Source organism: Lysinibacillus sp. A1 (assembly GCF_000801965.1).
Taxonomy (GTDB): Bacteria; Bacillota; Bacilli; order Bacillales_A; family Planococcaceae; genus Lysinibacillus; species Lysinibacillus fusiformis.
Genome location: NZ_JSZM01000013.1, coordinates 1 through 54,128 on the forward strand (window position 1 = coordinate 1; position 54,128 = coordinate 54,128).

The 54,128-nt window shown below is 34.5% G+C and carries 45 protein-coding genes, 6 tRNA genes, 1 rRNA gene and 2 pseudogenes; 10 read left to right on the plus strand and 44 right to left on the minus strand.

The window, feature by feature from the left end; translation table 11 throughout:
• The 5 genes and pseudogenes from PI85_RS23905 to PI85_RS12715 form a co-directional block, all read right to left on the minus strand.
• Positions 1-74: pseudogene (locus PI85_RS23905) on the minus strand (arsenate reductase); the annotation flags it as partial.
• A 12-nt stretch (positions 75-86) separates the two neighbouring features.
• The gene (gene arsB / locus PI85_RS12700; RefSeq protein ID WP_016993623.1) at positions 87-1,145 is read right to left on the minus strand and encodes an ACR3 family arsenite efflux transporter; all 1,059 of its coding nucleotides are present in this window, start codon (positions 1,143-1,145) and stop codon (positions 87-89) included.
• Entirely contained in the window at positions 1,138-1,464 is a 327-nt protein-coding gene (locus tag PI85_RS12705) for a helix-turn-helix transcriptional regulator (RefSeq protein WP_036079775.1), read from the minus strand. Before PI85_RS12705 ends, arsB begins: the two co-directional genes overlap by 8 nt.
• A 254-nt stretch (positions 1,465-1,718) precedes the next feature.
• A complete protein-coding gene (locus PI85_RS12710) occupies positions 1,719-2,165 on the minus strand; it encodes a MarR family winged helix-turn-helix transcriptional regulator (RefSeq protein WP_009374034.1) in 447 nt (148 codons plus the stop codon).
• Positions 2,166-2,255: 90 nt separating this feature from the next.
• Entirely contained in the window at positions 2,256-3,320 is a 1,065-nt protein-coding gene (locus PI85_RS12715; protein WP_009374035.1) for an NAD(P)/FAD-dependent oxidoreductase, read from the minus strand.
• Positions 3,321-3,719: 399 nt separating this feature from the next.
• Here PI85_RS12715 and PI85_RS12720 point away from each other — a divergent pair, with 399 nt between their 5' ends.
• From PI85_RS12720 to PI85_RS12730, 3 genes are all read left to right on the plus strand, one after another.
• Entirely contained in the window at positions 3,720-4,082 is a 363-nt protein-coding gene (locus tag PI85_RS12720; RefSeq protein ID WP_009374036.1) for a metalloregulator ArsR/SmtB family transcription factor, read from the plus strand.
• Positions 4,075-6,453 (plus strand): heavy metal translocating P-type ATPase, encoded by a 2,379-nt coding sequence (locus PI85_RS12725; RefSeq protein WP_009374038.1) that lies wholly within the window; start codon positions 4,075-4,077, stop codon positions 6,451-6,453. The genes PI85_RS12720 and PI85_RS12725 overlap by 8 nt, the downstream gene beginning before the upstream one ends.
• 114 nt (positions 6,454-6,567) lie before the next feature.
• Positions 6,568-7,182, plus strand: a complete 615-nt coding sequence (locus tag PI85_RS12730; protein ID WP_009374040.1) for an isoprenylcysteine carboxylmethyltransferase family protein — start codon at positions 6,568-6,570, stop codon at positions 7,180-7,182.
• A gap of 75 nt (positions 7,183-7,257) precedes the next feature.
• Here PI85_RS12730 and PI85_RS24870 read toward each other — a convergent pair whose 3' ends face one another.
• The 3 genes from PI85_RS24870 to PI85_RS12745 are packed head-to-tail and all read right to left on the minus strand — an operon-like array spanning position 7,258 to position 9,496.
• Complete coding sequence (locus PI85_RS24870; protein WP_009374041.1) at positions 7,258-8,142, minus strand: cupredoxin domain-containing protein; 885 nt, start codon at positions 8,140-8,142, stop codon at positions 7,258-7,260.
• Between the two features lie 14 nt (positions 8,143-8,156).
• Positions 8,157-8,909, minus strand: a complete 753-nt coding sequence (locus tag PI85_RS12740) for a sulfite exporter TauE/SafE family protein (RefSeq protein ID WP_009374042.1) — start codon at positions 8,907-8,909, stop codon at positions 8,157-8,159.
• Positions 8,910-8,923: 14 nt separating this feature from the next.
• Entirely contained in the window at positions 8,924-9,496 is a 573-nt protein-coding gene (locus PI85_RS12745; RefSeq protein WP_009374044.1) for a DeoR family transcriptional regulator, read from the minus strand.
• Positions 9,497-9,833: 337 nt separating this feature from the next.
• On the opposite strand from PI85_RS12745, the pseudogene PI85_RS24875 reads away from it, so the two are divergent.
• Positions 9,834-9,947 (plus strand): annotated as a pseudogene (locus PI85_RS24875) (cytochrome c biogenesis protein CcdA); the annotation flags it as partial.
• 96 nt (positions 9,948-10,043) lie between these two features.
• On the opposite strand, the gene PI85_RS12750 reads toward PI85_RS24875, so the two are convergent.
• The 9 genes from PI85_RS12750 to PI85_RS12795 form a co-directional block, all read right to left on the minus strand.
• Complete coding sequence (locus PI85_RS12750; RefSeq protein WP_036079778.1) at positions 10,044-11,885, minus strand: TnsD family Tn7-like transposition protein; 1,842 nt, start codon at positions 11,883-11,885, stop codon at positions 10,044-10,046.
• A gap of 19 nt (positions 11,886-11,904) precedes the next feature.
• The gene (locus tag PI85_RS12755) at positions 11,905-13,533 is read right to left on the minus strand and encodes an ATP-binding protein (protein ID WP_036079781.1); all 1,629 of its coding nucleotides are present in this window, start codon (positions 13,531-13,533) and stop codon (positions 11,905-11,907) included.
• Positions 13,530-15,680, minus strand: a complete 2,151-nt coding sequence (locus PI85_RS12760; RefSeq protein ID WP_009374050.1) for a Mu transposase C-terminal domain-containing protein — start codon at positions 15,678-15,680, stop codon at positions 13,530-13,532. Before PI85_RS12760 ends, PI85_RS12755 begins: the two co-directional genes overlap by 4 nt.
• Complete coding sequence (locus PI85_RS12765) at positions 15,661-16,494, minus strand: heteromeric transposase endonuclease subunit TnsA (protein WP_009374053.1); 834 nt, start codon at positions 16,492-16,494, stop codon at positions 15,661-15,663. The genes PI85_RS12760 and PI85_RS12765 overlap by 20 nt, the downstream gene beginning before the upstream one ends.
• A gap of 664 nt (positions 16,495-17,158) precedes the next feature.
• Positions 17,159-18,694: a multicopper oxidase family protein gene (locus tag PI85_RS12775; protein ID WP_009374058.1), complete on the minus strand. Its 1,536-nt coding sequence runs from the start codon at positions 18,692-18,694 to the stop codon at positions 17,159-17,161.
• 124 nt (positions 18,695-18,818) lie between these two features.
• Positions 18,819-19,358 (minus strand): TVP38/TMEM64 family protein, encoded by a 540-nt coding sequence (locus PI85_RS12780; RefSeq protein ID WP_009374061.1) that lies wholly within the window; start codon positions 19,356-19,358, stop codon positions 18,819-18,821.
• A 50-nt stretch (positions 19,359-19,408) separates the two neighbouring features.
• A complete protein-coding gene (locus PI85_RS12785; protein WP_009374070.1) occupies positions 19,409-20,338 on the minus strand; it encodes a C39 family peptidase in 930 nt (309 codons plus the stop codon).
• Positions 20,339-20,530: 192 nt separating this feature from the next.
• Complete coding sequence (locus tag PI85_RS12790; protein WP_009374071.1) at positions 20,531-21,112, minus strand: YdhK family protein; 582 nt, start codon at positions 21,110-21,112, stop codon at positions 20,531-20,533.
• A 734-nt stretch (positions 21,113-21,846) separates the two neighbouring features.
• Complete coding sequence (locus PI85_RS12795) at positions 21,847-22,773, minus strand: cupredoxin domain-containing protein (RefSeq protein WP_051145745.1); 927 nt, start codon at positions 22,771-22,773, stop codon at positions 21,847-21,849.
• Positions 22,774-23,063: 290 nt separating this feature from the next.
• On the opposite strand from PI85_RS12795, the gene PI85_RS12800 reads away from it, so the two are divergent.
• Complete coding sequence (locus tag PI85_RS12800) at positions 23,064-23,984, plus strand: C40 family peptidase (RefSeq protein ID WP_009374075.1); 921 nt, start codon at positions 23,064-23,066, stop codon at positions 23,982-23,984.
• A gap of 86 nt (positions 23,985-24,070) precedes the next feature.
• On the opposite strand, the gene PI85_RS12805 is transcribed toward PI85_RS12800, so the two are convergent.
• From PI85_RS12805 to PI85_RS12820, 4 genes are all read right to left on the minus strand, one after another.
• Positions 24,071-24,688, minus strand: coding sequence for a nitrite and sulphite reductase 4Fe-4S domain-containing protein (locus PI85_RS12805; protein WP_009374077.1), 618 nt, complete (start codon positions 24,686-24,688; stop codon positions 24,071-24,073).
• 167 nt (positions 24,689-24,855) lie between these two features.
• On the minus strand, positions 24,856-27,276 hold the full coding sequence (locus PI85_RS12810) for a heavy metal translocating P-type ATPase (protein WP_009374078.1): 2,421 nt from the start codon (positions 27,274-27,276) through the stop codon (positions 24,856-24,858).
• An 81-nt stretch (positions 27,277-27,357) separates the two neighbouring features.
• Positions 27,358-27,564: a copper chaperone CopZ gene (copZ, locus tag PI85_RS12815; RefSeq protein ID WP_009374080.1), complete on the minus strand. Its 207-nt coding sequence runs from the start codon at positions 27,562-27,564 to the stop codon at positions 27,358-27,360.
• Positions 27,565-28,016: 452 nt separating this feature from the next.
• A complete protein-coding gene (locus PI85_RS12820; protein ID WP_009374082.1) occupies positions 28,017-28,346 on the minus strand; it encodes a four-helix bundle copper-binding protein in 330 nt (109 codons plus the stop codon).
• Positions 28,347-28,663: 317 nt separating this feature from the next.
• Between PI85_RS12820 and merR the strand changes: the two genes are divergently transcribed.
• The 3 genes from merR to PI85_RS12835 all read left to right on the plus strand — a co-directional run bounded on the left by merR (position 28,664) and on the right by PI85_RS12835 (position 32,207).
• Complete coding sequence (gene merR / locus PI85_RS12825; RefSeq protein WP_001863748.1) at positions 28,664-29,056, plus strand: Hg(II)-responsive transcriptional regulator; 393 nt, start codon at positions 28,664-28,666, stop codon at positions 29,054-29,056.
• A gap of 28 nt (positions 29,057-29,084) precedes the next feature.
• A complete protein-coding gene (gene merA / locus PI85_RS12830) occupies positions 29,085-30,725 on the plus strand; it encodes a mercury(II) reductase (protein WP_002440486.1) in 1,641 nt (546 codons plus the stop codon).
• A gap of 159 nt (positions 30,726-30,884) precedes the next feature.
• Positions 30,885-32,207: an ISL3 family transposase gene (locus PI85_RS12835; protein WP_009374086.1), complete on the plus strand. Its 1,323-nt coding sequence runs from the start codon at positions 30,885-30,887 to the stop codon at positions 32,205-32,207.
• Between the two features lie 537 nt (positions 32,208-32,744).
• Here PI85_RS12835 and PI85_RS12845 read toward each other — a convergent pair.
• The 9 genes from PI85_RS12845 to glmS all read right to left on the minus strand — a co-directional run bounded on the left by PI85_RS12845 (position 32,745) and on the right by glmS (position 43,809).
• Positions 32,745-34,847 (minus strand): copper-translocating P-type ATPase, encoded by a 2,103-nt coding sequence (locus PI85_RS12845; protein WP_009374088.1) that lies wholly within the window; start codon positions 34,845-34,847, stop codon positions 32,745-32,747.
• A gap of 226 nt (positions 34,848-35,073) precedes the next feature.
• On the minus strand, positions 35,074-36,246 hold the full coding sequence (locus tag PI85_RS12850) for a D-alanyl-D-alanine carboxypeptidase family protein (protein WP_009374089.1): 1,173 nt from the start codon (positions 36,244-36,246) through the stop codon (positions 35,074-35,076).
• 165 nt (positions 36,247-36,411) lie between these two features.
• Positions 36,412-37,146 (minus strand): sulfite exporter TauE/SafE family protein, encoded by a 735-nt coding sequence (locus PI85_RS12855; protein ID WP_009374090.1) that lies wholly within the window; start codon positions 37,144-37,146, stop codon positions 36,412-36,414.
• Positions 37,147-37,167: 21 nt separating this feature from the next.
• Positions 37,168-38,094, minus strand: coding sequence for a F510_1955 family glycosylhydrolase (locus tag PI85_RS12860; RefSeq protein WP_009374091.1), 927 nt, complete (start codon positions 38,092-38,094; stop codon positions 37,168-37,170).
• Between the two features lie 12 nt (positions 38,095-38,106).
• Positions 38,107-38,784 (minus strand): response regulator transcription factor, encoded by a 678-nt coding sequence (locus PI85_RS12865; protein ID WP_009374092.1) that lies wholly within the window; start codon positions 38,782-38,784, stop codon positions 38,107-38,109.
• A 16-nt stretch (positions 38,785-38,800) separates the two neighbouring features.
• On the minus strand, positions 38,801-40,108 hold the full coding sequence (locus PI85_RS12870) for a cell wall metabolism sensor histidine kinase WalK (RefSeq protein WP_232735614.1): 1,308 nt from the start codon (positions 40,106-40,108) through the stop codon (positions 38,801-38,803).
• Between the two features lie 94 nt (positions 40,109-40,202).
• Positions 40,203-40,736 carry a thiol-disulfide oxidoreductase ResA gene (gene resA / locus PI85_RS12875; RefSeq protein WP_036075026.1) on the minus strand — a complete coding sequence of 178 codons (534 nt, stop codon included), beginning with the start codon at positions 40,734-40,736 and terminating at the stop codon, positions 40,203-40,205.
• Between the two features lie 39 nt (positions 40,737-40,775).
• The gene (locus tag PI85_RS12880; RefSeq protein WP_009374095.1) at positions 40,776-41,486 is read right to left on the minus strand and encodes a cytochrome c biogenesis CcdA family protein; all 711 of its coding nucleotides are present in this window, start codon (positions 41,484-41,486) and stop codon (positions 40,776-40,778) included.
• A gap of 520 nt (positions 41,487-42,006) precedes the next feature.
• Positions 42,007-43,809, minus strand: coding sequence for a glutamine--fructose-6-phosphate transaminase (isomerizing) (gene glmS, locus PI85_RS12885; protein ID WP_036121520.1), 1,803 nt, complete (start codon positions 43,807-43,809; stop codon positions 42,007-42,009).
• A gap of 565 nt (positions 43,810-44,374) precedes the next feature.
• Here glmS and PI85_RS24440 point away from each other — a divergent pair.
• Complete coding sequence (locus PI85_RS24440; protein ID WP_144422562.1) at positions 44,375-44,596, plus strand: hypothetical protein; 222 nt, start codon at positions 44,375-44,377, stop codon at positions 44,594-44,596.
• On the opposite strand, the gene PI85_RS12895 is transcribed toward PI85_RS24440, so the two are convergent.
• From PI85_RS12895 to PI85_RS12955, 13 genes are all read right to left on the minus strand, one after another.
• On the minus strand, positions 44,582-45,097 hold the full coding sequence (locus PI85_RS12895; protein WP_036121523.1) for a type 1 glutamine amidotransferase domain-containing protein: 516 nt from the start codon (positions 45,095-45,097) through the stop codon (positions 44,582-44,584). The genes PI85_RS24440 and PI85_RS12895 overlap by 15 nt on opposite strands.
• A gap of 131 nt (positions 45,098-45,228) precedes the next feature.
• Positions 45,229-46,581, minus strand: a complete 1,353-nt coding sequence (gene glmM / locus PI85_RS12900; RefSeq protein ID WP_036121524.1) for a phosphoglucosamine mutase — start codon at positions 46,579-46,581, stop codon at positions 45,229-45,231.
• Positions 46,582-46,799: 218 nt separating this feature from the next.
• Positions 46,800-47,876 (minus strand): YbbR-like domain-containing protein, encoded by a 1,077-nt coding sequence (locus PI85_RS12905; protein WP_036121526.1) that lies wholly within the window; start codon positions 47,874-47,876, stop codon positions 46,800-46,802.
• Positions 47,869-48,705 carry a diadenylate cyclase CdaA gene (cdaA, locus tag PI85_RS12910; protein ID WP_012296035.1) on the minus strand — a complete coding sequence of 279 codons (837 nt, stop codon included), beginning with the start codon at positions 48,703-48,705 and terminating at the stop codon, positions 47,869-47,871. The genes PI85_RS12905 and cdaA overlap by 8 nt, the downstream gene beginning before the upstream one ends.
• A 149-nt stretch (positions 48,706-48,854) precedes the next feature.
• A complete protein-coding gene (locus PI85_RS12915) occupies positions 48,855-49,481 on the minus strand; it encodes an anti-sigma factor (protein WP_036121528.1) in 627 nt (208 codons plus the stop codon).
• Between the two features lie 13 nt (positions 49,482-49,494).
• Positions 49,495-50,058, minus strand: a complete 564-nt coding sequence (gene sigW, locus PI85_RS12920) for an RNA polymerase sigma factor SigW (RefSeq protein ID WP_004225410.1) — start codon at positions 50,056-50,058, stop codon at positions 49,495-49,497.
• Between the two features lie 133 nt (positions 50,059-50,191).
• Positions 50,192-51,097 carry an arginase gene (rocF, locus tag PI85_RS12925; protein ID WP_036121531.1) on the minus strand — a complete coding sequence of 302 codons (906 nt, stop codon included), beginning with the start codon at positions 51,095-51,097 and terminating at the stop codon, positions 50,192-50,194.
• Between the two features lie 185 nt (positions 51,098-51,282).
• A tRNA-Lys gene (locus PI85_RS12930) sits at positions 51,283-51,355 on the minus strand.
• A gap of 12 nt (positions 51,356-51,367) precedes the next feature.
• Positions 51,368-51,442 (minus strand) — tRNA-Gln (locus PI85_RS12935).
• 14 nt (positions 51,443-51,456) lie between these two features.
• A tRNA-Tyr gene (locus PI85_RS12940) sits at positions 51,457-51,540 on the minus strand.
• Between the two features lie 18 nt (positions 51,541-51,558).
• A tRNA-Val gene (locus PI85_RS12945) sits at positions 51,559-51,634 on the minus strand.
• 72 nt (positions 51,635-51,706) lie between these two features.
• Positions 51,707-51,781: transfer RNA gene (locus PI85_RS12950), tRNA-Glu, on the minus strand.
• A 110-nt stretch (positions 51,782-51,891) separates the two neighbouring features.
• Positions 51,892-51,968: transfer RNA gene (locus tag PI85_RS12955), tRNA-Asn, on the minus strand.
• Positions 51,969-52,234: 266 nt separating this feature from the next.
• Here PI85_RS12955 and mbcS point away from each other — a divergent pair.
• Positions 52,235-53,812, plus strand: coding sequence for an acyl-CoA synthetase MbcS (mbcS, locus tag PI85_RS12960; protein WP_036121533.1), 1,578 nt, complete (start codon positions 52,235-52,237; stop codon positions 53,810-53,812).
• Positions 53,813-53,923: 111 nt separating this feature from the next.
• Here mbcS and rrf read toward each other — a convergent pair.
• Positions 53,924-54,039: ribosomal RNA gene (gene rrf / locus PI85_RS12965) — 5S ribosomal RNA — on the minus strand.
• Positions 54,040-54,128: the final 89 nt, after the last annotated feature.

Below are 54,128 nucleotides of genomic sequence, written 5' to 3' on the forward strand. Positions count from 1 at the left end.
TTCTTTGCCCATCCTTCAGCCATCTGACTTCGACATGAGTTTCCTGTACATAAGAAATAAAGTGTATTTGTCATAGTAATTGCTCCTTATAATTTAATGGTTTTAAAGTATTTTTTCTGCCAACGTAAGGCAACCCATACAAGTCCAATGAGGACTGGTACTTCCACTAGTGGTCCAATAACAGCGGCAAATGCCACGCCACTATGCAAGCCAAACACACCCACTGCAACAGCAATTGCTAACTCGAAGTTGTTGCTTGCAGCTGTAAAAGAAAGAGCTGCTGTGACAGGATAAGATGCACCTACTTTACGGGAAGAGAAGAATGACACAGCAAACATGATCACAAAGTAAATAAATAATGGAATAGCAATTCGCACTACATCAAGTGGCAGTTCTACTAATTGCTCACCCTTTAAAGCAAACATCAACACAATCGTGAACAGCAGTGCAATTAAAGTAAGTGGTGAAATTTTCGGTAAGAACTTTTCTTCATACCACTGTTTTCCTTTTGCTTTAATTCCTATCCATCGTGTGAGGAATCCTGCTGCAAATGGTATCCCTAAGTAAATTAGAACGCTCTTTGTAATCTCCCACATAGAAATGGATACATTGAAATTCTCTAAACCAAACCAACCAGGTAATACATTTAAGAAAAAGTAAGCAAAAATTGAATACGTCACAATTTGAAAAATGGAGTTAAAGGCAACTAAACCAGCTACATATTCACGATCTCCACGCGCTAAATCATTCCACACAATCACCATGGCAATACATCGAGCTAAGCCAATCATAATGAGTCCAGCCATATATTCTGGGTAATCTTGTAAGAAGATAATCGCTAAAAAGAACATGAGGAACGGGCCGAGTAACCAGTTTTGTAAAAGTGATAGTAATAGCACTTTCCAATCCTTAAACACTCGCCACATTTCTTCATACTTTACTTTCGCTAATGGTGGATACATCATGACAATTAACCCTATAGCAATCGGTATGGACGTTGTTCCAATAGACATGGACTCTAACGCTTCCCCAACATTAGGCATGGTGATACTTAATACAACACCTATTCCCATCGCAACGAATATCCAAAGGGTAAGGTAACGATCTAGAAAAGAAAGCTGTTTTGTTAAAGATTCATTACTCATTTATATTTCCCCCTACATGGCAGCAATCGGTTTCACAATTGCACCCCTTTAAAGGCTGAATTTGTTCTAAAATGCCCTTCATCAGTGGCGTTTGATTCTCTACTAAACGGTAATGTTTCCAAGTCCCTACTTTCCGTTCCGTAATAATGCCTGCCTCCTTTAATTTTCGTAGATGTTGACTAACGGCTGGTTGTGATATTCCTAGCACATCCACAAAATCACATACACATACCTCCCCGTTTTTCATGCATGCAAGTAATTTAATGCGATTCAAATCCGCTGCTGCTTTTAGTTGTTTTTCAATTAGTGTGTTTTCCATTTATCTGCACTCCTTATATAACTGTTTTCTTATATATTATTTTAAATAAAATCACCTCGTAAGAAGGTGACATAATCAGTATATAACTATATTCTTATATTATGATTTAATGTTTTGAATTGCAACAGATATTTACCCATTTTAAAAAAATTTTTATACTTTGTAAAAAGCGTACGTTCAGTTACCTAAACGTACGCTTTAAAAGATAATGATAAAGATTAATTTATCTCCATTAATTTTTCTTTAGTAACGAGTTATGGAGAAGGTGTACAACACAAATTTGATTTAGCCATAGCTTTATTTAAGAGTTCAATTGAACGTAAAACAGTTTCTTTTTCGAAGTCATTCAAATGTGAAAAAACTTCATTTAAATAATTGTTTATCATTTCATCAATTGTAGTAGCGAGAAATGTACCCTCCACAGTTAATGACAAAATGTACACTCTTTTATCTGATGTTAGAGGAGTTTTTTTGACAAGATTCATCTTAATAAGAGTTTGAATCTGTCTACTAAATGTAGTAATATCCATACCTATTGCCTCTGCTATTTGTTGCATAGAAGGATTATTTTGTTTGTCGATCTCATATAGAATATGGCTCTGTATTGGTGTGATGTCAATTGATCCTACAGTACAACATGTTTTATTTAGTAGAGCAAACTTTTGAGTTAAAACTTGAAAAAGTTCACGTTTATTTTCCATTTAATCATCTCCTATAAAGACATATATATTATTTATTTGCAAAATACAACTAAAATATATTTAACTTTTTTTGAAGATGTTTTTCCTACTTCAAAAGTTTCTACTTTTCATGTGGTGAAGTAACTTTTTCACAACATACTCGGCATCTTCTCCCACACCTCTTAAAGTTGCAGATGCAAATGATCGTTGTCCTTCTAGTCCCACAAAATATAATCCAGGGATACTGCTAATACCTGCCTTTTGTAAAGGCATTCCTTCCCCATCTAATGCACCAAGTAATTTCATATAGGGTAAATGTGGTCTGTATCCTGTGGCATAGATAATGGTATCTACAGGCTCCCTTTCTCCGTCCGGCCAAATAACTCCATCTTCATAAAAAGAAGTAAACATTAAACGTTGTTCCGGACTCCCCTTACTAATTCGATCTTTATATCCTCCTATATCATTCACAGCATTTGATCTGGGTGCCGTTTTTCCAAAGCGCCAGAAAGGAAAGGTATCAAAACCAAATACCTTCAACCAATAGTGTATGTCCCGTCCAAGTAGACGTTGTTTTACAAATTTTATTGGCTGTCGTACTGAAAGAGTAGTTTGGCTAACCTTAGACAATTCAACAGCAATTTGCACAGCCGAATTACCTCCTCCGATTACGATTACCCTTTGGTTGTGATATGGCTGTGGATTTCGATATTCTGAAGAGTGAAGTGTTTTCCCTTGAAAGACTTCTCTTCCTTGAATGTTAGGAATAAAAGGATTATTAAATGAGCCTGTAGCATTTATGATTGTTCTAACTTGAAATTTATCGCCTGTGACAGTTCGAACAATAAAACCTATGTTATTTTTCTCAATCATATCTACTCTCTGATTAATTAAAACAGGTAATTGGAACTTTTTTTTATAATCTTGTAAGTATCGAATAACTTCATCCCTTTTCGGATAGAGATTCTGGTTTCCAGGAAACTTCATGCCGGGCATAGAGGAAAACCCTGCTGGAGAAAACAATTTAAGACTGTCATAATAATTTGGCCAAGAACCCCCGATCTGATTACTTTCTTCTAATATTAAAAATCGTAGACCTTTTTTCAGTAAATGATAGCCTGCTGCAAGTCCAGCCTGCCCTCCCCCAATAACGATTGTATCAAGAATCCCTTTCATTTTTTATCCCCCTTCATTATTTGCATTTTGCAAATATAAATTCATTAAAAATAATAGCTGTAATTAATAAAACTAAGTAAAACACAAAAATATTCTATCCTTAATAAATATATATAGCAATTTTATTTGCAATTTGCAACTATTATTCAAACTAATAATTATTATATTCAATAGCTAACCTCTAATTTAATGATCTACATTTCTTTTTCCATACATATCCAAAAAAATTAACTTTTTTCAAGCTTAGGCTTTTGCATATACTTTTCTGGTCAAAAATAATAAATTGCATTAAATAAATAAAACATTCAAATAACTGTTTGACTATTTGAATGTTTAAGTTTATTATAAAAACAATCAAATAATCGTTTGAACGTTTGAATGATAACTGGAGGAAAATATATGAAAGAAATATGTGAAATCACCTGTATTCATGAGGATAAAGTAAACTATGTTCAAGACAAGTTAAAAGAAAAAAAATCAATGGATGTTGCTAAAGTTTTTAAAGCACTTTCGGATGATACACGTGTAAAAATTGCCTATGCGCTAACACTAGAAGATGAATTATGTGTTTGCGATATCGCTAATATTATTGGGTCAACAACAGCAACTGCGTCGCACCATTTGCGTTTACTACGAAATTTAGGATTAGCTGAATATCGTAAAGAAGGGAAATTGGTTTATTACGCTATTCATGACCCATATTTTAAGAATTTAATCAGTGTTGCATTTGAAGAACATAAAGAAGGTGAAATTAATGACTGAGGAAAAACAGGTATTCCGCGTGAACGGTTTCTCTTGTGCCAACTGTGCAAGTAAATTTGAACGTAATGTAAAAGAAATACCTGGTGTTCAAGATGCAAAGGTGAACTTTGGGGCATCTAAAATATCAGTTACAGGCGATGCGACCGTGGAGGAGTTAGAAAAGGCTGGAGCTTTCGAAAACTTAAAAGTAACGCCAGAAAAACAAAAACGTGTTACTCCACCCCAAACAGATACTACCTATAGAATTGAAGGCTTCTCGTGTGCAAACTGTGCAGGTAAATTTGAACGTAATGTAAAAGAGCTTCCAGGGGTTCAAGATGCAAAAGTAAACTTCGGTGCTTCTAAAATTTCCGTAACTGGCGAAACAACTATTGCGGAACTTGAAAAAGCTGGAGCTTTTGAAAATTTAAAAGTATCAATGGATACACCTTCATACAGATCTAAAGCTCCATCTTCTGACAATAGTGAGGGGCAAGTTGAAAAGAAAGTACCATTTTACAAAAAACATAGCACACTTTTATACGCAAGCTTATTTATCGTATTCGGTTATCTATCTCAATACGTAAACGGTGAAGAAAATCTTATTACCTCCCTATTATTTATAGCTTCAATTGTAATCGGTGGTTTCAATCTATTCAAAGTTGGTTTCAAAAATTTAACTCGCTTTGATTTTGACATGAAAACATTAATGACGGTAGCTGTCATTGGTGCTGCATTTATAGGAGAATGGGCAGAAGCATCCATAGTTGTTATCCTATTCGCTATTAGTGAAGCTTTAGAGCGTTATTCAATGGATAAAGCACGTCAATCAATTCGCTCATTAATGGATATTGCACCAAAAGAAGCTTTAATTCGTCGAAATGGTCAAGAAATCATGGTACACGTAGATGATATAGAGATTGGCGATATTATGATTGTTATACCTGGGCAAAAAATTGCAATGGATGGCATCGTGGTTAGCGGTCTTTCTGCAGTCAACCAAGCAGCTATTACAGGGGAATCAGTACCAGTTTCAAAAACAGTAGATGATGAGGTATTCGCTGGAACACTAAATGAAGAGGGTTTATTAGAAGTTAAAATTACAAAATACGTTGAAGATACAACGATTTCAAAAATTATACATCTAGTTGAAGAAGCTCAAGGTGAACGCGCTCCTTCACAAGCATTTGTTGATAAATTTGCGAAATATTATACACCAATTATCATGGTCATTGCAGGGCTTGTAGTAATTGTTCCCCCACTGTTCTTCGATGGTAGTTGGGAAACTTGGGTTTATCAAGGTTTATCAGTACTTGTAGTTGGATGTCCATGTGCGCTTGTTATTTCAACACCAATTTCAATTGTTTCAGCTATAGGTAATGCTGCTAAAAAAGGGGTTTTAATTAAAGGTGGCATTTATTTAGAGGAAATGGGTTCGCTTAAGGCAATTGCTTTTGATAAAACAGGTACGCTTACAAAAGGTGTTCCAGTGGTTACAAACTTTGATGTAATGAATACCCAAAAAGATTCAAAAAAGATTCTAGCCATAATTACGGCTTTAGAATATCGATCTCAGCACCCTTTAGCTTCTGCGATTATTAAAAGAGCCGAAGAAGAAAATGTTTCATTCAAAAATATCAACGTTGATGCTTTCGCAGCCATTACTGGCAAAGGAATAAAAGGTGAAGTAGATGGTACTTTGTATTACATCGGTAGCCCAAAATTGTTCCAAGAGTTAAATGTACCTATTCCAGAGAATTTAGAAGGAAACATCCTTAAGTTACAAAATGAAGGCAAAACTGCCATGATATTAGGAACTGAAAAAGAGATTCAAGCAATCATTGCCGTAGCTGATGAGGTACGTGAATCTAGCCAAGAAATTATTGAGAAATTGCATAACATGGGTGTTAAGAAAACAATCATGTTAACTGGTGATAATAAAGGGACTGCGAATGCAATTGGTCATCATGTAGGGGTTTCTGAAATTCAAGCTGAATTAATGCCTGAAGACAAACTTTCCTATATAAAACAACTTCGAAAAGACTATGGCAATGTTGCGATGGTCGGTGATGGTGTCAACGATGCTCCTGCTTTAGCAGCTTCTACAGTCGGTATCGCCATGGGTGGTGCTGGTACAGACACTGCATTAGAGACTGCAGATGTTGCTTTAATGGCAGATGATCTACGGAAATTACCGTTTACAATAAAGCTAAGTCGTAAGGCCTTAAATATTATCAAGGCAAATATAGCATTTGCCATTTTAATTAAACTAGCTGCATTACTATTAGTTATTCCAGGTTGGCTAACACTTTGGATTGCCATTGTCTCAGATATGGGAGCAACATTGTTAGTAGCATTAAACAGCTTACGTTTAATGCGTGTTAAAGAATGAATTAACGCACTTTATTCAATAGATGGGCTTTTTATATGAAAGTCCATCTTTTTATTTCTAGTACTTTACTTTCTTAAAATAGCACTTAATTCATTATAGAAAGAAGAGATAAAAATGGAACTGGTAAATGTTTTTTCATTGATTCTGTTTGCTTTGTTTTTATTTTCCTATTCATTAAAGCTAGTTATTCTAAATAAGAAATCAGGGATAAAAGCAAATGTGTTAGGAAAAGGAAATAAGGGGACATCCGTCGATTCTTCCGAAATGTTTGTTAAAATTTCAACTTTCGTATGGGGAATTGCATGGCTTTTAGAGTCAATATTTGATAATTCGATTGATAATATTTTACCTAAACTATTCACCAATGAGGTTATGCATTACTTTGGATTAATGACAATTACCATTGGTTTACTGTTTTTTATTTTATCAATGATAACAATGAAAACCTCTTGGAGAGTTGGTATAGATAAAGAAACAAAAACCTCGCTAATCACCAATGGTTTATACAAATATAGTCGAAATCCTGCATTTGTTGGATTCAATTTAATGTTTATAGGTCTATTTTTGACATTCCCTAACTTAGTTACATTAATTATTTGTTTACTAAATATAGTTTCAATTCATAACCTTATTCTTCAAGAAGAAAAACACTTAGAGAATATGCTTAAAGTAGAATATCTCTCGTATAAGAATAAAACCCCACGATACTTATTTTTTAAATCTACATAAGTAAAGAAATTTTAAAGGTGAAACTAAAACAAAGCACAGACTCTTAATGGCTGTGCTTTGTTTCGTTGTTATCCATTATTCAACTATTATCTTTCCAAAATACATATTCATTCCACAATGAAACGTATATATACCCGGTTTTTCTGGTGTGAATTCGACCAAGTTATCACCTTTATCAAGATCTTTTTCTATTTGGAAATCCTCTATTATTAAGTATGATAAGCATCCACCTGAAAAACTCTTTTGAAAATGAAGTTGAACTGGGATTCCAGCTTTTACTTTTACATTCTCAGGTGTATATCCAAATGGCTCTACCATTATGACGGCTTCCTGATAACCGTCTTTTTGCTCTGCTTTTACTTCATTTATTTTTGTAGAAGAATCGTCTGAAACCGGAGTTGTATCACCCAAAAGATCTCTGAAGTAATGAGAAATGGGTTTAAAGAATACAACAGAAACAACTAATAATACGGCAATTACACAAAAAATAACTTTACTCCATTTATTTTTATTTGATATTACCGTTATTGTATCTGTTCCCTTAACTTCTTGTCTAATTAATTTCAATATAAGAATCATGACAATGATAAAAATTGCATCCACAAATATCATCATAACGACAGGATCTTGAGAAAAAACCATTACCCCCAACATTGCACCCATCATGCCGCCCATGATACCTGCTAATAGTCCATCTAATGAAGCCAATAAACTAAAGGGACGCCCAATAACATATCCAATTATCATGCCAAAAAGTACTGAGGAGATTACTGGGACAGTCATTTTCCCTACTAATATTACTCCTAATATGGTTCCTACTACTATGCTAGCCATCATAGAAACAGCCATTGCAATCATCATAGCAGTCATTTCTGATAAGAACGATTTGGCACGATAGGTAGAAAAAATGACGTAACCGGTTAACAAAAAAATAATACTAAAACTAAATATATATATCATAAACAAATTCCCTTCTATCCTATCCAAGCATTTAAAGTTTCGAATAATCCTGACAATATAAAGAAGATTGCAGAAATATTCCTTGATACATTATGGAATGAATACAAAGTCTTCTTCATTGGATTTAATAACCGTTCACTAATAGTCAGTAGTATCACATATAAAATGAGTGGCATTGCTGTTCCAATTGCAAAAAAAATGGGACCTATCAAATTAAATTCTCCATTTCCTGTCGGCAATAACAAGACAAAAAATAACCAAAACAACGTAGGACAGAATAAAAAACCCATAGCCAACCCAAAAGAAAGAGATGTATTTTTCAATTTCAATCCTTTTTGGACTTTTTGGAAGATACGTTGTGATGCAGAGGAATGTACTGAAATATTTCCAAGGAGAGCTAATCCAATTAGAATAAGAGTAAGGCCAAATAATTTACGGAAAAACATTGTTCCAATGAAAGGAATATCAGCAACTGTACTACCGATGAATACAGACATTATGCCTAACAATATGTACACTAAAGATTTGCCTGTAATATAACTCCCTACATTCAACCACCTTTTATTTTTTTCAGTCTCATATGTAATCAAAGCAACAGCAGTAGAATTAGATGTAAGTTGACATGGTGCAGTTGCCCCAACCAACCCTAATAAGAAAGCCTTCATTCCCCATACATCTAGTTTTAGTGCTAATGTATAAATTGGTTCTGCTACTAAATTGGCTAACTGACTTAACCACACATGTATCTGAAGAAGTACCTCATTCATTTAAATTCCCCTCTTCAACTGTTCTTACAGGACAATTTAAGGTGTTGAGGAAATGATTTCATTATTTCGGAAAATGTAAGGACTTTACCTCCGAATCCTTTTACAAAGTTCTCTGCATATTCTTTAGTCTCAAATACCAACACTTGTGGGTAACAACAACGAATATGGACAGTAGTGTCTAAAACAAACCAAGCTAGATGAGCGCTAATCGTTGTCCCTGTTAAAAAATCGGTACAAATTGCTTGTGCTACCTCATCACCTAACTGTCGATGCCGCAGTATTCCACAATGGCTGCAACAAGCATTTTCACGTTCTCCATTTAAAAGAATTATCCTGTAAACCAATCGATCATCACACTTACGATGACAATACACACACTCGTCTTCCTCAACACGATGTATAGATTGATCCCTTATAAGTGTAATCCCACCATATGTCTTCATAATAAGCCCTTCTTCAATCAGAGGTTTTATATCTCGATGTATTGTCATCTCTGATACCTCAAGTGTTTGACTTAATTCTGAGATTTTCAAATTGTGTCTATATAGAATCATGTCACGTATAAGTTGTTGTCTCTCTGAAAGCATAGTTTCCTCCTGAATGTTATAACTTAACAAGATATAACATCATTTTATTACAGCAATTAGAATAATCAATATAAACCTCGGGATATTTTGTTACATAGTTATGTCAATTATCTATAAAATCTTCTGTAGATGCTCCCCCCACATGAATATGAGAGGTTGCATAGTATGTATTGAACTAAAAAACAGAAGCACAGTAGTTTCAATTACTGTGCTTCTGTTGCTAAATAGAAGAATAAATATTGCTTTGATTACAAACTTGTTCACTGTTCAAGTTCTTCTAGTCAATATGATTTGCACAGCATGCAACGTCTTTTTCCAGACAAAAAGTCATCTCATTATGAGCATTGGTGGATGGTTAATGATAGTAATGGGTGTGCTACTCTATTTTGACATGATGACAAAAATTATTGCTTGGTTTACTCCCTTCTTTGGTGGATTCACAGGATTTTAATTTTTCGATTTCAAAGATGAACAACACCATTATGACTACAACAAAAAAAGCCGTGTTTTCAGCTATGAACACGGCTTTTTGGTATCATTCTTTATATCAGAATTTTTGCTTCGCACTTATTATCTGCCTTTTTATTTCTATCTCTAACCCAGAATAAAATCTTTCACTGATTCCTGCTTTTCGCATTATTTTCCAAACTTCAAGTTCTTCATCTTTTAATTGATCTATAGCCCAACTAATACGCCTCTTTTGAAAATTGGTCGTATTTTCTTTAACACTCTCAATATACTTCATCGTATTGGGCAGTTTATTTACTCTTTTTTCTAACAACGATTTATTATTAATCATTTTACCTATACTGCTTACGGTTATTCTAACTGGTTTTTCTTTAGCACTTATATCTTCCACTGCTTTTTTTACCATGCCCAAGATGTGAAGGTCTCTCTGTACCCAATCAACTCTTTTATTAGTAACCCTATTTACTTTAACAACTGGGGAATGTTCCTTTAACCATTCCTTATCATTTCTATAAATTCGCATATAAAGTGATGGGTCTTTTTTTCTAAGTTCTGTTCTTGATAATATGGGGTATTGGTTAATTAAATCAAGCCATTTTTGCTTCAAATCACTTTTAATATGATTTTCCTTGTTCATAGGCTTACTATTTCTTTGCTTAGAATACTTAATAATTGTTTTGGTGTCGACTTTTAATATTTTTGAGCATGCTTTATAACTCAACTGTTCTATTTCAACCAATTGATGGAGTTTGCTCAACCAAGTATCACCTAACATCTTAATACGCCCTATATTTGTTTTATCCTCTTCTGTTTTATCTGGCCCCTTACGAGAATAAACAAAGCCACAGGCACAGGAGAAGGTTCCTACCGGCCTTTTAGTATCATAGCAACGAGTAACCTTTAAATTAGTTATTACAGGCTGTAGAAAGTGTTCTGCCGCAGGATTCAAACATAGATATGGCTCTTCACCAAATGGACTATATCGTTTATTTGCATACTGTTCAATTGTATCAACCGATTCACCTAAAAAATAAATGAACAGTAAATGCCGTACAGGATGAAAAGACTTTCGATGTTTTCTTGTTATTGCCCTTAACCAACACTGTCCTTCTACACCACTTGGAAATGATTGCATCAATATTAAAAAATCGACCTTAAACTTCTTAATAAAGTCTTCTTCTAATCGCCTTTGGTCGATTGTGCCGTTTGATTTTACATACCCTTCGCGATCCAATAGGTAATGATAAATCTCTAATAAATTTAACTGATCAAATTTATAATCCTTTTGATTTAAGTTGCTACTTTCTACAGCAAAATGACGTAGCAAATCAAAGTTTACTTTTGAAACATCACTTTTATTGCCCTTCTCTAAACTGTTTTCAATGTTTGAATAAAAATACGAAGAGTTTCCTTGCCTAATTAAGATTGAACTGTCTACAAGCAAGACAGAATGCTTTAAACAAATAAATACACTTGGTAATTGGTGATATGTCCGCCAATATGTTTCTCCATTCACTTGAATATCTTCTTCAAAGCAGTTAGGACAATAGCGAAAATACATAGGCTCTTTTACTGTCCCAGCCATTTGACCTGTTGAATAATGCAAGGAAGTATTGCCACAGCCATATAACATTTTATTTCGAACACTCTGTTTTATTTCTTTTGAAGTAAAATTTGTATAGTAGTTATACAATGTATGATAATTTATCCATTCATCAATACTCGAATTTAAAAAAGGATTTACTTTTTCTAATAATATCTCTAAATCAGTAGGTAAATCAGGAATAATATATGCTTTCTTTTTTCCAAACAAATCTAAAGTTGAATGTTTATTACTTAAATTCCCTGAACGTTTATGGTATCTAGCCAACACACTATATAATAGTTCATCTTTATAAATTGAAGGAAAAAATGCTAACATCTATTTTATTTACACACCCTTACATTATTAAGTCATCTAAAGGATTTTTAATATATCCTTCTTCACATAATGCCTCATAAGCAGAGCGTTTATTCTTCTTTCCTATATCAACTATTGATTGAAGTTTATTTACTGAAATATTGCCTTTCGCTTCATTTTTCTTTTCTTTCTTTCCCTCAATGTATTGGAGTGATAGAGTCATTAGTTGTGGAATTGTTGACTCAGGTGAATTTTTCAGTGCATATTTAGCAGCGTTTTCAGCAATTTTTTCTGAAACATCTAAATTAATTAAGGATAGGATTAATTTTTCTAGTATTGGAAGTTCTTTATTTGTACGATCTTGTGCCATCTTTTCTTTTTTCGCCTGAACCCTGGCCTTAAGGTCTAATACTGGCAATCTATTTAGAATATAATCTTCAATATCCATTGGAACAATATCTTCGTATTTTGCAATGTCGCTTTGATTTCCGGATTTAAGAGCCTCCAACATAGGTTGAAGAAGTTTCAAATCTTCTTTCACTACCTTTTGTATAAGTTTAGGGGTTATTTTTTCAAGGCCAGAATTGATTGCCCTCGCTTGTGCGAGTAAATACAACTTAACAGCAACATCCACAATTCCTTGGCTCTCTTCGTAAATCGTGTTTAATAATTCTTCTGTCAGTTCCGTATATTCATTCGTCCACTGATAATCCCACATACTTGTGATTAATACTTCCCAATCATCATCTTGTTTCATTTGCTGCCATACCATGTCGCCTTGGCCACTGCTTCTACGTGCTTGTCTGAAATCCTTTTGTAATAATGCCTTGGCTTTCATGGTTCCAATAAACATTACTGGTACTCCTATTTCATTCACTAGCGTTACAAAAAAATTCATCATCATTTCTGATGCAGCACCTGATGCAGATAACGAGTGCTGAACCTCATCAATGATTAGAGCGCCTATTGAGTGTAAACGAGCGACTTGCCCCATACGAGTTACCATTGAACTAACTGAATTTGATGGCTTACCATACTTTTCAAAATAATTAGTACCTGTCAACGAATCAACTTTTTTGAAAAAGTCCATACAAAGAGTTTTTAATGATCCATCATGTGGACAATCCAATTTTAACCATACAATTTGAATCAAATTGATTGGATTTTGATGCAATATTACTTGCGGATAAAGAGATAGTACCCTTTCTATCGCAGATGTTTTACCTATTCCTGGATATCCCATTAAAGTGAAACTTGAAGCAGAAGAACGTATATCTGGCGGTAATCCAATTTCCTCTTTATTAACAAGCTTGTTGTGTAAATCAAGTAATGCTTGAACATGTTTTTTATGTAATGGATTTCGATTAACATATCCATACCTAATGAAACCTGAAAAACGCTGTTCTAGATTTAAGGTTTGATTTATAGGCTGATAAAATCTTGATAATCTTAGTAAAGCATGGTAACGATGATGACTTGATAAATTTCTTTCACTATTATGAAACATAGGTATAAAGCTAAGTTGATCAAACGCTTCTTCTTTAGAGAGTATCGGAGGTAACGCTTCAATAAGGGGATTCCCTTTATAATCAATTATTTCTTGTTCACGATACTCTGCCAATAGAACTTCAATACCACTCTCTAATTCAATTGTCTTCCCATTTTTCATTCCTTCTTCTTCCTTCTTTGCTTTTTAAATAATTCCATTATCGTAGATGTTTCAGTTTTTTCATCTTTCTGCTCAGAAGGTGCAAAAGAAATAATGTTTTTATCATTATCAATCTCAGTTACACCTATTTGAAATGCCTCATACTCTCTTCGTAAACTTTTTTCAACTTCCCGATTTTCTCTAATATTTTTTATTTTTTCCGTTTTAGTGATTTTATTATTTTCATCTTGATTTGGTGTCTTAATTGCCTCATCCACTATTCCTTCAATTTTAGAATAAAAATTAATTTCTTCTTGTAACAAACTATGACTTTCAATTTTATATGTGTTTTGTTCAATCATTAATAATTGTTCAATTTCTTCAAGTACTTTATTTTTGTATCTCTCCTGATGATCTAAAAGGAAGCAACTTTCAAAAAGTGATTTATCATTAATGTGCAGATAAATAATGTCCATGTTTCGAGGATCGTATGAAATATCAACTGTCCAACTTTTCTTTGTTCTAGCTTGTACAAACCAAGATTCCTTTATAGCTGTTTCACAGCTAAATAACCTATTTTTAAACTTTATTCCCTTTGAGGTTACTGTAGCTGTATCTCGTGGCAATAAGTAAAACTTTATAGTATTAGGATGTTCCTTCCTTAGCTTACCTGCTCTATTTTTAATGCCCCAATTCCAGAGTTTAAGAGGAGTCGGTTTTACATTTTCCCGTATCATCTGCTCATCTCTTAGATAATCCTTCATATAGTGATTTTTGTTATAAAATAAAACAAAATTGATTAGAATTTTTGTATATTGATCTATAGTTAACTTAGCTTCTAAACGATAATCACTAGCCCCACGTTCCCTAAAATCACTCTGTATGTAACCTGGTAAGAACGGCTTTATTTTACTTTGTGAAGTATCGAACAATTTTTCCACAATTCCCTTCCAATCTGGTCGAAAAGCAGGATTATTCTCCACTACCAAATCCAACCCTTCAATTAAACTATTCACGTTATATCCCTCCAACTCACCTCTATCCCCTAGAATAATTTCAGGAAGATGCGCAGATGGCCACATTTCATTTGAAATTTCTATACCATATCTACTGCAATATTCCTTTTTATCTGATGCTGCATTTGCTATTGCCATCATCATTCCTGCCCAAGAAGGACCTTCAAATCCGATATACATTCCTGTAATCATATGTGTATATACGTCCACCACAAAATATATAATTGGTTTACCTACAATATAATCAGAATTAAAACTAGATACCAGATACACATTACCAATAGTCGCATCTATTTGATATCGTGATCCTGGCCCCATGACTTCATAAGTTGAAGATCCTAATATTGCTCGATGATCTCGTTCAAATTTTTTCTCACCTTCTCGACTTACTATTTTTTGTTCAATACCAAATTCTTTGTTGTGCCAATATCTAAATTGTCTTAATGAAGGAATTTTATTTTCATCCTGTATTACTATATATTTTGTTCCGTTTTCGTAACGAACTTCATCTGCATAGAACTCCTTTATCATCATTTTATATGCGAATGACAATGAGTTTCTCTTGCTTGTAAAATAGTACCTTTTAATCGATTTACGAAATATTTCCCTTGTTTCATCGGTTACATTTATTCCTACACTGTTAGTGGTTCTAGGTTTTCCCCTTTTCAAAGTACCACTTTTTTTATTTCTTCCCTTACCTCCAGAGTTACTATAATCCGGAAGCAAACTATTCATAGTTTTTCCTCTCTGCCAGTACTTTCTCAAATATTTATAAGCAGTCATTTTTGTACATACTTTATTATTTACAAGTTCATTTATTAGCTGCCCACGTTCTTTTTTCTTATAAATTGAAGGTTCATCATTCACTAAGTTTTTGATAATTGCCCACGCTGTGTCTCTCTTTTGTTTCATTCCCTCAGGTAAATTAATGTGGTTAATTAGTATGTTTGTGTGATCAGATTCGAATTTGGAGTATGAATTTTCTATAAATCCTTGATGTATATCTTTAACTTTTAAAAGGAATGGTAAGGCATTGGAATCTTCTATATCAATTGCATATGTAACGATGTTACTTTCATCAATCCAAAGTAGACGATATACTTTATTACACGTCAAGTCTTTAATTAATTCATTAACTGATATTGTAATCAATGTTATCCTCCTTAGAAACATTCATAATAATTTGATCTAAAGTTAGATTGCTTGGGTTAATTTTCTTACTCATATCAATCGAAATATATTTTCGAGCTATAAAATGTTTTATATAACTTAAAGATGAGCCTGTTTCTAAGTTATAATCCTCATCAAATTTATTACAAACTACTAATAAACTCTCTTCGCTATCTTTTTTTAAAATCAATAAATGCAATAATAAAGTAGAATAGCTTATATCTTCTTCTGCTAAATAATAAGATTTATGTATCCATAGAATATTGTTTGCTAGTTGTTTAGGAATTTCCTTTTCAGTTATGACCCCCCAACTTATTCCTTGTATCTCCCAATACTCTCGTTCAATTTCAAACTTTTCAATTACTCGTTTATCTTCAAGTTGTTCACTTGGTTTTACAGTTCTAGCGATATATTTTCTTTCAGAGTTTTTTACTACTGTTATAAAGAAATCTGTTGTCATATCTATCGGTATACCTGAACTATTATCTTTAGAGTGCTTAATTCCTTTCTCTTCAGCTATACGAATAGTTGTTTCAACATTTAAAGGAAACTGTTCTCTTATGTCTACCACTGTATCTTCCCAATCTAATAAGAGAAAAAAGTCTCTTTCCAAGTTAGACAACAATTCATGCTGTCTCTTCGCGGTCCACCCTATTAATCGAGAAGCATTTCCTTGTGACGATATATCTTGTATTTTAATCCAAGGTATATAATTTGATAGTTCCCCTTGACCTCGTCCTTCTTTAATATAGTCATTTCTTTTTTTCTCAGACCAACCGTATTTCCTTTTAGACATGTAAAGCACCGCCTCGTCGACATAATAATTTCTAAAATTATTATAACTTTTTGACTTACTTGTAGTTTAATTTATTCCATTTTATAAAAGTATTTATATTACAATCGTTTACACATAAAAAACGTCCTTTAAAGAGTGGACGTTTGCTAATTTTAGTAAGAAAAATACTATACTTTCTTCGATTCACATTATGTTTTTAACAGCCCTTGATTATATACAATCCACTTCTCCAATTCTCTTTCTACCGCTCGATTTTGCCATTCAAACCAAATCCCAATACACTCACTACAATGACTGTCAACACCGATTTTATTATGCAAATCCTTACATGTAAAAATGGTCTTTTTACGACACTTATAACAGTAGATTTCAATCTCTTTATAAAATTCCATAAATATTACCTTTCATTTTATTTATATTCATTTCCATTAAAGGGACAAAAAATACATAAAATCATTAAGGTATTCTTTTGTATTAACTAAATAAAAATGTTGTTAAGTTGTTAAAAATTTCAATTGAAATTTTAGAAAAAAGATTGAGTATTTCTATAGGGTAGGTTATTTAATATGAACCACGACCAATAACCCTAGATATAAGAGTTATGTAATAGAAACCAATAAAAAAACCTCCATGGTATTTGGAGGTTTTAATAATCTATTTATATTTAATTTACTTCAACTTGCCCCATCATACCATTTTCTTCATGTTCAAGGACATGGCAGTGGAACATGTATATGCCCTTATTATTAAACTTCACTGCTAATTTAACTGTTTGACCAGCTTCAATTGAGACAGTATCCTTCCACCCTTTTAAATTTAAAGGAGGTTCTTGACCATCAATCGACACGATTTTAAATTGAGTGCCATGTATGTGGAAAGGATGTGTCATACCACCCATCATATCAGGTTTATTATAAATTTCCCAAATTTCAGTCTCACCCTGCTTTTGAGTGAAATCAATGCGATTCATATCAAACTGGTTTCCATTTATAGAAACCATTGTCCCCATACCAAATAGTTCAAGCTTCTTAGAAACTGGTAAATTTTTCTCTTCTTCAGTAACACTAAAATCATTTAATTTTTCTGAAATTTTACTTGTACTTGTAGTCTTTTGTTCAATTTTAAATGGTAAAAGGGTAGTACCTTCATCATTTATTAATGCTATATCAGTCTTGTCATCCATTTTTGAAAAGTCCACTATTACCTCTGCTCGCTCACCTGGTGTTAAGGTAATTTCTTTCATATCAGTTGGTTGATTTAAGAAACCACCATCAGTAGCAATTTGTTGGAATGTATCTCCGGTATTCAATTTAAAAGTATAATTACGAGCATTAGAACCGTTTAATAAACGAAGTCTTACTTTTTCTTTACCAACTGTAAGTTTAGGATTCAACGTACCATTAATTAATAAAGTATCTCCAATTGTACCATCTTCATTAAGGACTGCTTGATAATTTAATTGCTTTTCTTCAGTAAATTGTCTATCTTGGAATACTAATGGAAAATCATTCACACCATATTCATTTGGTACATTGATTTCTTGTGAGTTTTCATCATCTATATAAATTAAACCAGCTAAACCTTTATATACTTGCTCTGCTGTAGCACCTTCTGGATGTGGATGGAACCACAGCGTAGATGCTCCCTGATTAACTGTAAAATTTACATCTTCTGTTACACCTGGCTCTAGGACTTGATGTGGGCCGCCATCACCATTTCCAGGGATTTCTAATCCATGCCAGTGAAATGTTGTTGGTTCAGATAAATCATTTTTAGTTCTAAACGTTACCGTTTGATCTTTATTAATACGAATGATTGGCCCTAAAAAGGAACCATTATATCCATATGTCTCTGTTTTAGTTCCCTTAAAGATTTCTGTTGTTCCTTGTTGAGCAGTAATATCAACAATTCCATTTTTAGGTTCAATAATAGGTGGGAGCGCAAGCTCATTTTCCCCATTTGAATTATTTAATGCTAATGGATTGTTATGACTCGCATGACCATTTTCCATGCTACTATCTTTATTATCCATACCCTCCATGTTTTTCATTTCTTCATCACTCATATTGGAATGGTCCATACCAGACATATTAGAATGGTCCATATTTGAATTATTATTAGATTCCGAATTACCCGCACTACATCCTCCAATTATAATAGCGCCTACTAATAATGAAGTAATCAAAAGTTTAGATTTCATTATGTTTCCTCCTTTTATTCTTTACATAGGCACTATAACAAATAAATATGGAGAATTTATGGATTTGAAATTAAATGAGACAAATATTAACCACTCTATCTAAGAAAACTTTGAATAACTTTTTTTATTTCTTAACTTTCCAAATCAAAATGATAATTGAAATTAATAAGATACTTATTACAATTTTCCATATTAAATTTACTTGCATAAAACCATATACTGCACCTGCTTCAAAGATTAAAGCTGGTATTTTTCCAATCGTACTAGCAAGCGTAAATGTGCCTAAAGACACCTTAGAAAATGCACTAGTAAAAGTCACAAGACCTGATGACATAAAAGGTAAAATCCTTAAACTGACAATTATCCAAAATGCATCAGAACCTTCCAACTCCTTTAATTTTAAAAGTTTAGGGTGCAATACGAACGGTCTTTTCCATTTATTGATTCCTTTTCTATATAAAATAAAGCTAATAACTGCACCAATTGATTCACCGATAATAGAAATCAGCAAACCGTTGAATACTCCAAAAAACACAAGGTTAGTGGCTGTAACAAAAACACTTGGTAGTACACCTATAATACTAACCAAAGTATTTATCATTAAACTAACCAAAATTGCAAATAATCCAGATTGTTCTAGTAAATGAAGTAATTTTTCTTCCATGATTAAACGCTATCTTTTTTAACCTATTACTTGCATATAATGAACTATTGTTAATAAACAACAACTGCCTGTTCGCCTAATGCTTCATAACTATTAAAAAATGCTCCCTTATCCAATGTTATAATTCCCTTACGTGGATCCATTACTTCCACAGTAGTATCTCCCACAGATAATAGTACCATTGTATGTAAATTTTGATACATTTGATGGTATTCACCTGTTTCTTCAATAATCCATCCCCCTTTAACCTTTGGTGGTGAGAGGTCCAATGTTACCCATGTAATAACTGGTATTCCCTGTCTAATATAATTTGTTATTTCTTTTATTGTTCTTCCACTAATATTTTTTGCTTGTAAATCTAACTTTCTCTCTGTGATAAAATTATTAGCTGCTTTGACAATTGGTTCGGCAAAAACATATGTACCCGTTTCTAGATTACTTGGCTCGCCGCCATATGCTTGATTAGGATTTGGCCCATACTTTTTTTTCATTTTGTATTCAAAAGATTGTTTAGGTAAATAATTTTGATCCATTTCTAATTTAGATGTTTCTGCACCATAGTAATTAAGTACTGCTGTAAGAGTAGTTATTTCACACCCATTTGGTAGTTCAGGATTTTGTAGAATTACAGGTACTCCAAATCCTTTATTATGATTTACTGCATATGTTTGAACCAATATGGATTGTGTAGATGACGTATACGTAAATTTTTTTTCTGTTAAATACATCCCTGTTGTAAAATTGTCTGGACTCCCTACTTTTACTGTATAAGTTTCATTTGGTTGTAAATTATAAAATTCTGCCTCACCTTTATCCAAACTAATTGTTGAATCTATTTCTTTCCCTTCTTCATCGAGTAATTCCACATATAGATCATTAAGTGGATCTCCACTAAAATATTCAACTGTTAAAACTGCTATTTTATTTGAATTGATATTTTCGTTTGTACAACCCTTTAAAAAAACTACTAATACTCCCAAAGTGAAGATAATTCCTCTCTTTCTAATTTCCCACGCCTCCTCAGTTATTGTTATATTATTAAAAATGAATATAACGAATAATTATGGAGAAATTATGGATTAAAATTAAAGGATATTATAGAATTTCTAAAACTAAAAAAGATGTCCAATTTGTCAAAATTGACTCGTCGAACATCTTTAAGTATTTAATTTTTATGGAGAAGATAATTCACTTTCCGTTAGCCATTTATGATTTTTTATTTTTTCACCATTAGTAGAAGTGTAGTCAACCACATACACAGTAGTTTCTTCTGCGGAATCAATTTTTGCAGTTACCCCTTCCATACCCTCCATATGATTAGCATTTATAATAACCTGTGTTCCTGGTTCAAATGGCTCTGAACCAGCACCTTCTATTTCTTCTTGAATGACCCACTTATGATTTGTTACTCGATTTCCACCATTTGTAGGAGCGTAAGATATAGTATAGACTATTGTATCGTATGCCCCTACAATTGTTGCTTCAGCTCCATCCATGCCTTTCATGTGATCTGCATGAATTATTGCTTTTGTCCCAACTCCAAACTTAGGATTTTCAGCTTCTTTTAAACCTTCAGGAAGTTCATTTGAACTAGGATTCATTTCAGAATGGTCCATACCTTCCATATCTTTCTCGGCCATTTCATTTGTCTGCATTTCTTGTTGACTTTCTTTCTTATTTGTATTTCCTGTACATGCAGAAAGCATTAATGCAGCAACTATAGTAACAAGACTCATTATAATTTTTTTCTCCATCATAGTCCTCCTACTCGCAGGCTTGAATTTTTGTATTCCCAATCATCATAAATTTACTTTAGGGATATTTCATACGAGTTTTTCTTTATTTAGAATCACCAAGAAAATTTAATATATACATTTTAAAGATACCTTCCTTATTCATTTTTAAAACCTGGATTGTCAAAAATGTTGAAACAGCAAAAGGGGTAAGGAGCTTTTTTTAAATTAATTCATATAATGAGATTAACCAATTTTTTAAGGAGTAGATAACCATTGATAACGAAGCTTTTAAAACATTTTCTGATTCTCAATTATTAATTGAATCTATTGAAAAACTAGGTGATGAATTATTTGCATTAACTGTGGAAATTGCATTGAATGTCTTAAAGACTGTAAGTAGTGAAGATGGCCAATTTACAAGCGATTTTTCTTCGCCATCAAGTTACTTGCAACAACAGATAGATTATTTGATTTCTGAATTAAAAATGGTAAACGAAATTATACAAAGTAATGAAAACGAAGCAAAATAATATTTGTGATTGTATCCATATGCTTCAAAATTAATACCCTACTTTTATTTGAGACTAAACATTTTTTATTTCACCGTCATCTTATTTATCAAAAAATAGAGCTTATCTAAATATATAGATATACCTTATGCCCTGTTAATAATAACTGGGCATTTTCAAATAAGTATCATTGTATTTAATTTGACAACTCCATTTGTATATCAATTACAAAATCAAAGCTAATTACTTAATTATAAACTTGCCAACCATACCAAGCTCCTTATGTCCTGGAATAGTACAAACAAATTGATATTCTCCTGTATTAATGGGAGTAAAACTCATTTTTTCTGTATTTTTAGGCCCAACATGGAGATGAATCATATTCTCCTCCTTTTTGTGATGTACATGATTATTACTACTAATAGTATTTGATGTTGGTATTGTAACTTCAATATCATGTTCTATATTATCTTTATTAATTAATTCTAATGAAACCGGTTGATTCTTCTCCAAAATTACTTCAGAGGGCGAATACTTCATATTTTCTGTTTCTATAGAAATAATCTTAATCTCTTTCTTTTCTAATTTATTTTGAGCGTTCGAGTGTAGATTATGATCCACTAAAGAAGAGTCTTTAATAAAGTTTATTTGTTTTTCGGCAAAAGGAATGCCCCCAAAAAAGTAGAAGAGTATAAAAACCGAAAAGAAGAAGGGTGTTAAAAAGCCCATTTGACTTTGGAATGTTTTTTGACTTTTACTTGGAAGTAGCGCAAATAAAAAAATAGTGAAAATTGATAGCAACAGAAAAATTCTTATTAATACAATGGATTGCCCGCCATCCACCATTTCACCTAACATTGCCCCCATCATACCAGCCATTAAACCTGCCATTAAACCTTCTAACATAGGTAATAATCCAAAGTTGCAACCACTTAAAAAGCCAATGCTTGCACCGAGAATAATTGAAATAATCGTTGAGTAAAACAAGTTCCCTTGAAAGGTAACTCCAAAAAGTATTCCTAATGTTAGCCCTACATTCATACTAAAAAACATTGAAATAGTCATACCTTGCATAGGCTTAATAGTCTTTTTCATAATTCTTGAAACCATTATGACAATTAACAATAAAAACATTAGTGATACTAAGACAAACATTTGATAAAATCCCACATATCCATCCTTTAACAATTTAATTAGCCTGTCTAAAATACACACCGTATACCTTATATAGGTATGCTCGAAAGAGAGTATTTATTTTATTATTACTTGATTTAAGTTTTATTTATCTTCAAGTAACATCACCTAGTTATTATTGCAGTGAGATTACACCGAGTATATTAAGTCACCAATTTTAATATTCTGCACAAATCAGTAATATAAATGAAAAATTTAGTATCTCTATTCCATGCTATTCTTACTTTAATCAAAAAAGCGATTGCTTTTCGAAAGGAGTAAGTTTAGTGAAAAAGAGATGGTTACTACCGGTTTTTGCGTCATTTGTAATTTTTTCAGGAATAGGTATGAATGATGCTGAAGCAGCATCAGTTACTGATTTGACGAGTACAGCGAAAGATTATATAGGAGCTCCTTATAAATATGGTGGGAATGATATTAATACAGGTGTAGATTGTTCAGCATATACAAAGTTTATATTTTCTAAGTTAGGTATTTCTTTAGAGCGCACATCTAAAGACCAATATCAGCAAGGTACTTCTGTTTCTAAAGATAGTTTAAAAGCAGGTGACCTCGTATTTTTTAATACTTCAGGCAACGGCATATCTCACGTTGGAATATACATAGAGAATGGTAATTTTATATCAGCTACTCCAAGTTCGGGTGTTAGAATTGATAAATTAAACGATCCTTACTATTGGGGTTCTCGTTATATAGGTGCAAAACGTATTGCAAACTTTACTACAAATGAAATAGCTCAAGCAGAAGTTAAAGGTGAAGAGATAGACTTTTCCATTTATGCCTCACGTGGAGCAGTAGCCATACAGCTTGCTAAAGCTTTAGCATTAGATACAAGTGATACAAACTCAAGTTTCCCTGATGTTAAATCATCTTCTGAACAAGCTGGAGCTATAGTAGCACTAAAAAAACTTGGAATTTTTAATGGAGATAGTAATGGTAAATTTAACCCAAATTCACCGATTACTCGCGGTCAATTAGCAAAGGTTTTAGTTGAAGCATTTGATTTAGAACAACAAGGAGAACCAAAGAATTTTACAGATGTAACGAGTACTCATTGGGCCAAAAATTTTATAGCAGTTCTTTCATCAAATAAGATTACGCAAGGTAAAGGTGATGGCACATTTGGCGTAAACGACAAAGTAACATTAAATCAATTAAATATCTTTATAGAACGATTAACTCGATAAATTTTGTTCGAGGACTTAAATTAAAAATGGCGGCTCATTTATTCAGAGCCGCCATTATAACCTTCCCAGAACTTCTTAGAGTAAAACTAATTTATTAACTCTTCTTTTCCTATCCGTTTTAAAAATTTGAAAAACGTTTCTCGTTTTTTTCCATTCTGTGAATATACATTTATAATCTTTTCTATTTTATCGTACAATTCATCTGGTGTTAGATTCTCTTGCAACAAAGATCCCACCTCTGCATCTTTCCCTTTTGCTTTTCCTCCAACATATAAATTGTAATGGTCTTTAATTTTCATAATCCCTATATCACTTAACATTGGTTCACCGCAACCAACAGGGCAACCTGTGTATGCAACTTTAAGAGTGAATGGTACAGCTTTTCCTGCTATACGATTATTTATTTCTTTTGCTACTGGCATCCCCTCTTCTTCTTCTCCTTTGCAAAAATTACATGTTCTCAAACTCTTTACAAAGTTGCCAACTGGATAACAAGATAAATTAACACGGTTGAATTCTTCAATTATTTCTTCTTTTTTATTTTCCGGAATTTCTAGATAGAGTTGTTGGAAGGTTGTTAACTCAAGCTGTGCGTCGTCTTCCATATATTTGGTGATCGTTAAAAGTTGTTTAGAATTTAGTTTTGCCCCAAATTCTATTCCCCCATTAACGGCAATTTTAATTTTTTTATCTTCATTACTCATACCAATTTTCCTCCATACTTTCCCAAACAATTAATTTATTTTGCTCTTTACCTACCTAAGGATGGTTTATCTGATGAAAATAGTAAGTTAAATTATGTCAGTTAAACTATTGCGTATTTCTTTATAAGTAAACCCAATAGAGTAAAGTTTACAATTGAATTAAAGGGTTATTTATTATCTAATTTTACTCTTTGTAAGCGTAATGCATTTAAAACTACAGATACAGAACTAAATGCCATCGCCGCACCTGCTACCCATGGAGCAAGTAGACCTATTGCAGCAATAGGAATACCCAAAGTATTGTAGGCAAATGCCCAAAATAGGTTTTGCTTAATATTCCGCATTGTTTTTCGACTCATTAAAATAGCATCTGCAATACTATTTAAATCGCCACGAATTAACGTAATATCAGCAGCTTCCATGGCAACATCCGTTCCTGTACCAATGGCCATACCGATATTTGCTGTGGCCAATGCCGGAGCATCATTAATACCATCTCCCACCATCGCTACATTTTTCCCTTGTGCTTGTAGCTTTTTCACCTCGTCTGCTTTACCTTCAGGCAATACTTCAGCGATAACTTGATTCACGCCTACTTCTGTTCCTATCGCTTGAGCTGTACGTTCATTATCACCAGTCATCATAATGACTGTAATGCCCATATTCTGTAGTCGGTGGATTGCCTCTTTTGACGTATCTTTAACTGTATCAGCAACAGCTACTAAGCCTGCATACTGACCATTAATGGCAGCAAGCATTGCTGTTTTACCGTTTCGCTCTAACTGCTCCATTGTTGGTAAAATATTATCAATATTGATTCCGTATTGTTGCATTAATTTTCGTGTACCAATGACAACTCCTTGACCTGACACAGTTGCCTGCACACCATAACCTGGAATAGCCTCAAAAAATTGAACTTCTCCTAATGCTATGCCACGTTTTTCTATGCCCTGTACTATAGCTTCTGCTAACGGATGCTCTGACTGTTTTTCAGCAGCCCCAATTAATGATAAAAAACGAGCTTCCTCCTGCTCTGAATCTAAAAGAACGTCTGTAAGAACAGGCTTACCATGTGTTACTGTACCTGTTTTATCTACAACCACTGTATCAATACTTTGTGTTTGTTCTAAATGTTCTCCACCTTTAAATAAAATACCAAATTCAGCTGCACGACCTGAACCTGCCATTATGGAGGTTGGCGTTGCTAACCCAAGCGCACAAGGGCAAGCGATTACAAGTACTGCAATTAAGACCTCTAAAGCTGGTGTAAATTCTCCTGGGCGAACCCAAATGATCCAAACTAAAAATGTGACAATTGCAATGCCAACAACAATTGGTACAAAAACCCCCGAAATTTGATCTGCTAAGCGTTGAATTGGTGCTTTTGATCCTTGAGCATCCTCAACCACTTTAATGATTTGTGCTAACGCTGTGTCACGACCAACCTTTGTCGCTGTCATTTTAATAAATCCATTTTTATTAATCGTCGATCCAAATAATTGATCGCCTTGCTTTTTATCAACTGGTAAACTTTCACCTGTAAGCATTGATTCATCAACAGCTGTTGTTCCCTCTATTACCTCACCATCTACAGGTATCTTTTCACCTGGTTTCACTAGAATAACATCGCCAATGATAACTTCTTCTAAAGGAACCTCTTTTTCTACACCGTCACGTACAACAATAGCGGTTTTAGCTTGAAGTCCCATTAGTTTTTTTATGGCTTCAGATGAGCGTCCTTTTGCTTTGGCTTCAAATAATTTACCTAATAATATTAATGTAATTAATACAGCACTCGTTTCAAAATAAAGATTTGGACCATGATGCGACCCTATCGTCACAATCGCTTGATAAACACTATAGAAATAAGCTGCTGATGTCCCCATGACCACAAGTACGTCCATATTAGCACTACCATTACGTAAAGCTTTATATGCCCCTACATAGAATTGCTTACCAACAATAAATTGCACAGGAGTAGCCAATACCATTTGGATCCACGGATTCATTAGAAATTCTGGGACATATAAAAATGATGTAAAGGAAAAATGTCCAACCATCGTCCAAAGCAGCGGTAAAGAAAGAATAGCCGATAAAATAAATTTTCGTTGTTGCTGTTTAATGGCCTTTTCTCGATGGTCCACTGTTTCCTGTTCATCAGCCTTTTGATGAGCCCCATAGCCCAATTTCTCCACCTTCGCAATGATGTCTACGATTGACACTTCAGATGGATTAAACTCAATCATTGCTTTTTCCAGGGCTAAGTTAACATTGGCAGAAGAGATACCACTTAACTTATTTAACCCTTTTTCAATGCGAGTTGCACAAGCTGCACATGTCATACCTGTAATATCAAGTTCCGCCTTTTGTTTAACAACCCCATAACCAAGTGCTTCTATTTTTTTTTCGAAATCTTCTTCACTTAATTTTGCTGGATTGTACTTAATAGATGATTTTTCAAGCGCTAAATTAACAGTCGCTTGTTCCACACCATCCATTTTATTTAAACCTTTTTCTATACGAGTTGCACAAGCTGCACAGGTCATTCCTGTGATCTGAATGCTCGCTTCTTTTAATGTATTACTCATGATGCTGTTCACCTTCCTCATACCCAATAGGGGTATATATTTTTGAAAACAAGAGAGTGCATTTATGCACTCTCAAAAATATTATTTTACCTCATATCCCTGTTCTTCTATTGTTTCCTTAATTTTCTCAAGCGATACTTGGGATTCATTAAACGATACTTCAACTTGTGCATCTTTTAAATTCACGTTTACTTGATCAACACCTTCTAATTTCCCTAAACTTTTTTCAACAGTATTTACACAATGACCACATGACATTCCAGTTACCTTTAAGATTCTATTTTCCATAAAAATCCCTCTCTTTTGAAATATTTTTATAAAATGTAAAAGGGTATTAATAATTTTTTTATATTTCCTTTTAACTTTCGAATTGTGATTTTAACTTATATTGGCTTCATCACTTTTAATGCAGTTTATCATTATCAAACAAGCTTTCTTTAAACGATAAATTTGTAATTACATCATCACCGTAAATTATCAACCTCCTCTAAACACACATTCATGTTACCATACCCCAGTTAGGTATGTAAAGTGGTGTTTTAATTTACTATATGCGTCACTAATTATGCAGTATATGTTAAATATCACGTTTATTTAACATTCAAACACTGTGACTTAATTAAATTTTTTAGCAGTCCATCAAAAAACTCTGCTCCTAAATAAGCAGAGTTTAAAACATTTTCGCGTTAGAAGAATTACTTTTATTTATCATTGATTCTTCATTTATAAAATCAAATCTTCTACACAGCCATTTTTTTACATACTTCAGCGCATCGGTAACATGTTTCTGCACATTCTTGGCAATGTTTATGATGTTCATGTTTTTTACAAACATCACCACATGCCTGACAAATCTCAGCACATAATTGACAAATTTGCTTTACGAATGGACTACCAGACTGCATCGATTTAGCAGAAAATGCACAAATATCGGCACATTCTCTAAGGGTACGAATGCACTCCGCTAACATTTTAACATCATCTTCTTCTAGACATTCATGATAACATTTATTACATTCCTTCATACACTCTAGACAAGCTTTAATACATTCTTCATAGCTCATTTTCAATTTTAAATACCTCCTGTTAATTTAGTCTGTCTTATTATAACCACTCCTATTTACTATATACCCCATTCAATCATAACTAATCTTCCCTATTGATATTAAACGGGTCTTCGGAATATATAGTGGAATTACTTTCTTAATAGTTTAAAAACAACTGGTGTTTAAATCGGATTTTCTGGTGGGATGTTAGGATAATCAATAGTATTATATAAAAGTATCAATCACATACGAGTGATACTTTGGGAAAAAAATAAAATAGTCCAATTTACTTGACCGTGTACTATGGTACACGGTTTATAATATTCATGGGGTGAAATAAGATGATTTATCGCATTAGTGAGTTTGCAGATAAATGTGGAGTTAATAAAGAAACGATCAGATATTACGAGCGAAAAAATTTATTACAAGAACCTCACCGAACGGAAGCTGGTTATCGGATATATTCATATGATGACGTTAAGCGTGTTGGGTTTATTAAACGAATACAGGAACTTGGTTTTTCTTTAAGCGAGATTTATAAATTACTTGGTGTTGTAGATAAAGATGAAGTTCGTTGTCAAGATATGTTCGAATTTGTTTCTAAAAAACAAAAGGAAGTGCAAAAACAAATAGAGGATTTAAAACGAATTGAAACTATGTTAGACGACTTAAAACAACGATGTCCAGATGAAAAGCAATTACATTCGTGTCCAATAATAGAAACATTAACATGAGAGATTAATTAACGAAAGGAGCTTTTTTATGAATAAATTTAAGGTAAACATTTCAGGAATGACTTGTACGGGTTGTGAAAAACACGTAGAATCAGCACTTGAAAAGATAGGTGCTAAAAATATTGAGTCTAGTTATCGTCGTGGTGAAGCAGTATTTGAACTGCCCGATGATATTGAGGTTGAAAGTGCAATAAAGGCGATTGATGAAGCAAATTACCAAGCCGGAGAAATTGAAGAAGTATCATCACTAGAAAACGTGGCGTTAATTAATGAAGACAATTATGACCTTCTTATTATTGGTTCTGGTGCTGCTGCCTTTTCTTCGGCAATTAAAGCTATAGAATACGGTGCAAAAGTTGGAATGATTGAGCGTGGAACGGTTGGGGGAACCTGTGTGAATATTGGCTGTGTTCCGTCAAAAACTCTTCTTAGGGCAGGGGAAATCAATCATTTATCAAAAGACAATCCGTTTATAGGTTTACAAACATCCGCTGGAGAAGTGGATTTAGCTAGTTTAATCACGCAAAAGGATAAATTGGTGAGCGAACTTCGGAATCAAAAATATATGGATTTAATTGATGAATATAATTTTGATTTAATTAAAGGTGAAGCAAAATTCGTTGATGCTAGTACGGTTGAGGTCAATGGGGCAAAGTTATCTGCAAAACGCTTTTTAATTGCAACAGGTGCATCGCCTTCGTTGCCCCAAATTTCAGGACTTGAAAAAATGGACTATTTAACTAGTACAACACTTCTTGAGTTAAAGAAAATACCAAAACGATTAACTGTAATTGGTTCAGGATACATTGGAATGGAGCTTGGACAACTATTTCATCATTTAGGTTCAGAAATAACGCTTATGCAAAGAAGTGAGCGACTTTTAAAGGAGTATGATCCTGAGATTTCAGAGTCAGTTGAAAAAGCGTTAATTGAACAGGGTATAAACCTTGTCAAAGGGGCAACTTTTGAGCGTGTTGAACAAAGTGGAGAGATAAAAAGGGTTTACGTAACAGTAAATGGCAGTAGAGAAGTCATTGAATCAGATCAGTTACTTGTTGCCACTGGAAGAAAACCAAATACGGATTCTTTAAATTTAAGTGCAGCAGGTGTTGAAACTGGAAAAAATAATGAAATCCTGATCAATGATTTTGGTCAAACAAGTAATGAAAAGATTTATGCAGCAGGAGATGTGACTTTAGGACCACAATTTGTATATGTAGCAGCCTATGAAGGTGGAATTATTACTGATAATGCTATTGGTGGATTAAACAAAAAAATAGATTTATCGGTAGTTCCTGCTGTTACGTTTACGAATCCGACGGTTGCAACGGTTGGTTTAACAGAAGAACAAGCAAAAGAGAAAGGGTATGATGTGAAGACATCTGTATTACCTTTAGATGCTGTTCCAAGAGCAATTGTAAACCGTGAAACAACCGGTGTATTTAAACTAGTAGCAGATGCAGAAACACTAAAAGTATTAGGGGTTCATATTGTATCTGAGAATGCAGGAGATGTCATCTATGCAGCATCATTAGCTGTTAAATTTGGCTTAACGATAGAAGATTTAACAGAAACCCTAGCACCATATTTAACAATGGCTGAAGGGCTAAAATTAGCTGCACTTACGTTCGATAAAGATATTTCGAAATTATCTTGTTGTGCAGGCTAAGGGAACTTTTTTACAACTCCCTATTCAAGTGAACCAGCTAATGCTTTAAGGGATTTTCTAAGTGCATTTGTGGTCACAAAAATAATTTAACACTGATGATTTCGACATCAAATCTATAATTGATACCTTAACACCGCAGAGTAATAAAGGATGAATAATATGTCAGACTTATTATCCCTACCAGACATTAAAACAATAGAACCGCCACAAGAAAATGAAACCGATATGATGTTTAAAGTTGAAGCAGTCGGACCACCTGAACGTTGTCCTGAATGTGGTTTTGACAAGTTGTACAAACACAGTTCAAGAAATCAACTAATTATGGATTTGCCCATTCGTTTAAAGCGAGTGGGCTTACAATTGAACCGTAGACGATACAAGTGTCGTGAATGCGGATCTACCTTCTGGGAACGCCTAATATCTGTAGATGAAAAGCGTAGTATGACCAAAAGGCTTTTAAAGTCCATTCAAGAGCAATCCATGTCTAAGACCTTTGTAGAAGTCGCAGAAAGCGTTGGTGTTGACGAGAAAACCATTAGGAACGTTTTTAAGGACTATGTGGCACTCAAAGAACGTGAATACCAGTTTGAAACTCCTAAGTGGCTTGGGATAGACGAGATACATATTATCCGTAGACCTCGGCTTGTATTGACTAATATTGAACGCAGGACTATTTATGACATCAAGCCTAACCGTAACAAGGAAACAGTCATCCAACGTCTTTCAGAAATCAGTGACAGGACTTACATTGAGTACGTCACAATGGATATGTGGAAGCCCTACAAAGACGCAGTGAACACTATCCTTCCACACGCTAAAGTTGTCGTAGATAAGTTTCATGTAGTTAGAATGGCTAATCAAGCCTTAGATAACGTCAGAAAGTCTTTGAAAGCCCATATGAGCCAAAAAGAAAGACGTACCCTTATGCGTGAAAGGTTTATCCTTCTAAAGCGTAAACACGATCTAAATGAACGTGAATCATTCCTCTTAGATACTTGGTTAGGTAATCTTCCTGCTTTAAAAGAAGCCTATGAACTCAAAGAAGAGTTTTACTGGATATGGGATACTCCTGATCCAGATGAAGGTCATCTTCGTTATAGTCAATGGAGACACCGTTGTATGTCCAGCAACTCTAAAGACGCATATAAAGACCTCGTGAGAGCCGTAGACAACTGGCATGTCGAAATATTCAACTACTTTGATAAAAGGCTCACTAATGCTTATACGGAGTCAATTAACAGCATTATTAGGCAGGTAGAGCGAATGGGTAGAGGTTACTCGTTTGATGCCTTACGAGCCAAAATCCTTTTCAATGAGAAGCTCCATAAAAAGCGTAAGCCACGATTTAATTCAAGTGCTTTCAATAAAGCTATGTTATACGATACTTTCAATTGGTATGAAGTGAATGATCACGACATTACAGACAACTTTGGTGTCGATTTTTCCACACTTATTAAGAATTTGGAGAAGGGTGATTTATAAGCCCTTTTCCACCATAAAATCCGAATACCCTATTAAACTAAGAGAAGCTTCATGAGACCTATCATCATACTAATTATGATTCCCATTCCTATGATTGAATAACTAATTACTTTTAAGTCATCTTTTTTTTGCAATCGACAGTATTTTTTATAACTAACTTCTCCATTTGCGAACATAAGACCAAATTGATCAGGTTTAATTGAATAAAATACACCATTCTCGTCTTCTAAAATTAGTTTTGTTATAAGGTTCTCCCCGTTCGATTTTTGATTATGAGTATTGCTTCTCGAGCCTTCAATCCTCACCACTTTGTATATGGAGTTCCCCAAAATCTTTTCTGTTATATGAAAAGCTTGATCTTCTATAAAGTTGTTATTTATACACACTTATATCCCCCCTCTGTTCACTAAGCTTCTGATATACTATATGTAAAATTTAATATATAGTTTTAACTAATCAGGAAATTGGAATCTTTTTTTTACAATATAATAAAAATTCGTCAAATTATATTTGACGAATTTTTTGCTTCATCTTTACTTATTCGATTTTGAGCAATTGTGCATTTATTGCACATATAATCGTACTTAAGGACATGACAGCAGCTCCAATTGCAGGTGTAATAACAATACCTACACTATATAAAACGCCTGCAGCTAGTGGAATTGCAAGAATGTTATAACCAGCTGCCCACCCTAAATTTTGGACCATTTTTTTATGACTAGCTTTCGATAGCTTTAATGTATTCAGAATGTCCTCTGGATTGCTGTTTACCAGTACTACATCTGCAGTTTCAATGGCCACATCTGTGCCTGCACCGATCGCAATACCTAAATCTGATTCAGCCAGTGCAGGCGCATCATTAACACCGTCACCAACCATTGCAACTTTCGAATTTTCTTCTTTTAGTCCTTTCACCTTATTAGCTTTTTCATGGGGTAATACTTCAGCAATAACTTTCGTCATGCCTAGTTTTTCACCAACATATTTTGCTACACGCACGTTATCACCTGTCATCATAACGGTTTCAATACCTAAATCACTCAATTCTTTTATAACCTTATAAGAGGAATCCCTTATTATGTCTGCTAAAGCAATCATGCCTAAAAATACATTATCCTTTAATATAAAAATAACGGTTTTACCTTGTTGTGCAAGTTTTTCGTAAGTACTTTCATCGAAGCTAATATTTTTTTCTTTTAAAACATTTGGACTAACAATTGCAATTTCAGACCCGTTAACATTAGCCACTAACCCTTTACCTGTTAAATTTTTAAAACCTTTTACTTCAGATACTTTTATATTTTGCTTCTTACCCTCTTTTACAATTCCCTTTGCTATTGGATGTTCAGATTGAATTTCTACAGAGTAAGCAAGCTTTAATAATTCTTTTTCGCTAACCCCTGTAACTGGATGAATATCCGTTATACCAAAATTACCTTCAGTTAAGGTACCAGTTTTATCAAACACAATTCTATTGATTTTAAATGCGTTTTCAAATGAAGTACGATTCCTAATTAATAAACCCTTCTTAGCAGCAATAGATGTAGAACGTGATGTTACTAAAGGAGTAGCTAGACCTAAAGCATGAGGACAAGCAATTATTAAAACTGTCACCATTCTTTCTAATGCAAAATCAAAGTCATCTGTTGACCACCAATAAACCAGTGTGATAATACCTGCAACAATAGCGACATAGAATAACCATTTAGCGGCTGTATCAGCAAATCCTTGAGCTTTTGATTTAGTTTTTTCTGCATCGCTTACTAATTGGATTACTTGTGCAAGATAAGTGTCACTGCCTGTTTTACTAACATTTATTTTTAGTACACCCTCTCCATTAATTGAACCCCCAATGGCCTCCATACCTACCTTTTTTTCAATAGGAATTGATTCCCCAGTTAACATCGATTCATCAACTGTAGAGTGTCCTTCAAAAACTATTCCATCAATGGGAATTTTCTCGCCTGGTTTTACTAGTATTTGATCACCTGGTTTTAAATCTTCAACAGATACTTCAATAAGGTTGCCTGATGCATCTAACTTATGAGCTTCTTTAGGCATTAATTTAATTAACTCTTCTAATGCTTTTGAAGCACCCATTATTGATCTCATTTCGATCCAATGTCCAAGAAGCATAATAACAATTAAGGTTGCTAATTCAAAAAAGAAGTCACTTCCTTCAATGAAAAATGCTGTTAGTGAACTATAGACATAAGCTGTTACGATAGCAAGAGTAATTAATAGCATCATCCCAGGAGTTCTATTTTTCAATTCACTCCATGCTCCAAGTAAAAATGGTTTTCCTCCATAGAAAAAGACTATTGTTGAAAGTAAGAATAGTAATAATGTGTCACCAGCAAAATTTACTTTATATCCAAGAAGCATCTGAATCATCATGGATAAATATGATATTGGAATCGTTAATACTAAAGATACCCAAAACCTTTTCTTAAAATCAGAAATCGAATGACCATGGTGTTTGTTGTTACCCTCGCTTTGATTATGTTGATGATGATTGTGTTCATTATTTTTCTTATTGTTAGGGCTGTAATTTTCATGAACATCTTGCATATGATTTGTTATTGGTTCATGCGAAACATTATGATTGTGGATGTGGTCTCTTTTTTCTTTTCTCTCCATCAAATATCACTCCTCTAAATATAAATCAGATGTGTACTATTTTTTTAGTGAATGTTCCCTCATTTTTCTTGAATTCATTTCTCCTAGGTTTCCTAGAAAAAATATTTCTTATTTAATCTTAATTTACCCCAAAGTTATGCAAAAATTATGAATTGTAATTTGAATAAAATTATTATTTAACAAAAAAAGAATGAGGATAAAAATGTACCTCATTCTTTGTCTTAATTTATATTAATTTCTTCTTTCGAATAAACTTTAAATAGATGAATAGGACGAAAATAAACATTACGCTAAATTTTGTGTACACCGATGCATCCTGATTTAAATTCGAGTCCTCTGTGTCTTTATGAGTTACATTTTTATTTATTTTACTATTGGCATTTTCTAACTGAAAAGATGCGATAGTATCCTGATTTTGATTTAATAGCTCTAAATGACCCTTTCCAGAGATTCTTTGACTAACTGTTTCATGTTGTAAAACTATATAATCGAGTTTTTCTTTGGTCTTAAAGGACATTTCATCAATTTTATATATTTTTCCCATCGGAATATTCCTAGACTCAAAATTCTCAAATGCATAATCAAGAAGTTCTATTGTATCGTTATAGGCCATGTCTTCTGTTTGCGCTTTAAGCGTTACGACAATAACCGATATATCGTTTCTTGTTGCTGTTGTTATAAGAGTTATTCCTGATTCATCAACATATCCAGTCTTTCCACCCGTTATTCCTTCATAAGGTCGCTCTCTCATTAATTTATGATGACTATAAAGAGTAGTATCCCACGATTTGCCATCCCAATTAAGTTCCTTTAGACCAAAAATTTTACGAAACTCCTTATTTTGCATTGCGTATTTCGTAATTTTTGCTAAATCTTGTGCAGTAGTTTTATGATCTGGATCATATAGTCCATGGGGATTTACAAAGTTCGTATTTTGTATTCCAATATTCTCTAAATATTTATTTATACTAGTCGAAAACTGTTTTACAGACCCATCCAAATGCTCAGCAATAGCAATACCTGCATCATTACCAGAATTCACAAGTAAGCCTTGAATAAGCTTTCTTAGATTAACCTTTTCTCCTTCTTCTAAAAAAACCCTAGTTCCTTCAACTTCTCTAGCATTTTTACTAATTGTGACAATGTCTTCTAGGTTCCCTTTTTCAATTGCATATATTGCAGTTGCTATCTTTGTTAAGCTAGCAGGAGCCATCTTCTGATTTGGATTTTTTTCATATAAAATTCGCCCCGTTTTTTCATCTATTAATATAGCAGCTTCACTGCTAATCAAAGGAGATTCGACCTTCATTGCGCCATGAACTCTATAAACAAAATTTGAACCTAGTATTAAGAAGATTACTACTAAAATCGCAACCTTTTTTATTAAATGTGTTTCCATATTATTATTCTCCTCATAGTAATCTACACATGTATCTTAGAAAAAATATGTGGAGAAAATATGGAGAACAAGTTACGTAATCTAAACTTAACACTTGTAACAATAGTGATTTCTATTAATGTTTGAAAAGCAATGTACTTTTATTTGTTTCTAAATTATTTATATTTACATTCCCCAATAAGTAATTGTGTCAAAAATTCCAATAATAAAAAGAGTAACTCCGGCTATTTTTTGAATAAACCTACCTACTTTAATACTTTTCTTCATTACTAATCCCTTAATATCAAAGTACCATATAAAAAATAAGATGATGACAAGAGGTATTGATGTTGCCAATCCAAATATTGCAGGTAACACTAATCCATATGAAGTCGACATAACGGTTGGCATTAGCCATACAAAATAGAGTACAAACATTGTTGGACAGAATGCAATTGCAAAACTAGCTCCTAGAAAAAAGGAACCAATATAACCTTCTTTTAGTATAGTAGGAACGTTCTTTGAAATTCGATTTAATATTCTTAACTTTATTGTCCCCATTAACACAAGTCCGGTAAGTATTAATAGAGGACCAATCAATTTTCGGAAAACCGGAAAGAAATTAATTATTTTGTTTTCAAATGTTTGTCCAAATGCCCACGCCAACAAACCAATTGCACTATATACTATGACTTTACCCATAATAAACGAAACGATCTCTCTCCAATTACTACCTAATTGGATAGTACGATTACCATATAACGTAATAGCGCTAATATTTCCAGTCAGTTGACATGGAGCAAATGCACCTATCAACCCAAGGAGGATAGATATAATGATTGGGGAATGCTCATATGAATTTAAGAATACAGAAACTGGTTCACTTATGGTTTGACTAATTTGAGACATCAAATTATACATCTCAATCACCCTTCAATAACCTTATTTTATTTTTAATTCCCCTTCTGAAGCTAATTTATCCCACGATTCCCCTTCGTTCTTAGAAAGATAGAAGTTAAGATTATTTGTTACAAAAGTAATTTCTTCTCGATTAGTAGGATTAGAAGCGATATAAATAATTGGGTCTTGCATTATCTCGTTTGGGAGTTGTATATTTTTTTCTTCTTTACTATCCAATGAGAATGATCTAAGGGAAACAGAATTTGAGTCATAGTTTGTATAGTAACCCCCATTCTCATTTAAAGTTACGTATGTAACCATTTGAGTAGACTTAAGTAATTTAAAGTTAACTCCATAGTCATTCGAAACAAAGATTCCATCTTTACTACCAATTGCAACTATTTCTTTTTTGGAAGGGTGAGCTGATAAATTAGAAACAAACTCGGAATTAAAGCCATTCATAGCTGATTCAGTCCAAGACTTCCCTTCATCAATTGAATAATGCAATCCACCACTCATATTCTCTGTAGGTGTTTCATTAATGACATAGATTGTATTCGAATCATAACCAGCTGCAAGATAATGAAAATCAATTTCGCCGTAAAAGGCTAATTGTTCTAGATTTGCTCCTTCATCTGTACTTTTTATAACTCCTAAAGGGTTTTTAAGGTTTGAGCCTTCCTCAGGATGTCCACTTGAATAGAAGCCATCTTTGACCGCCTGAAAGCCCATATAGTCATGTTTTTGGCTGTTCGCTTCTTCCCAACCCTTTACACCATATTTATACAATCCTCTATGTGTTGCAATTACAAAATCACTTTTACCATTTATATATCCCAAACCATGTATATGTTCAATTTTTGGGTTATCCACTTCTTCAAATGAATAACTATCTTTTTCTTTTGAATTACAAGCACTTAAAACTAAAACAATAACTAATAGACCTAACCAAATTTTGTAATTTTTCATACTTTTCTCCTTTTAACTCCATTTATACCCTATTCCCCAAACCGTTTTAAGGAACTCATCGGTAGGAAAGTCAGATTTACTTAATTTTTCTCTTAGATTTCTTATATGTGAATCAACAGTCCGCGTATCTGTATCTGTTTCATATTCCCATGCAGCATGCAGTAATTCCTCTCTTGTAAATGTCTTAGAAGGTCGAGATATTAATGCTTTTATAATTAAAAATTCTTTTAAAGTAAGTTGCACACTTGAATTTTGGTAGTGTAGAGAATATGTTTCTTTATCTAAAACAAAATCTTTAAAAGTGATATTTTCATTATCCTTTTCAAATCCGACAATTCTACGCAAAACAGCATTGATTCTTGCTATTAACTCTCTTTCATCGAATGGCTTGGATATATAGTCATCTGCACCTAATAAAAGTCCCTTAGCTAAATCAGATTTATCAGCTCTTGCAGTTAGCATTATAATGGGTACTTTTGAAAATTCACGAATAGATTCACAAACATCCCATCCATCCATTTCAGGCATCATAACATCTAATAAAACGAGATCGATATTTTCTTTCTTAATTCTCTCTATTGCCTTTATTCCGCTCTTTTCTTTAATACAGGTATATCCATGTGGAATTAAAAATAATTCGACTAAATCGAGCATTCTTTCTTCATCATCCACAATCAAAATTGTCTGCATATTTAACCTCCATGTGTTATATGATCACCGTAAATGTACTTCCTTCTCCAAGTTTACTTTTGACTTCAATGGTACCATTGTGTGCTTCTACTAATTCCTTCACAACAGCAAGTCCAATTCCTGAACCACCATATGCACGAGAACGTGATTTCTCAACACGATATAGCTTCTCAAAAATGAAGTCAATTTCTTCTTGTGGAATGCCAATACCTGTATCAATAACCTCAATTCTTGTTTTCCCTTCATTTTTACAAGCCTTTAATGTTACCTCTGTATTTTCCTTTGAATATTTCAAAGCATTATCCAATAGGTTTATGACAATTTGCTCTAAACGTAATGGGTCAGCATATATTTGAAAATCTTCAGTGCAAACAAAGTTCAACTTAATATTCTTGAGATCATATGAAGGAGCAACAAGTTTACATATTGCTTCGAAAAAATATCGAGCAGAGAAAGATTCTTTCATGACAGTAAATGTGTTTTCGTCCATTCTAGCCAAGTCTAATAAATTTTTTACCAATTCCTTCATTCTATTGGACTCTTCAACAATAATTTCAAGATACTGTTCTCTTTGTTTCTTACTTAGACTCTCTCTCATCGCTACTTTTGAATATCCAATTAAATATGTCAACGGTGTACTTAATTCATGAGCCACTGACGCCAGAAATTCATTCCGGTCTGTTTTTAAACGTTCTAAATCATTGGCTAATTTCTGAATTGAACTTGCTAACTCACCAAGCTCGTTTTTACTTTTAATTGCAAGCTTTACATTAAACTCACCTTTGCTTAATTTCTCTGTTGCCTCTTTCATCCGTATTAAAGGTCTTGTTATAACTTTTGACAGAACCGCGTAAACAATAAAAAGTACAATAAAACTTGTAGCACCTGCCATACCAAAATGTTCAGTTAATTCATGAACCATCTTATTAAGAGAACCAGTACTTTGTAGCATTAAAACGTATCCAGATTGATTTGTATTTGAGATATAAGGATGCACACTCATAATATAAGGGGATTCTTTCCAGTTAGAAGTCAATAATTCATCTGTTTCTACGTCTACGTTCTTTATTAAAGAAACTATTTGTCCACTTAAAGATTCACTAATATCTGAACTACCAATGATATTTCCTTTATTATCGGTAATGATCACCGCACGATCTTTACTTTTTTCCATCAAAACGATATGTTTTATTGTAGTTTCAGAAAAATTTTCAATTAAAACATCTCTATGATTAGCACCATTCGCCAATAATGTATAATATTCTTCTTCAACTCTCGAATTAATTATATTTCGATGAAGATAAAACATAAGAAATAAATCCATTATTAGCACTACAATAAAAAAACACGATGCTAATTTTGTAGAGATTTTGTTCACTAATTTTTTCACCTCTCTTATTAGTCTAAAAAATTATTACTTAGTCTGGTAAAATTTGTTCCATGTAACTCTTTATATCCTGTTCTTTCATTTCTCCAGTGATTATTTTTTCTATTTTACCCTCTGAATTAATAAGAATAGTCGTTGGTAATGGATTTATATTATATGCTTCCATTACACTTTTGTTTTTGTCAATTAATACCGGAAAAGTTAAACCTTTTCGGTCAATATAATTTTGAACCACGAAGTCGGATTCTGCTATATTTATAGCTAATACCTGTATACCTTTTTCTTTATATTCCTTATAATATCTATCTATAATTGGGAATTCCCTTTCACAGGGTTTGCACCAAGTCCCCCAAAAGTTTAAAAAGACACCTTGTCCTTTGTATTCCTCCAAATTATGTTTATCACCATACATATCAACTAGAGTAAAATTTGGAGCATTATCCCCTATTTGTAATACTTCATTTTTTTCTTTAGTTAAAGTTGTATATACTGTAAATAATATTGCCCCAAATAATACAATTAATATAATTGAACGCATAAGAAATCGTCTCTTTTTTTTATCCATAATTAAGTTTGGTTCCTTCCCCTCTTATATGATATAAAACTAAAAGCCAGTAAATCCTCCAAAAATAGGTGTTAAAAACGCAATAATTTTAGTCATCATATCAAAGTACAATAAAACCCCCATCAGAATCATTATTGCACCACCTATTTTCATAAACAGTCCATTTTTTCTTTGAAGAAACTTCATTTTTCCAATAAATAAGGACATTATTAGGAAAGGTATAGAGAAACCTAGCACATAAAATAACATGTACAACATTCCTTGCCCGGGGTTAGACACTCCTAAAGCTATTACTCCGGCAAGAATTGGTCCAGTACAAGGTGTCCATCCAGCTGCAAAACCCATACCAATAAGTACTGAGCCAAAATATCCTTTGGGCCTTTTTTTAAAACTAATCTTTTTTTCCGATTGTAAAATATCGAATTTAAAGAAACCTAGAATAACTAATCCAAAAAAGACCATGAAAATTGCTCCAAATTGCCTTAGTAACTCTTTATACTGAATAAAAATCTTTCCGATAAAAGAAGTTGAGAAACCTAATGCCATAAAAATAATAGAAAAACCAAGTAAAAAAAGCAGGGTATGTATTAAAGACTTTCGTCTTAAGATCCCTTTCTCTTCTTTTAGTTCATTAAAGGATATTCCTGTTATATAAGATAGAAAAGCAGGATACAATGGTAATGAACAAGGTGATACAAATGATAATAATCCAGCCCCAAATGCAAGTATTAAATTTAATTGTTCTAACAAATACTCTCACGCAACCTTTCTACAGAACATTTAAAAATAAAGTATAGACTATAAATGTGGAGAATATATGCATATGTTGATACATATCAAAATTAAGAAGTTTATTTTTGATACCTTTCTACAACTCATTAATTAATAGCAATTTTTTTTTAAAAAAAGTTTTAATTCCTGCTCTAAGGATTATAATTCAACGGTAATAATGACAAAACAAAACCCTGGCACAGTAGACAATGTACCAAGGTTATTTTAATGTACCTACTTTATATATATATAGTTAGAAAAATGAAAGGTTTGAAAGCCATTTTGAAAAAACAAAAACCCTGATACAGCATCATACTGTATCAAGGTTTATCTTATTTATATACAATAATATAGTTAGAATCACTCATAGAAATTGTTTGAATATCCAGTATACAACTTTTTTGTCCAGTATAAGACTTTATTGTAAAGTATACAACTATTTTGTCTAGTATAGAACTTTATTGTAACTGAACATGAATTTTTTGTCCCGAATGAATAATTACTCAACCGTCACCGATTTAGCTAAGTTACGTGGTTTATCCACATCACAACGACGGTGGAGGGCCGCATAGTAGCTGATTAACTGTAATGGCACTACTGATACAAGTGGCGTTAGGTATTCGTGAACATGCGGAATGACTAAACGGTCTCCATCCTCATCGATACCAGCCATTGCAATAATACATGGATATGCACCACGCGCAGCGACTTCTTTCACATTACCACGGATGTTTAGCCCAACTGATGCCTGTGTAACAAGTGCAAATACTGGTGTACCTTCTTCAATTAAAGCAATTGTTCCGTGTTTAAGCTCACCGCCAGCAAATCCTTCTGCTTGGATGTAAGAGATTTCTTTTAGCTTTAAGGCCCCTTCAAGGCTCACATAGAAGTCCATATTACGGCCAATGAAGAATGCGTTACGCGCAATTTTTAAGTAGTCCTCTGCGATGTCTTCTAATACTTCTTTTGAGTCAATCATTGTTTGGATACCGTTTGCGGCAATCGCAAGCTCTTGTTTTAAATCAAATTCTAAGCCTGTGCCATTTGCTTTTGCTGTTACGTATGCTGCTAAAGCAAGAACAGCAACTTGCGCCACATATGCTTTTGTAGAAGCTACCGCAATTTCTGGACCTGCATGTAATAATAATGTGTGGTCAGCTTCTCGTGATAGAGTTGAGCCAGGAACATTTGTAATCGTTAGTGTTGGGTAGCCAAGCTCTTTAATTTTTACTAGTACCTGACGGCTGTCTGCTGTTTCACCTGATTGTGTAATAAAGATAAATAATGGTCTTTCTGAAAGTAATGGCATATTATAGCCAAATTCACTAGAAATATGAACTTCTACTGGAATACCAGCCATTTTTTCGAAATATTGTTTACCAATGAGACCTGCATGATAGCTTGTGCCCGCCGCAATAATATATAAACGATCTGCAGCTCGCAATGCTTCTAAGATTTCTGTATCTATTGTTAGATCGCCATTGTCACCCTCATACGCTTGAATAATTTTGCGAATGACAGTAGGCTGCTCATCCATTTCTTTTAACATATAATGAGGATATGTCCCCTTTTCAATATCGCTCATATCAAGCTCTGCTGTATATGGTGCACGTTCAACTACAGAACCATCTAGTTTTGTAATTTCAACGCTAGCTTTGTGTACAATTACAACCTCTTTGTCGTGAAGCTCTACATATTGATCTGTCACTTGCAGCATAGCCATTGCATCTGAAGCAACAACATTGAAGCCTTCACCAATTCCAACTAAAAGTGGTGATTTATTTTTCGCTACAAAGATTGTATCTGCAGCTTCTGCATCTAATAATGCAAGCGCATATGAACCATGTAGTAAAGATAATGTTTTACGGAAAGCATCTGCTGTGCTTAAACCTTCCTTTACAAACAATTCTACTAATTGCACGATAACCTCTGTATCTGTATCAGATTTCATCGGAATGCCTTTTAAATACGTTTTTTGTAATAGATGATAGTTTTCAATTACCCCATTGTGCACAAGCGTAAATCGCCCTGATGCACTTTGATGCGGGTGAGCATTTAAACGATTTGGTACACCATGTGTTGCCCAACGTGTATGACCAATACCAATTTTAGCAGCAACATCTTCATCTACCGCTCCTCGTAAGTCTGCGATACGTCCTTTTTCTTTAAAAACAGTTACGCCTTCTTCATTACGTACTGCAATACCTGCTGAATCATAACCACGGTATTCTAGTTTCTCTAAGCCTTTTAATAAAATTTCCTTTGCATCTGATTCACCAATATATCCTACAATTCCACACATAAATTCTCGTCCTCCGATAATGTCAATTTAACGCAATGACAAAGTAGACCTCATCTATCGAATTTTTAGAATGGACAAGCATGCTTAATTTTTATATAAAATAAAACACTCCCGTACATGCAATCAAATCATTCAGCCATCTGAATGAGGCATTCGATATGTGAAGTTTTCTACTATTCATCTATTGCTTTACGATACCTTTTCCATTTCCTGTACATTCAATCGCTTAAATGCTTTCAAAATGAAAAATGACAATCGGGTATGTCGATCGGGAGGTATCCGCCGAATTTTCGATAAACCTCCACCTCGTCTGCTGAAGATCCATTTCGTCCAATTTCTTCAGCTCAGGCGCTATAATTGTTTTCCGATTTTACGCTCTCTTTCCTCCTTCTGCGTCCGTTAAAGAACAAGGTCGGACCTCGTCTTCAACTTCTCCATCATACTCAATCATATGCTATCCGTCAAACTTTCGTTATAAAAAATACCTAGTACTCTTGCTTTTTCGTGACAAATATGTAGACAAACAATTGTTAGTGGAGGCGGATCTGTAGAGTATGTGAGTGAAATGCTCAAAGAAGTTTTAAAGGAGATCGTATTAGAAAGCATTAATCGTTGCACAATGTATGGATATGAAATTGTCAAACAACGTACGATTATGGGCATTGAGGGTATAGCAGAAGGCATATTAATCTTGATCCAATCACAAATGCGCTCATCATATTTCCCAAAAGATAGCAAAAGACACAAGCCCAAACAGCTTGTGCCCTTTTTATTATTTACTAGCTAATAAATTTACTATTTCTCTATTAAAGGCAGGTAGGTCATCTGGTGTTCTACTTGTTACTAGTTGCTTTTGACAGACGAATACTTCTTCATCGTGGAATTTTGCCCCTGCATTTTCTAAATCTACTTGAATGGATTTATAACCCGTGGCGTCACGACCATTTAGTGTTTTTGCCGTAATTAGTAGCTGCGGTCCATGACAAATGGCAAAGGTTGGCTTCATATCATCCATAAAGGATTTTACAAACGCCACTACTCGATCATCGGCACGTAAGATATCTGGAGAAAAACCACCAGGTATAAACAGTGCATCAAAATCAGTGGCCTTTACTTCATCAATGCCTTTATCAATTTTTACTGTTTCCCCATGTTTTCCTTTTACTACTTTTCCTGCCTCTGTATCAATTGTTACTAGCTGATGTCCAGCCGCTTCTAAAGCTTCCTTAGGACTTATAAATTCACTATCCTCGAACATATCGGTAATAACTGTAGCAATTTTAGCCATATCTATCAAACACTCCTTGTTTATTGTGACTCCCTTTTACTGTTCCCCATCTTTTCTATTTCAAACATCCATTTCAAACAAGAAAAACTCGATTTCCTAAAAACGGAAATCGAGTTCATGTCCTATATTTACTATTCTGTTAAGCCCATTTCTGCACGTACAACATCTGCAATACGGTCAACAAAACGCTCACAATCTGTTTCTGTAGCAGCTTCCACCATTACACGAACAAGTGGCTCAGTACCTGAAGGACGTACTAAGACACGGCCATTTCCTGCCATTTCCGCTTCTACCTCTGCAATCACAGCAGCCACTTTCGTATTTTCAGTCACTGCATGCTTGTCTGTTACGCGAACATTGACAAGACGCTGAGGATAGATTTTCATTTCAGCAGCAAGCTCTGATAGCTTCTTACCTGTTGCTTTCATAATGTCGACAAGCTGAATACCTGTTAGTAGACCATCACCTGTTGTATTAAAATCTAAGAAAACAATATGCCCTGATTGTTCGCCACCTAAATTGTAATCATTAGCACGCATTTCCTCTACAACATAACGATCTCCTACTGCCGTTTGTATACTTTGCATACCATTATCTTCGACAGCCTTATAGAAGCCCATATTGCTCATAACAGTTGAAACAATTGTTTGCTTCTTTAAACGACCAACTGCATTTAAATACTTTCCAATAATAAACATAATTTGATCGCCGTCAACAATTTTACCGTTTTCATCTACAGCAATTAAACGGTCACCGTCCCCATCAAATGCTAGACCAACATCTGCATTCTTTTCCAATACAAACTTAGCTAGTCCCTCAGGATGCGTTGAACCTACACCATCATTAATATTTAGACCAGTTGGAGAAGCGCCCATTGTAGAAATGTCAGCCTCTAGATCCGCAAAAAGATGCGTCGCTAATGAGGAGGTAGCACCATGTGCACAGTCTAATGCTACATGGATACCATCAAATTCTTCATCCACTGTTTGTTTTAAGTATTGAATATATTTTTGTCCACCCTCGAAATAGTCACTTACAGATCCTAAATCTGCCCCTATTGGACGTGGTAATGTATCCTCTTGAGCATCAAGTAAAACTTCAATTTCCTCTTCTTGTGCATCTGTTAGTTTAAAGCCATCTGGACCGAAGAATTTGATGCCATTGTCCGCTACTGGGTTATGCGAAGCTGAAATCATGACGCCTGCATCTGCGCTCATAATGCGAGTAAGGTATGCCACACCTGGTGTTGAAATAATTCCAAGACGCATTACTTCTACCCCAATTGATAAGAGACCAGCAACAAGTGCACCTTCCAGCATCTCGCCTGAAATACGTGTGTCACGACCAATTAAAACCTTAGGACGGTCAGTTGCATCCTTCGTTAACACATAGCCACCTATACGGCCAAGTTTAAATGCAAATTCCGGTGTTAGTTCACTATTGGCGACGCCACGGACGCCATCTGTTCCAAAATATTTACCCATTCTACTTATTCTCTCCTTCAATGCAAGACTGTGTCATATTCATCCATAGACACTTGTCCGCTTACTTTTGGAAAAGTCTGCTTTTGTTTATTCATTGGTAATTTTTAATAGTCCACTCAGTTAGTTTGTCTGGTGAATATATTGCGGTCTACCCACCAAAACAAACTCCGGTTAGATTTTTGATTTAGAATCAAAATAAAATTATAGTCAGATATTGTTTAAGAATCAATATCTTCCGTTTCATCGGTTGGCGTATTTTTATCAGTAGTAGTACTATCATCCTTCACATCAGTTTCTTCAGTAGGAGGTGGCGGTTCCTCTGTAGAAGCTGGTGTTTTCTGCTCTTCTTCCTTCTCTACTTTTGTAATATCTGCCTTCACTTTTATTTTCTTATCAGATATTTTTGTCACACCATCTGGTAATTTTACATCAATTTCATAAGTTTTTGACTCTGTAATTTTTGACAGGTCCACTGTTATTGGAATTTCTGTTAAACCATCAATAATCGATTTTCTGCCATATACTTTAATCATTTTTTGCGTAAACGTTAAAGAATTGATCGTTATATCTTCCAATGCTTGCCCTGTTTCCCTCAAAACAACCGGGAGTTCTCGACTATATTCCCCAATATCTACCTGAACATTAACAGTATCAGGTTCAATTGTCACATCAAGCTTATTTAAGTCTCGATCTAATACTTTTACTGCCGCGTCCTGAGAGAAGGATTGCTTCAAGCCTGGCTCTCCAGCAACAGTTGCTTTTACATAGCTGATGCTTTCAATAGCACTTTTTGCACCTGTCACGTAAACAGTTGGTGGATCAGCTACCATATCCTTTAAAATATACCCTTCTTCGATTAGTCGAGTATTCATCTCAGGGTCCACTCGGAACTCTTTCGTGACCTTTTCCTCAATATTTACATGAATAGTTGCAGGGTCTAATGTAACCTTTAACTTATCAGAAATATTTTCGTATTGTAGCTTTACATCATGCTCGCCAATCAATAGATTACTTAAATCAACAAATACTGAGAAATCCTTTGTTGCTCTTGTTTTTATAACAACAGGCATTGGCCCTTTTATCTTCACATCTACTGTTTCAGGTAAACCTGTTACAATCAGATTCTCATTATCATAATAAACATCTACTGGCACATCACGAATAATATCAGTCTGTTCAGTGGTGGTTGTTGTATTGATTGGAGATAGCTCGGTACGAACTGAGAAAAAAAGCAAAAATGCTAAAAATAGCGCGATGATTCTTAATACCCAAGGGCTATCCATCATTTTATCCATTCTTTTTCCCCCTCCAAGTTAACTTAGAGGCTGCATTTGACTCTTGTGCTGATCCGAACCACATTTTTCGTAATAGTGTCTCGAACTCCTCTAGAGAAAGATTACGATGGAGATTACCATTCAACGTAATACTAATGGCGCCTGTTTCCTCTGAGACAACGATTGTAATTGCATCCGTAACTTCACTTAACCCAAGCGCAGCACGGTGGCGTGTCCCTAACTCCTTTGAAATAAATGGACTTTCAGATAGAGGTAAATAACAAGCTGCCGCTGTAACTTTATCTCTTTGCATAATAACCGCCCCATCATGTAGTGGCGTATTCGGTATAAAGATATTAATGAGCAATTCTGAAGAAATTTCAGCATTTAGACCTATACCTGTTTCAATATATTCATTAAGACCTGTTTCTTTTTCAATTGAAATTAACGCACCTATTCGACGTTTTGCCATATAACTTACAGATTTTTTCATAGCCTCTATAAGCCTTGTTTGCTCCTCGTCTTCTTGACTAGATGATCGTTGGAAAAGTTTACCTCTACCAATTTGTTCTAAGCCTCGTCTGATTTCAGGTTGGAAGATGATAATAATTGCCAAGAAACCAAATTCAATGACCTGCTGTAACATCCAGCCTAATGTTTGTAACCCTAAAAGGTCTGTTGCAATTCGTGCAATAATAATGACGAAAATTCCCTTAAGTAATTGGACAGCCTTCGTACCTTTAATGAGGGTTAAGACCTTATAAACAACGTACCAAACGAGCAGTACATCGATGAAGTTAATAACAATATTCACAGGCGTTAAATCTGTGAAATGTTCAATAATTTGCACGTGGCATCCCCCACTTTTCATTACGAATCCATACACATTCAAGTATAGCACATTCTTATCAAATGTAACTTTTTTCAAATAAAAAGTCTACTCATAAGAGTAGACCTTTCAGCCTCTCACGTGCACTATTTTTTAGGACGTATAGAGTGTTATTTAGTTTCTTCCTTTTCATCAAATGTCATGGCTGATTTTACAGAGTTTTTAATTGTATACCATAACCATTCAAATACTTCGTCAATTTCTTCAATTCTTCCTGAAACTACTGCTGAAGATGCCATGTATTGCCCGTTTATGACTGTGACGTTACCATCAACTTCTCCTTCAACAACCAAATCGCCATTTTTCACCACAATATCGCCCTTTACAACTTCTCCTTCAGGTACGATAACCGTTTGACCATCCACAACTAAATTGGGCTGTTTGGTCACAGAGAAATGCTGGTCATCCATAAAGCTACCGAGCAAGGTAGCACTCATAAATAAACAAAATACTGCTGCTGCCACAAAAAATGGATGTCGGCGTATCCATTTTTGTATGCCTACTCGACTTTTTGGTTTTGGTAAACGAGCCATTACTGCTGCTTCAAAATCCGGAGGCGCTGTAATATGGGAAGCACTCTTCACAAAGGCGATTGTTTCACTCAATTCATGCATCAACTGTTTACAATCATTACATGTATGCAAGTGTTGCTTTAACTCTTGCTCATGCTCACGACTAATGTCACCGTCTAAATAATCATGCATATAATCAATAATATGCTCTGGACAAGTATTCATGACGCTCCCCCTCCTACAGATTGTTTAACTGCTTACGTAATGCCTCACGTCCGCGGTGAATTCTCGTTTTCACCGTTCCAAGCGGCATATCTAAAATCTCGCTAATTTCTTGCAACGATAACTCTTCTATATATTTCAATACTATAACGGAACGGTATTTATCCGGCAAACGTCCAATTTCGTATTGAATGCGATCTTGCAGCTCCATTTGCTCTAACTGCTCCTCTGGTAGCTGGTCGTCAGCTGCGATTTGTGAATACATATCAAGCCCTTCTGTACCAGCTACTTCTGCATCTAAATAATAATCCGGTTTCTTTTTCCGAATACGATCTATACAGAGGTTTGTCGCTATGCGATAAAGCCACGTGGAAAACTTTCTTTTCTGATCAAAAGTATGCAAATTCATATATGCCCGAACAAAAGCTTCCTGAGCAATATCTTCAGATTCTTGTTTGTTACCTAACATTCGATAGCATACTTGGTACAGTTTGTGCTGATAGAGACTCACAATATCGGCAAATGCGTTTTGATCGCCTTTAAGCACTTGTTTTATTCTCTTATTTACTAACGCATCCATTGTGTTGACTTCTCCACCTTTACAACTGTCTTATACTATACGACCCATCGATAAGAAAAGTTTCGTTTTATTTCAATTATAGCAAAAGATTTTTATGCAATGTGGCAACAGGCAATTTTTTGAAAAATTTTCTTTAAACTAAAGTTTCTCCAAATAAAGATCCCATTAAAGCAACAGCTACATTTGCTGTTGTATTTTTCTCGTCTAATATCGGATTAACTTCTACAAACTCTGCTGAAGTTAACATTCCCGACTCTTGTAACATTTCCATCGCTAAATGACTTTCTCGATACGTAATCCCACCTGGCACTGGTGTTCCAACCCCTGGTGTATAAAGAGGGTCAAGTCCATCTAAATCCAGCGATAGGTGTAATCCATCTACATCTCGATCTTTTAAATAGGCAAGTGCATCTTCCATAACACGCGTCATGCCAAGTCGGTCAATTTCATGCATAGTGTATACTTTAATTCCCTGTTCACGAATCAAATCACGCTCACCAGGATCTACAGAACGAGCTCCGATAATAATAACGTTTTCTGGCTTAATTTTTGGCACATTAGTACGAATTTGAACTAAACGTTCATGCCCAAGCCCAATACTAACTGCTAAAGGCATCCCATGTATATTGCCTGAAGGTGTAGTTTCAGGTGTATTTAAATCTGCATGTGCATCATACCAAATAACACCTAGATTTTTATAATGTTCCCCTAATCCAGCAAGTGTCCCAATAGCAATACTATGGTCACCACCAAATACAAGTGGGAATTTTTTTTGTTCGACTACTTCATGTACGCTATTAGCTAAAGCCGTACTAACTTCTACTACTTCCTCTAAATTCAATAACTTTTCATCTACTGCCGCGTTTGCATGCTTTTGACTAACACGAATATCCCCTTGATCTTGTACCTCGTGTCCAATACTTGCTAAACGTTCAACAACGCCTGCATAACGAATAGCACTTGGTCCCATATCTACGCCTCGGCGTGTTTGTCCGTAATCTGTTGGTACTCCAATAATAGAAATATTAAGTTTATTCATGTTTTTATACCCCCTATAAGTTATAAGACTATTGTAAAGCCTACTTACCACTTGGCTCAACCCAACATAAATACGTATATTTATTCATTCTTAAATAGCATAAAAAAATCTCCTACTGTTTTCAGTAAGAGATTAGTTATCTGTATTTATTATATCACTTTTGAATATATTTTATTCTATAAAAGTGAGCCATGAAGGACTCGAACCTTCGACCCTCTGATTAAAAGTCAGATGCTCTACCAACTGAGCTAATGGCTCATAAAAGAAAAATGGCTGGGGTACTAGGATTCGAACCTAGGCATGACGGAATCAAAATCCGTTGCCTTACCGCTTGGCTATACCCCAATCATTTATAAAACTGGTGGAGGGGGACGGATTCGAACCGCCGAACCCTAAGGAGCGGATTTACAGTCCGCCGCGTTTAGCCACTTCGCTACCCCTCCGAAATAACACAAGAATAATGGTGGAGGATGACGGGCTCGAACCGCCGACCCTCTGCTTGTAAGGCAGATGCTCTCCCAGCTGAGCTAATCCTCCATAGAAACAGGTGTGTTATATCCCAGTTTATTTTCTTTTTAAAGCCTGTACATCATGATGATGTATTTTAATTGGTGACCCCTACGGGATTCGAACCCGTGTTACCGCCGTGAAAGGGCGGTGTCTTAACCACTTGACCAAGGGGCCAAACTTATGTCTCAAACAAGACAAGAATTATAATAACACTATTTCTACATTCTTGCAACACTTTTCTACATTTTTTATGTATAAATCCATCTTAAAAATGAGCAAAAAAATGGCTCCGAAGGCAGGACTCGAACCTGCGACAACCTGATTAACAGTCAGGTGCTACTACCAACTGAGCTACTTCGGAACAATACTATTCAAATCGGTCTTAGACAACCTCTTAAGTACATTTATTATTATAGCAAGCATTCTAAATAATGCAACACATTTGTGTAAAATATTATATTTTCTTGTCGAGGCTTTCTTAAATAGTACTTAGAATGCATAATAGTTCTCTATTAAATCTAAAATTTCTATTTTGTGTATTAATTATTCTTGCTGTATATTATTGCAATTGTTAAAATAAAAATAGTTTTATGAATTTTCTATCATTTTAGGGGGAGGAATGTTCAAATGGTAATAGAGGATTTAATTGCACCGGATGTTTATAACATCACAGAGGAATTAGAAAAGTTTTCGCAAGATAGTGAACGCCAAGCCATACGTTGGTTAAATACACAACAAGAGAGACAAACCGTTACTTACGTTGAGCTTGTTCAAAAAATGAATCAATACGCAAATGCCTTTACGAAGAAGGGGCTTCAAAAAGGAGATCGTGTATTAGTTATTATTCCTCGCCTACCTGAGGCATATTTTGTTTTCCTAGGCTGTTTAAAAGCGGGTATTGTTCCTATTTCCTGTTCAGAGATGTTGCGTGCAAGTGATTTAGAGTATCGCATGGAGCATTCTTCTGCTAGTGCGGTTATCGCCTATGAAGTATTTACTAGTGAAGTAGACAAAGTTTCGTCTTCTGTAGATGCTTTAAAAAACAAAATGGTCATCGGAACAGCTACAGGAGATTGGTCTTCTTTAGATGAATTGGCTAGCTCTCAGCCACATACATTTACGGCTGTTGCTACTAAGCGCGATGACATGGCATTCCTTTCTTATACTTCTGGAACAACAGGTAAGCCTAAAGGCGTCGTCCATTCTCATGGCTGGGGCTACGCGCATATTCGAACAGCGGCTGCACAATGGCTTTGTGTACGTGAAGGAGACTTAGTATGGGCAACTGCAGCTCCAGGCTGGCAAAAATGGATTTGGAGTCCGTTCCTATCTACTATTATGTTGGGAGCTACTGCCTTTGTTTATCATGGTGGATTTGATGCAAAAACATATCTTCAGCTGTTGCAAGATGAAAAGGTTAATGTTCTTTGCTGCACCCCAACTGAATATCGTATCATGGCAAAACTTGAGAATTTAAAAGACTATAATCTATCTTCTCTTCGTAGTGCTGTCTCTGCTGGTGAGCCATTAAATCGACCAGTCATTGAAACATTTAAGAATCACTTTGGTTTAAAAGTCCGCGATGGTTATGGTCAAACTGAAAATACATTACTCATTGGTACTTTGGAAAACACGGAGCTACGACCTGGTTCCATGGGTGTCCCAACTCCAGGTAATATTGTACGTATTATCGACAATGAAGGCAATGAGGCACCTGTTGGCGAGGTTGGCGATATTGCGATACACAAATCATCGCCAGCCTTGTTTAAAGAGTATTATCGTGAGCCTGAGCGGACACAAGCGGCATTCCGCGGTGAATGGTACATTACAGGTGATCAAGCAAAATGTGATGAAGATGGTTACTTCTGGTTTGAAGGTAGGGGCGACGATATTATTATCTCATCTGGTTATACGATTGGCCCATTTGAAGTGGAAGATGCCTTAAACAAACATGATGCTGTACAAGAGTGTGCTGTGGTAGCTGCTCCAGATGAAATTAGAGGGCATATTGTCAAAGCCTACGTAATCTTACGAGATGGCTATAAGGGACACAATGAAGATGAACTAATCAAGGAGCTACAGGAGCATGTAAAAGCACTGACGGCACCTTATAAATATCCTCGTAGTATTGTCTTTATCGATGAGTTACCAAAAACAACATCTGGGAAAATTCGTCGTATCGAACTACGAGCAGCAACTGTCTAAAATAGTAAGGAGGCATTTCATTCAAAGAAATGCCTCCTTACTTTATCTACTTTTTGGAATTTTAGACAGAAAAAAAAGCCACTACTGAGTGTATCAGTAGCGACTTTTTGCGCCTAGCGATGTCCTACTCTCACAGGGGGAAGCCCCCAACTACCATCGGCGCTAAAGAGCTTAACTTCCGTGTTCGGTATGGGAACGGGTGTGACCTCTTTGCCATCATCACTAGACTATAGTCGGCTTTCAATATACATCGTATTTCTTCGTCAGCTGCTGTCGTTCAGTCAGTCACGTACTTGAGTACGCTCCTTCCCTCTCT

What these genes read in the sequence shown, in the direction of transcription:
- arsB (WP_016993623.1), bottom strand. Translation starts at nt 1,145, where the DNA reads ATGAGTAATGAATCTTTAACAAAACAGCTTTCTTTTCTAGATCGTTAC.
- PI85_RS12705 (WP_036079775.1), bottom strand. Translation starts at nt 1,464, where the DNA reads ATGGAAAACACACTAATTGAAAAACAACTAAAAGCAGCAGCGGATTTG.
- PI85_RS12710 (WP_009374034.1), bottom strand. Translation starts at nt 2,165, where the DNA reads ATGGAAAATAAACGTGAACTTTTTCAAGTTTTAACTCAAAAGTTTGCT.
- PI85_RS12715 (WP_009374035.1), bottom strand. Translation starts at nt 3,320, where the DNA reads ATGAAAGGGATTCTTGATACAATCGTTATTGGGGGAGGGCAGGCTGGA.
- PI85_RS12720 (WP_009374036.1), top strand. Translation starts at nt 3,720, where the DNA reads ATGAAAGAAATATGTGAAATCACCTGTATTCATGAGGATAAAGTAAAC.
- PI85_RS12725 (WP_009374038.1), top strand. Translation starts at nt 4,075, where the DNA reads ATGACTGAGGAAAAACAGGTATTCCGCGTGAACGGTTTCTCTTGTGCC.
- PI85_RS12730 (WP_009374040.1), top strand. Translation starts at nt 6,568, where the DNA reads ATGGAACTGGTAAATGTTTTTTCATTGATTCTGTTTGCTTTGTTTTTA.
- PI85_RS24870 (WP_009374041.1), bottom strand. Translation starts at nt 8,142, where the DNA reads ATGATATATATATTTAGTTTTAGTATTATTTTTTTGTTAACCGGTTAC.
- PI85_RS12740 (WP_009374042.1), bottom strand. Translation starts at nt 8,909, where the DNA reads ATGAATGAGGTACTTCTTCAGATACATGTGTGGTTAAGTCAGTTAGCC.
- PI85_RS12745 (WP_009374044.1), bottom strand. Translation starts at nt 9,496, where the DNA reads ATGCTTTCAGAGAGACAACAACTTATACGTGACATGATTCTATATAGA.
- PI85_RS12750 (WP_036079778.1), bottom strand. Translation starts at nt 11,885, where the DNA reads ATGTTAGCATTTTTTCCTTCAATTTATAAAGATGAACTATTATATAGT.
- PI85_RS12755 (WP_036079781.1), bottom strand. Translation starts at nt 13,533, where the DNA reads ATGAAAAATGGGAAGACAATTGAATTAGAGAGTGGTATTGAAGTTCTA.
- PI85_RS12765 (WP_009374053.1), bottom strand. Translation starts at nt 16,494, where the DNA reads ATGTCTAAAAGGAAATACGGTTGGTCTGAGAAAAAAAGAAATGACTAT.
- PI85_RS12775 (WP_009374058.1), bottom strand. Translation starts at nt 18,694, where the DNA reads ATGAAATCTAAACTTTTGATTACTTCATTATTAGTAGGCGCTATTATA.
- PI85_RS12780 (WP_009374061.1), bottom strand. Translation starts at nt 19,358, where the DNA reads ATGGAAGAAAAATTACTTCATTTACTAGAACAATCTGGATTATTTGCA.
- PI85_RS12790 (WP_009374071.1), bottom strand. Translation starts at nt 21,112, where the DNA reads ATGGAGAAAAAAATTATAATGAGTCTTGTTACTATAGTTGCTGCATTA.
- PI85_RS12805 (WP_009374077.1), bottom strand. Translation starts at nt 24,688, where the DNA reads ATGAGTAATGAAGATAAAAAAATTAAAATTGCCGTTAATGGGGGAATA.
- PI85_RS12810 (WP_009374078.1), bottom strand. Translation starts at nt 27,276, where the DNA reads ATGAGTAATACATTAAAAGAAGCGAGCATTCAGATCACAGGAATGACC.
- copZ (WP_009374080.1), bottom strand. Translation starts at nt 27,564, where the DNA reads ATGGAAAATAGAATCTTAAAGGTAACTGGAATGTCATGTGGTCATTGT.
- merR (WP_001863748.1), top strand. Translation starts at nt 28,664, where the DNA reads ATGATTTATCGCATTAGTGAGTTTGCAGATAAATGTGGAGTTAATAAA.
- merA (WP_002440486.1), top strand. Translation starts at nt 29,085, where the DNA reads ATGAATAAATTTAAGGTAAACATTTCAGGAATGACTTGTACGGGTTGT.
- PI85_RS12835 (WP_009374086.1), top strand. Translation starts at nt 30,885, where the DNA reads ATGTCAGACTTATTATCCCTACCAGACATTAAAACAATAGAACCGCCA.
- PI85_RS12845 (WP_009374088.1), bottom strand. Translation starts at nt 34,847, where the DNA reads ATGGAGAGAAAAGAAAAAAGAGACCACATCCACAATCATAATGTTTCG.
- PI85_RS12850 (WP_009374089.1), bottom strand. Translation starts at nt 36,246, where the DNA reads ATGGAAACACATTTAATAAAAAAGGTTGCGATTTTAGTAGTAATCTTC.
- PI85_RS12855 (WP_009374090.1), bottom strand. Translation starts at nt 37,146, where the DNA reads ATGTATAATTTGATGTCTCAAATTAGTCAAACCATAAGTGAACCAGTT.
- PI85_RS12860 (WP_009374091.1), bottom strand. Translation starts at nt 38,094, where the DNA reads ATGAAAAATTACAAAATTTGGTTAGGTCTATTAGTTATTGTTTTAGTT.
- PI85_RS12865 (WP_009374092.1), bottom strand. Translation starts at nt 38,784, where the DNA reads ATGCAGACAATTTTGATTGTGGATGATGAAGAAAGAATGCTCGATTTA.
- PI85_RS12870 (WP_232735614.1), bottom strand. Translation starts at nt 40,108, where the DNA reads ATGGATTTATTTCTTATGTTTTATCTTCATCGAAATATAATTAATTCG.
- resA (WP_036075026.1), bottom strand. Translation starts at nt 40,736, where the DNA reads ATGGATAAAAAAAAGAGACGATTTCTTATGCGTTCAATTATATTAATT.
- glmS (WP_036121520.1), bottom strand. Translation starts at nt 43,809, where the DNA reads ATGTGTGGAATTGTAGGATATATTGGTGAATCAGATGCAAAGGAAATT.
- PI85_RS24440 (WP_144422562.1), top strand. Translation starts at nt 44,375, where the DNA reads ATGCTCAAAGAAGTTTTAAAGGAGATCGTATTAGAAAGCATTAATCGT.
- PI85_RS12895 (WP_036121523.1), bottom strand. Translation starts at nt 45,097, where the DNA reads ATGGCTAAAATTGCTACAGTTATTACCGATATGTTCGAGGATAGTGAA.
- glmM (WP_036121524.1), bottom strand. Translation starts at nt 46,581, where the DNA reads ATGGGTAAATATTTTGGAACAGATGGCGTCCGTGGCGTCGCCAATAGT.
- PI85_RS12905 (WP_036121526.1), bottom strand. Translation starts at nt 47,876, where the DNA reads ATGGATAAAATGATGGATAGCCCTTGGGTATTAAGAATCATCGCGCTA.
- PI85_RS12915 (WP_036121528.1), bottom strand. Translation starts at nt 49,481, where the DNA reads ATGAATACTTGTCCAGAGCATATTATTGATTATATGCATGATTATTTA.
- sigW (WP_004225410.1), bottom strand. Translation starts at nt 50,058, where the DNA reads ATGGATGCGTTAGTAAATAAGAGAATAAAACAAGTGCTTAAAGGCGAT.
- rocF (WP_036121531.1), bottom strand. Translation starts at nt 51,097, where the DNA reads ATGAATAAACTTAATATTTCTATTATTGGAGTACCAACAGATTACGGA.
- mbcS (WP_036121533.1), top strand. Translation starts at nt 52,235, where the DNA reads ATGGTAATAGAGGATTTAATTGCACCGGATGTTTATAACATCACAGAG.